General features: G+C 35.0%; 47 protein-coding genes and 1 pseudogene (2 of these 48 cut by a window edge). 10 read left to right on the top strand and 38 right to left on the bottom strand.

All coding sequences use genetic code 11. The features are described from left to right. The 8 genes from A5880_RS09400 to A5880_RS09365 all read right to left on the bottom strand — a co-directional run. Positions 1-558, bottom strand: partial view of a 6-phospho-beta-glucosidase gene (locus tag A5880_RS09400; protein ID WP_086330711.1) — the 5' end (the start) only. The gene continues 873 nt to the left of window position 1, outside the view; 558 of the gene's 1431 nt are visible here — the first part of the coding sequence; its start codon is at positions 556-558; the stop codon falls past the left edge of the window. After that, entirely contained in the window at positions 555-2435 is a 1881-nt protein-coding gene (locus A5880_RS09395; RefSeq protein WP_086330710.1) for a beta-glucoside-specific PTS transporter subunit IIABC, read from the bottom strand. The genes A5880_RS09400 and A5880_RS09395 overlap by 4 nt, the downstream gene beginning before the upstream one ends. Before the next feature lie 108 nt (positions 2436-2543). Further along, positions 2544-3380 (bottom strand): BglG family transcription antiterminator LicT, encoded by an 837-nt coding sequence (gene licT, locus A5880_RS09390; protein WP_086330709.1) that lies wholly within the window; start codon positions 3378-3380, stop codon positions 2544-2546. A gap of 1081 nt (positions 3381-4461) precedes the next feature. Continuing rightward, complete coding sequence (locus A5880_RS09385; protein ID WP_086330707.1) at positions 4462-5259, bottom strand: helix-turn-helix domain-containing protein; 798 nt, start codon at positions 5257-5259, stop codon at positions 4462-4464. A gap of 519 nt (positions 5260-5778) precedes the next feature. Continuing rightward, positions 5779-6810 (bottom strand): serine aminopeptidase domain-containing protein, encoded by a 1032-nt coding sequence (locus A5880_RS09380; protein ID WP_086330705.1) that lies wholly within the window; start codon positions 6808-6810, stop codon positions 5779-5781. Further along, entirely contained in the window at positions 6783-7379 is a 597-nt protein-coding gene (locus tag A5880_RS09375; protein WP_336577060.1) for a GNAT family N-acetyltransferase, read from the bottom strand. Before A5880_RS09375 ends, A5880_RS09380 begins: the two co-directional genes overlap by 28 nt. Further along, on the bottom strand, positions 7376-7726 hold the full coding sequence (locus tag A5880_RS09370) for a hypothetical protein (protein WP_336577059.1): 351 nt from the start codon (positions 7724-7726) through the stop codon (positions 7376-7378). The genes A5880_RS09375 and A5880_RS09370 overlap by 4 nt, the downstream gene beginning before the upstream one ends. Next, on the bottom strand, positions 7726-8109 hold the full coding sequence (locus A5880_RS09365; RefSeq protein ID WP_336577058.1) for a MerR family transcriptional regulator: 384 nt from the start codon (positions 8107-8109) through the stop codon (positions 7726-7728). The genes A5880_RS09370 and A5880_RS09365 overlap by 1 nt, the downstream gene beginning before the upstream one ends. A gap of 451 nt (positions 8110-8560) precedes the next feature. On the opposite strand from A5880_RS09365, the gene A5880_RS09355 reads away from it, so the two are divergent. Together A5880_RS09355 and A5880_RS09350 are read left to right on the top strand one after the other, a co-directional pair. Next, on the top strand, positions 8561-9334 hold the full coding sequence (locus A5880_RS09355) for a helix-turn-helix domain-containing protein (protein ID WP_086330704.1): 774 nt from the start codon (positions 8561-8563) through the stop codon (positions 9332-9334). Between the two features lie 63 nt (positions 9335-9397). Beyond that, complete coding sequence (locus A5880_RS09350; RefSeq protein WP_086330703.1) at positions 9398-9817, top strand: VOC family protein; 420 nt, start codon at positions 9398-9400, stop codon at positions 9815-9817. 535 nt (positions 9818-10352) lie between these two features. On the opposite strand, the gene A5880_RS09345 is transcribed toward A5880_RS09350, so the two are convergent. The 12 genes and pseudogenes from A5880_RS09345 to A5880_RS09290 form a co-directional block, all read right to left on the bottom strand. Further along, positions 10353-10667, bottom strand: coding sequence for a hypothetical protein (locus A5880_RS09345; RefSeq protein WP_086330702.1), 315 nt, complete (start codon positions 10665-10667; stop codon positions 10353-10355). Positions 10668-10742: 75 nt separating this feature from the next. After that, on the bottom strand, positions 10743-11612 hold the full coding sequence (locus tag A5880_RS09340) for a PhzF family phenazine biosynthesis protein (protein ID WP_086330701.1): 870 nt from the start codon (positions 11610-11612) through the stop codon (positions 10743-10745). 83 nt (positions 11613-11695) lie between these two features. Beyond that, positions 11696-12085 (bottom strand): hypothetical protein, encoded by a 390-nt coding sequence (locus A5880_RS09335; protein ID WP_086330700.1) that lies wholly within the window; start codon positions 12083-12085, stop codon positions 11696-11698. Between the two features lie 183 nt (positions 12086-12268). Then, positions 12269-12673 carry an arsenate reductase (thioredoxin) gene (gene arsC / locus A5880_RS09330; RefSeq protein ID WP_086330699.1) on the bottom strand — a complete coding sequence of 135 codons (405 nt, stop codon included), beginning with the start codon at positions 12671-12673 and terminating at the stop codon, positions 12269-12271. Continuing rightward, a pseudogene (locus A5880_RS09325) lies at positions 12673-13000 on the bottom strand (arsenic resistance protein); the annotation flags it as partial. The gene arsC and the pseudogene A5880_RS09325, both read right to left, overlap by 1 nt. A gap of 72 nt (positions 13001-13072) precedes the next feature. Further along, positions 13073-13831, bottom strand: coding sequence for an ABC transporter ATP-binding protein (locus A5880_RS09320; protein ID WP_086330698.1), 759 nt, complete (start codon positions 13829-13831; stop codon positions 13073-13075). A gap of 13 nt (positions 13832-13844) precedes the next feature. After that, positions 13845-16187, bottom strand: coding sequence for an ABC transporter permease (locus A5880_RS09315; protein WP_086330697.1), 2343 nt, complete (start codon positions 16185-16187; stop codon positions 13845-13847). Between the two features lie 238 nt (positions 16188-16425). Further along, a complete protein-coding gene (locus tag A5880_RS09310; protein ID WP_086330696.1) occupies positions 16426-17682 on the bottom strand; it encodes an MFS transporter in 1257 nt (418 codons plus the stop codon). Positions 17683-18202: 520 nt separating this feature from the next. Further along, positions 18203-18391 carry a cysteine-rich KTR domain-containing protein gene (locus tag A5880_RS09305; protein ID WP_086330695.1) on the bottom strand — a complete coding sequence of 63 codons (189 nt, stop codon included), beginning with the start codon at positions 18389-18391 and terminating at the stop codon, positions 18203-18205. Between the two features lie 70 nt (positions 18392-18461). Then, positions 18462-18722 carry a hypothetical protein gene (locus A5880_RS09300; RefSeq protein WP_086330694.1) on the bottom strand — a complete coding sequence of 87 codons (261 nt, stop codon included), beginning with the start codon at positions 18720-18722 and terminating at the stop codon, positions 18462-18464. A gap of 35 nt (positions 18723-18757) precedes the next feature. Continuing rightward, positions 18758-19387 (bottom strand): TetR/AcrR family transcriptional regulator, encoded by a 630-nt coding sequence (locus A5880_RS09295; protein ID WP_086330693.1) that lies wholly within the window; start codon positions 19385-19387, stop codon positions 18758-18760. Between the two features lie 441 nt (positions 19388-19828). Next, complete coding sequence (locus A5880_RS09290) at positions 19829-21337, bottom strand: DUF1846 domain-containing protein (RefSeq protein ID WP_086330692.1); 1509 nt, start codon at positions 21335-21337, stop codon at positions 19829-19831. 504 nt (positions 21338-21841) lie between these two features. On the opposite strand from A5880_RS09290, the gene A5880_RS09285 reads away from it, so the two are divergent. The 5 genes from A5880_RS09285 to A5880_RS09265 all read left to right on the top strand — a co-directional run bounded on the left by A5880_RS09285 (position 21842) and on the right by A5880_RS09265 (position 27531). Further along, on the top strand, positions 21842-22165 hold the full coding sequence (locus tag A5880_RS09285) for a winged helix-turn-helix transcriptional regulator (RefSeq protein ID WP_086330691.1): 324 nt from the start codon (positions 21842-21844) through the stop codon (positions 22163-22165). A gap of 94 nt (positions 22166-22259) precedes the next feature. Further along, positions 22260-22868 carry a hypothetical protein gene (locus tag A5880_RS09280; RefSeq protein ID WP_086330690.1) on the top strand — a complete coding sequence of 203 codons (609 nt, stop codon included), beginning with the start codon at positions 22260-22262 and terminating at the stop codon, positions 22866-22868. 307 nt (positions 22869-23175) lie between these two features. Beyond that, a complete protein-coding gene (licT, locus tag A5880_RS09275) occupies positions 23176-24024 on the top strand; it encodes a BglG family transcription antiterminator LicT (RefSeq protein WP_086330689.1) in 849 nt (282 codons plus the stop codon). A gap of 138 nt (positions 24025-24162) precedes the next feature. After that, positions 24163-26061 (top strand): beta-glucoside-specific PTS transporter subunit IIABC, encoded by a 1899-nt coding sequence (locus A5880_RS09270; protein ID WP_086330688.1) that lies wholly within the window; start codon positions 24163-24165, stop codon positions 26059-26061. 45 nt (positions 26062-26106) lie between these two features. Beyond that, positions 26107-27531: a glycoside hydrolase family 1 protein gene (locus A5880_RS09265; protein WP_086330687.1), complete on the top strand. Its 1425-nt coding sequence runs from the start codon at positions 26107-26109 to the stop codon at positions 27529-27531. Positions 27532-27741: 210 nt separating this feature from the next. Here the strand turns inward: A5880_RS09265 and A5880_RS09260 are convergent, their stop codons facing one another. Continuing rightward, on the bottom strand, positions 27742-29382 hold the full coding sequence (locus tag A5880_RS09260; protein ID WP_336577057.1) for a collagen binding domain-containing protein: 1641 nt from the start codon (positions 29380-29382) through the stop codon (positions 27742-27744). 363 nt (positions 29383-29745) lie between these two features. Here A5880_RS09260 and A5880_RS09255 point away from each other — a divergent pair, with 363 nt between their 5' ends. Then, positions 29746-30726 carry a choloylglycine hydrolase family protein gene (locus A5880_RS09255; protein ID WP_086330685.1) on the top strand — a complete coding sequence of 327 codons (981 nt, stop codon included), beginning with the start codon at positions 29746-29748 and terminating at the stop codon, positions 30724-30726. Positions 30727-31115: 389 nt separating this feature from the next. Here the strand turns inward: A5880_RS09255 and lepB are convergent, their stop codons facing one another. From lepB to A5880_RS09215, 8 genes are all read right to left on the bottom strand, one after another. Further along, positions 31116-31859 carry a signal peptidase I gene (gene lepB / locus A5880_RS09250; protein ID WP_086330684.1) on the bottom strand — a complete coding sequence of 248 codons (744 nt, stop codon included), beginning with the start codon at positions 31857-31859 and terminating at the stop codon, positions 31116-31118. Positions 31860-31888: 29 nt separating this feature from the next. Further along, positions 31889-32554, bottom strand: coding sequence for a hypothetical protein (locus A5880_RS09245; protein ID WP_086330683.1), 666 nt, complete (start codon positions 32552-32554; stop codon positions 31889-31891). Between the two features lie 45 nt (positions 32555-32599). Beyond that, on the bottom strand, positions 32600-33694 hold the full coding sequence (locus A5880_RS09240; protein ID WP_336577055.1) for a WxLIP family cell surface protein: 1095 nt from the start codon (positions 33692-33694) through the stop codon (positions 32600-32602). 217 nt (positions 33695-33911) lie between these two features. After that, positions 33912-34781, bottom strand: a complete 870-nt coding sequence (locus tag A5880_RS09235; protein WP_086330681.1) for a WxL domain-containing protein — start codon at positions 34779-34781, stop codon at positions 33912-33914. 31 nt (positions 34782-34812) lie between these two features. After that, positions 34813-35604 carry a WxL domain-containing protein gene (locus A5880_RS09230; protein ID WP_086330680.1) on the bottom strand — a complete coding sequence of 264 codons (792 nt, stop codon included), beginning with the start codon at positions 35602-35604 and terminating at the stop codon, positions 34813-34815. Continuing rightward, a complete protein-coding gene (locus A5880_RS09225) occupies positions 35601-35948 on the bottom strand; it encodes an LPXTG cell wall anchor domain-containing protein (protein WP_086330679.1) in 348 nt (115 codons plus the stop codon). The genes A5880_RS09230 and A5880_RS09225 overlap by 4 nt, the downstream gene beginning before the upstream one ends. A gap of 18 nt (positions 35949-35966) precedes the next feature. Then, positions 35967-39347, bottom strand: a complete 3381-nt coding sequence (locus A5880_RS09220) for a pectate lyase-like adhesive domain-containing protein (RefSeq protein ID WP_086330678.1) — start codon at positions 39345-39347, stop codon at positions 35967-35969. Positions 39348-39514: 167 nt separating this feature from the next. Further along, positions 39515-40213, bottom strand: coding sequence for a winged helix-turn-helix domain-containing protein (locus tag A5880_RS09215; RefSeq protein WP_086330677.1), 699 nt, complete (start codon positions 40211-40213; stop codon positions 39515-39517). 390 nt (positions 40214-40603) lie between these two features. Here A5880_RS09215 and A5880_RS09210 point away from each other — a divergent pair, with 390 nt between their 5' ends. Then, on the top strand, positions 40604-42124 hold the full coding sequence (locus A5880_RS09210) for a helix-turn-helix domain-containing protein (protein WP_086330676.1): 1521 nt from the start codon (positions 40604-40606) through the stop codon (positions 42122-42124). A 576-nt stretch (positions 42125-42700) separates the two neighbouring features. Here the strand turns inward: A5880_RS09210 and A5880_RS09205 are convergent. The 5 genes from A5880_RS09205 to A5880_RS09185 form a co-directional block, all read right to left on the bottom strand. Beyond that, positions 42701-43552, bottom strand: coding sequence for an aldo/keto reductase (locus tag A5880_RS09205; RefSeq protein ID WP_086330675.1), 852 nt, complete (start codon positions 43550-43552; stop codon positions 42701-42703). A 92-nt stretch (positions 43553-43644) separates the two neighbouring features. Further along, positions 43645-44064: a MerR family transcriptional regulator gene (locus tag A5880_RS09200; protein ID WP_086330674.1), complete on the bottom strand. Its 420-nt coding sequence runs from the start codon at positions 44062-44064 to the stop codon at positions 43645-43647. A gap of 21 nt (positions 44065-44085) precedes the next feature. After that, positions 44086-44688, bottom strand: coding sequence for a histidine phosphatase family protein (locus A5880_RS09195; RefSeq protein WP_336577053.1), 603 nt, complete (start codon positions 44686-44688; stop codon positions 44086-44088). Between the two features lie 57 nt (positions 44689-44745). Then, complete coding sequence (locus A5880_RS09190; RefSeq protein WP_086330672.1) at positions 44746-45669, bottom strand: helix-turn-helix transcriptional regulator; 924 nt, start codon at positions 45667-45669, stop codon at positions 44746-44748. A gap of 111 nt (positions 45670-45780) precedes the next feature. Then, the gene (locus tag A5880_RS09185; protein WP_086330671.1) at positions 45781-46275 is read right to left on the bottom strand and encodes a YehS family protein; all 495 of its coding nucleotides are present in this window, start codon (positions 46273-46275) and stop codon (positions 45781-45783) included. Between the two features lie 200 nt (positions 46276-46475). Between A5880_RS09185 and A5880_RS09180 the strand changes: the two genes are divergently transcribed. Then, a complete protein-coding gene (locus tag A5880_RS09180) occupies positions 46476-49940 on the top strand; it encodes a M60 family metallopeptidase (RefSeq protein ID WP_086330670.1) in 3465 nt (1154 codons plus the stop codon). 98 nt (positions 49941-50038) lie between these two features. Here A5880_RS09180 and ald read toward each other — a convergent pair whose 3' ends face one another. The 4 genes from ald to A5880_RS09160 all read right to left on the bottom strand — a co-directional run. Beyond that, positions 50039-51151 carry an alanine dehydrogenase gene (gene ald, locus A5880_RS09175; protein ID WP_086330669.1) on the bottom strand — a complete coding sequence of 371 codons (1113 nt, stop codon included), beginning with the start codon at positions 51149-51151 and terminating at the stop codon, positions 50039-50041. A 232-nt stretch (positions 51152-51383) separates the two neighbouring features. After that, complete coding sequence (locus A5880_RS09170) at positions 51384-55346, bottom strand: endo-alpha-N-acetylgalactosaminidase family protein (protein ID WP_086330668.1); 3963 nt, start codon at positions 55344-55346, stop codon at positions 51384-51386. A 148-nt stretch (positions 55347-55494) separates the two neighbouring features. Then, a complete protein-coding gene (gene lacD / locus A5880_RS09165) occupies positions 55495-56487 on the bottom strand; it encodes a tagatose-bisphosphate aldolase (protein WP_086330667.1) in 993 nt (330 codons plus the stop codon). A gap of 24 nt (positions 56488-56511) precedes the next feature. Further along, positions 56512-57671, bottom strand: the 3' portion of a protein-coding gene (locus A5880_RS09160) for an SIS domain-containing protein (protein ID WP_086330666.1). 19 nt of this gene lie beyond the right edge of the window; only the last 1160 of its 1179 coding nucleotides appear in the window; the start codon falls outside the window, past its right edge; it ends in the stop codon at positions 56512-56514.

The following is a 57671-nucleotide window of genomic DNA, read 5'->3' as shown; positions in this document are numbered from 1 at the left end:
GGAATAGATTGGATTTTCCAAAATGCGTTGATTATTGATTTCATTAAAGGTCATCCAGTATTTTACTTTGTCTTTATAACGCTCCATCACGGTCACTGCAAATTTAGTGAAAAAGCCGATTAGTTCGCGACTACGCCAGCCGCCATAGTGTTTAACCAAATGATACGGCATCTCAAAGTGTGACAACGTAATAACAGGCTCAATGCCATGTTTCAATAATTCATCAAATAAATCGTCATAAAACGCTAGTCCCGCTTCATTCGGTTCTTGTTCATCACCATTTGGAAAAATTCTTGTCCAGGCAATACTCGTTCTTAGACATTTAAAGCCCATCTCAGCAAACAACTGAATATCTTCCTGATACTGCCCATAAAAATCGATTGCTTCATGGTTAGGGTAAAATTTTCCTTCTATAATACCATCTGTAATTTCTCTAGCGTGATCTTTTGAACCAGAAGTCATTACATCTGCAATGCTCACGCCTTTGCCGCCTTGATTAAAGCCACCTTCAACTTGATGAGCAGCTACTGCACCGCCCCATAAAAAATCGTTTCTCATTTATCCATTTCCTCCTTGCTTGAGCCTACAACAAATAGTTTTGTTGCCGGCGTTACTGACTCAGTGGTATTGATAATGTTCATCGTTTCCATACTTTGACCATCTGTTAAAATCACTGGTGATGTCAGTGCGTAGCCTGCTTGTTCGATCTTTTCACGATCAAATACTAGTAACGTTTGCCCACGTTTGATCGTATCCCCCATTTCAACTTTTGTTTCAAAATGTTCGCCATTTAAATTGACTGTGTTGATTCCAATATGGATCAATAATTCACTGCCTCCATTTGATTTTAACCCAATTGCATGTTTTGATGGGAAAATTGCTACGACGGTTCCATCGAATGGCGCAACTACTTTATTGTCAGTCGGAATAATGGCTACTCCTTTTCCAGCAATTTCACTCGAAAATACATCATCATCTACTTCTTTCAATGGAATCACAGTTCCTTCAAGTGGTGCATAAACTGTCGTTTCGTTTGTTACTTGAACGTTCATAGATTCTTCTTGAAAATCATCTTCCCCTTGATCTGTTTCCGGTAAAAAATCTGCCATTTCATCTTCTTTGACACCGAAGAAATACGTCAATACTGCACCGGCGATCAAAGCGGCACCCACTCCGATGAAATAACCGACTTTTGGTGTATAAACTGGGATAGAGAAAATATTATGGAATACATAAGCATTCATCGTAACACCTGTCACACCACAAATTGCACCACCAATGGCACCAGAAATTGCTACAATTGGCAATAACCGTTTATATCTTAAAATCAGTCCATAAACAATTGGCTCTGTTACTCCTGCAAATAAACCAGTCAACGCTAATGGTCCAGCTAAGGCTTTCATTTTGGAATGTTTTTTCGATTTCAAATAAAAACCGATTGCGATCCCGATTTGAGCAAAAACTGCTGCAACAGCCATTCCTTCTATCGGATCACCACCCATAACAGTCAAGTTTTCAAGCGTAATTGGTGAAAAGCCCCAATGCAGACCAAACATCACCATAAATGGCATTCCGCCACCTAATACGATTCCTGAAAGCAACGCACTTTTACCAATCAACCACATAACACCTTGTGATAATGCATCACCGATCACTGTTCCAAAAGGACCGAAAAGTAAAGCGGTCAATGGAACCATGATCATCAAACTAAACATTGGCACTGCAAATAATTGCAGGTCTCTAAATATAATTTTTCGTAAGAATTTATCCACGAATGAGTAGATAAAAATTGCTACAAAAATCGGGAAAATCGTCGTTGCATAATCAACAACATTTAAATTGATTCCTAGAAAATCAAGTTTTTCTTGACCAATCATTCCTGTAAATGACGGTTCCAGTAACGCTGCCCCAATTACGCCACCTACATACATGTTGCCCCCGATTTTTTTAGTCAACGTGATTCCTAGAAAAACAGGTAAGAAGTAAAAGATTGCGTTGCTCGCAGCACTCAATACCATATAAGTGGAACTAGTATCCGCTAAGAGTTTCATTTCAACTAAAATCGTTAATACAGCTTTGATCATCCCAGAACCTGCCATTGCTGGAATCAATGGTGAAAAAGCACCAGAGATCACTTCAAAGACATAATTGAAACTTAGTTTTTTTTCAGTTTTAGGTGCATCTTCATTTAAGTCCGCCAACGATTGGATCGCCGCATAATAATCTGGTACTTTACTACCGATCACTACTTGATACTGTCCACCACTATTGACCACAGACATTACATACGGTAGTTTTTCCAACGCTTCTTTATCCGCTTTTTTTGTATTCTTCAAACTGAATCTTAAACGCGTCGCACAGTGAACTAAACTATTGATGTTCGACTTGCCGCCGACAAGTTCGATGATTTTTTTACTTTCTTCTTCATAACGCATGATGATAATTCCTCTCTTTGATTCATTTTTTTATAAAAAAAGCGACCTAAGAAACACTTATAAACTAAGTGTCTTTCTTAGGTCACGCCTGCTTAACCAGTAACGATCCTATTGATTGCTTGATAAGCGATTTAAGTGAAGTGTTAAGTACATCAATTCATCATTTGAAATCGTCCAATCGTATTGTTGTTCCAAAAATGTTTTGATTTTGACTGCACACTGATAATCTTGTTCATATTTGACAGCAATCAGGTTGATCAAGGATGAATCCTCATTTGATGAGACTTCTTTATCCAACTGCCTTTTGACAAAGTAACGAATATGAGTAATGAAACGAGTAAAATCATAAGACGTTTCATCATACTCTTTCCCATAATGATATTTAATAATATCGATAATGCTTTGAATGATTTTGGTTGTCAACATTGTTTCGTTCATATTGCTAGTTGAGTTATAGGCATTTACAAAATGAAGGGTAATAAAAGCGGCTTCTTGATCTGGAATAGCAATGCCTGTTTTCTCTCGCATCATCTGAACGGCTTTTAATGCAAAAGCATATTCTTTTGTGTAAATCTGTTTGATATCCCACTCCAATGGTGAGCGCATTTGCAATCCTTCTGATGCTCGATTTAAGACAAAACCGATATGATCGGACAATGTCAGCAAAATGGAATCATCAATGGACTGTTCTAATTCTGCTTCGCCTAATTGAATAATATCACTGGCCAGTTCAATATCTTCAATATCGATTCGTGCAAGCAGATTTTCTAAGTTATTAACGGAATTGTTACCTTCAAGAACAAATCTTTTTTCAATCAAGGCTGAATCAATCACGTCACCTTCACGCTTGTTGAAGCCTACACCTTTGCCCATAATAATTTCTTCGATGTTGTCATCATTTAAAACCAAAGAAACATTATTATTAAAAACTTTCAGTATTTTCATTGAAACTATCTCCTGTTCTTGACTTAAAAAACGAAAAAAGACCTGACCATATCAAACATCACTAAAAAAAGTAATGTAAGAGGTCACGCCTGCTTTACCAGTAACGATCCGATACTCACATTATATAAGATAGTTTTAATTTTGTCAATTTTTCATCATTACATAACGATGATAGTAGCACCTAGCTTGACAACTGAATACATTGTTTTTATCGCAACTGAAATCGCCTCCATTCTTCTATCACATTCTCATCACTCATCAAAATTAAAAGCATCGCAAGTTCTTATTCTAATCTAAGACGTATTCATTTGTTCATTTCATAACATAGTGTTTCCTTTTAACCATACAATCCACTCCCTTTAATGAAAAAATAGGTCAATAATCCTTCACAAATGATTGTTTTTTTCATGTAGAACAAAATATACATAAAGATTTTTGAATCGACTAATAGTATTAAATGAGTTTCTATCAGAAAAGTCCTCCTACTTATGATAGGTTCTGCATACCAGAGAGGAATCACCTACTGAAAAATCACAGATCAAGCTTTTGAATAAACAAGTTCAATAAGTACCTTAAAAACTGAAAAACCTTTCACATCTAATATGATACCTCTGGTTACAACACCACTGAGCACTAACTGGTAAAAAATATCGATAACATCCATTATTTTCACTTTTGAAGTATTCTTGAAGCCGTCTTTGATATACAGATTCATAATACATACTGCAAACTATTTTTATACAAATCCATTGATAGCGCTTTCCTAAAATGTTACTCTTGTGTAAAGGAGATAATTATATGAGATATTTGCTTGGTTTCATTTTTTTACTGATAGGTATATGGCAGCTAGTAATCACTTGGCGAACATTTACTGATCTCAAAAAAGAAGGAGATAAAAACACCTCTTCTTTTATTATGTTAGGGCTGTGGAATAGCTTAGCTTTTTCTTTGATTTTCATTACTGTTTCACTCGGAAGCTTTTTTGTCAGTTTTTAAGTATTTCTCTGGAAAACTTAATAAAAAAAGACTAGTAACGTTGAGAACGAACAAATCATTCTCAACATTACTAGCCGTTAATGCATTATTTTTTTCTCACATGTTCAAACAACCACTCATCAACTGCACCTTTATCAAGATTTAGTAGCCCAAATAAAATAGATACGAATGCCCAAATTGATCCTGCTAATCCAGAAGTAATAAATCTAGTTGAAACATCTGCCATACTTGTCACTTCACCTGTCAACACCAAGATTAAATAATTTCCACCAATTGACAATACTGCCGCAATCGTCATCAATCCCCAAAGCTTGATTGTTGTAAAACGCCATAATAATAACAACGCCCAAAAGATACCTAACGAGATTAAACTAATACTTATACCAAAATAACTAAACCAATTCGTCACTGAAACACTTTTTTGAATAGTGAATAATAAAGGCATCACCAAAACACTCAATGTCAGTCCAAATTTAATTAATTTTTCTTTTTGGGCATATCGCATAACACTCATTAAACTTGCACCAAAAATACAACTACTTACTACTACAAGAGACCAAGATAAGCGCATATTTATACTTACATCAATAATCAAACATATGACGCTACTTACCATTAATAAACTAAGTATTACAACAAACAACATTTCCAATATACTTCTTTTCTTTAAACTAGTGACCATTTCTCTATCCCCTTTTATCAATTTATCTAGTGAGATAGAAAATAAGTCGCTTAATTGAATTAAACTCTCAATATCTGGATAACTCCTACCGACTTCCCAATTAGAAATTGTTTGTCTAGAAACATGCATTTTCTCCGCCAATTCCTGCTGAGTTAAATTTAATTTCTGCCGTCTTTCTTTTAATGCTTTCCCTATATTCACTTATTTTCCATCTCCTAATTCAAAGTTTATATTTAGTATATCAGTTTGACTAGAAAACAACATAAGCATTTGAAAAAATCAGCCGCTAAGATTCTAAGCATGCTGATATAATAGGGTTTTTAGACTATTTTGATTATAATGATTGGGAAAATTGATGGGAAGAAAATGACTTGATTTCAGTCAAACAGCCTATTTTTTTGCTTCTAAATCCTTCTCACAAAGAAACGATGTACAATCAGACATTCTATTATTTACATAGCACAATTATAATTACTCCAACTTAAAAAATAATCGCCCAAAATATCAACTCACCTTCGTACCCCTTCTTTTTTCTCCAATATTTTTTATCAACTTGGTAAAATTCTCCCAACTCAATGTCATCATATAAAAAATTTTCATATAGAAGAAATGGTAGGTTATTACTCATATGCTTAAGTTTGCGATTATAACATCGGTCACCTTCACTATCGCTTACTTCTTCAAAATTGAATAATACAAGTAGTTTCAAAAAGAACGTTATCAACATGGATTAGACGATTGACCAGATACTATCTGTTCACAATAATCTAAATAATTGTTATTAATTAAAAAAAACTTTGGAAAAATTAACCCGGACAAGTTTATTAGAAAATCAGAATTTTCTATTTTTCTATTTAACATTTGATGAGATGTATTAGGGATAATTTTTACTGCCAAATCTTTTTTAGACATTTTCGAACGATATATTTTCTCTGTTTCCAAAGAATTTACATTCTTATCATTTTCAGCCAAAATCAAATACATTTTACCATGTACTTTAGATAATTCATCTGTAGCATCTTGATTCAAATTGTTTCGAACAAATAAATATCTATCAGAGGTCATTACCTCCTTCCCCCCATTATTTTTATATTTGCTGTATGAATCATTTTTTTCAATTAGCAGGCTGTCATTTCTAAATTGTTGTTTTGCTTGAAAAATTTCTTTATTGGTTCCGCCAGAATCTTTGACTTGATTCCCAGTATCATATTCTCCCTGTCTTATCCAATTAATTGCTGGTGCTACCAATATCGAGAATTGAATATCCGGATTCTCACTCATAACTTTGGGAATTACCCATCCAGCTTGACTAGCTCCCCATAAACTAATTTTATTTGAATATTCTGGATATTTATCTTTCAACCACTCAACAACTTCTAGTACTTCTTTTGCACGATCATCCATTGTCTGTAGCAACCAATTACCACTAGAACGCCCTACTCCTAACTTATCCCAAGAGACAGAGACATAGCCTTGCTGAGCAAATCTTTCCATTAGTGGTTTATACCCTCCATCTTGCGTTGCTTCTTGCGCCCCATCTCCATGAACAAATACTATAATTCCTTTTACTTCTCCCTGTTTTGGAGAAGTAATTATTGTGGATAATGTTCCATCAGTCGTAGAAATATTTACTCTGTTCTCGTTCATTTGATAATTATTTCCAATAAAAAACAACCCTATTATTATGACAAGCATTCCTATAAGAATAATAAATACTCTCTTAATTATTGCTCCCATTTCATTAATCGCCATCCTCTTAAACCTACTACTAATTCCATTATAAAACTTGACTGTTTTTTTATTATTTTAAAACCTAATTTATTATATAATTGATAAGCCCTATAATTTTGTTCCGCTACATGCAAAGTTATTTCCTTTTTCGGAAAGATATTTTTACAATGGGAAACTAGTGCTTTACCAATTCCCTTATTTCTAAATTCTGGCGCAACAGCAAGAAAATCGATGTAGCTTTCATTATGCTGAGGCTTGTGAGAAAGCACGCTCAACAAAAGGATTAACCTAAGACATTGTGAAAAGGATAATTCTTTTTTTAACGAATAATACAAGTCATAATATTTTTCTTCGTTTGTTGTTAAAAATAAACAACCGTATAATTTTCCATTATACTCTGAAACAAATAATTTCTCCGGCTTTACTGAAATTAGATATTTGCAGAAAGCAGTAATTACATCTAATACTTCTTGATCATTAAATAATTTTCTTGTAAATTTAGATTTAAAACCTTCATAAACTAAAAGCGAAATTTGTTCAATACTATTTTCTGCATTGCAATTATTTATACTGTTTATATTAATATTCATAATTTCACCTCAATTGAATATACCATTTTGTCATTATATGCCAGTGAGCAATAGATATTTTCATAGAGAAGAAAATTTTCTATCGAAGAATCCTTTATATTGAATATCAAATCATTAAAAAAAATACTTACTTGTTTTTCAATGTCCTTTTTAGTTCTCACCACAAAGCTCATACATGCATAAGTTCCTGCTGGAAATACATAATCACTGCACTCTTTGGTGCTTTTCAAACACATAATTTCAGACTGTTTTTTTGATAAAATAAAATAAGGCTCATCTAAGTTTAAAATTTCTTGTTCTATCGCTTTTGAATAGTCAATTGAATCCTCTTCAATAATTTGCTTCATTAATTTTTTAAAACATCGTTCTTCTCGTTCAACAAAATAACTTTGTTCAATTCATATTTTCTTTGTGAATTAACAATTTTGTTGATTGTTTTCTGAGTCGCCAGTAGCTTATTTATTTCTCGTTGAATCTTAGTTTCGGCTTCCTCAAACATTGATTTTATATTATCTAATTTTAAACTTTCTTGTATCTCTTTAATAGAAAATCCAATTTCTCTCAAAGTATTAATTTGGTATAAACGATAAATATCACTTTCTTCAAAAACATAATATTTATTTTCTTCATTTCGTTTTGGCGTTAGTATACCTTTATCAATATAATGTCTTATTCTGTATTTCGATATGTTAAACAATTTTGCAATTTCCCCTGCTGTAAGTTGCTTCAAGATTTGTACCTCCTTTGTGCTATGCACTCATTATAAACTAAGTGGCAACCACGCAGTCAAGACGAATATCGTATGTCGGTTTATAATAAACACCAAAATATTCATCACCATGAGTAATAAGTTTTTTTTACTTATGAGAAGCTTGACTAGATTTGTTTACTCGAAATAGTAAAAACACTTTATATAAACTTCGAGAATACACTGTTTTTATCAATAGACTTATATGAATAAAGCATATAATGCCATACAATATCAGGGTTTTAAATTGTCTTACAATCTTCCAAATATCTATTTTCTCCAATAGCAATTTATATTGCGAAACTTGGATAGTCTTTATTTGTTGGTCTAAATGCTTCACACTAACATTATTGGAACTGGTATAATAATCTGGACAAAGAGAAAGTGGAAAACATCCCTATGCTTAATAGTGCTCTGAGAAGGAGGTATAAACATGAAAACGAAAATGCCTGAAATTCTTTCTTTCATTTCAGAAGAAGCGGTTCGTAGAAAAATGACAAGTGAGGAAATTGCCGTTCACTTTGGTTATGATAAACATCATTTTAGTCGGACATTTAAAGAAATAAATGGATTCAGTGTCGTTGAATTCCTCTCTAGTTTAAAAGTTGAACAAGCGATCATTGAATTTGATGAAGAAAAAAGAGTAATTGACCTACAAGAACATTCAGGTTTTGAAAGCAGCGGTAGTTTCACGAATACGTTTAAAAAATATACAGGTAGTTCTCCTAGAGAGTACAAAACTGAAATGAATGAACTTTTTGATGACATGAAACGTTTTGAAACGAATGATAAGGATCAGTCGATCGCGCATTTTGAAGAAAAGAATCAGTCTTTTTGTACGGTAACGATTGAAGTACCTGATGAATTTGAAATGGGGATCATCTTTATTGGGCTTTTCCGTACACTTATACCGAATCATTTGCCTATATCTGGATTAGCTACTAAAAATTTAATAGGAAATAAATTGAAAAATATTCCAAATGGAGACTATTACTTACTGGCTTGCGGGATAAGCCGTTCCAATAATATTCTCTCTTACTTTAACTTAAATAATAGTTTAAGAGGGAAAGAAGATGAAAAGTTATCTTTTCCAGCATGTTCTGGCAATCATTACACGATTAAACTGAGAGAACCAATACCAGAAGACCCGCCAATATTAGTGAATGTGGGTAAACTTTTGATCTCCTCCATAAAGAACACAATCTAGAACAATATTATTCGAGCGTGAAATGATAAGATGGTCGTAAGTTAATGAAATGGAGATGAAAAAATGATCAAAACAGGAACCCCTTATCTATATTTTTATGACGAGTGCGACGATGCATTAAAATATTATGTCGATATCTTTGGCGCCGAAATTCTAGAAAAAGCTACATTTGAAGATGTGGAGTATCTGGAAGATGAAAGCCGTAAAAATTGTATTGCTTATGCTAGTTTTAAACTTGGAGAAAGTGTGATTCTAGCAAATGATTTTCTCGAAAGAAAAAGCAAAGAGAATGGTTCTACAAGTCCGCAGACTAGTATCTGGCTTGAGATTGAAAAAGAGGCTGACATAAAGTTTCTGGAAGAAAAAATGTTAGCAACTGGTTCCAAGAGCATTACAAAACTTGAGGAGACTTTTTGGGATTCATTCTATGCGAAAATCGAAGATAAATTTGGGATTATTTGGGAATTGAATGCGCAAAAGTAGCGCGTCAGAAGATGTAATGATTAGTTACTTGTTTATCGAATTGATAGTGGCTTTTTAGAGTTATCGTTGCTTACAACAGGTTCACATGACTAAGTTTTCAGAAATACTTAAGTAGTACCTTTTGAGTTTTCAAGGGTACTCTTTTTGTCTCTTATAACAAAAGAAAATCAATTCTAGTAACATTTAGGTTCCCTGACAAGTGTGATAGCCGTACGTATGATGATACTGCTGTTGATATTGATTTTTCTGAGGATCGATAAGAACCCTCCTCAGAAAAATCAATATCATGTCGAACACAAAATTCAAAGATGATACCAAAAATTTTCTGCTCCATGACTTCCTACTTTTGTAGGTTGTTGCACGTTACTTTCTCTAGACGTTTCAGCAAAATAAGCGACTTTTTACTTTTGTAATTAATATCCCCTATATATACTCTAACGCTCTTTACCGTAAAATTTTTATTTCCTTTACTTATAAGGCATCCCTTATCGAAATACTCTTAATTCCTGTGCAACTTTTTTCATATATTACTATTTCAACCATTTTTTAACCAATACTTTATAGAACGAACGATCACGATAAATGAATAAAGCATGGCAATTATTATGATGAATGGAAGAAAGTTTAAACGAACATTGTAAATAATCGAAAACAAAACTACGATAGACAAAACAGACATTAGCAAAAATATTGTGCCTGCAATTTTCCCAGCCCGTATCGCTACTTTTGTAGGGGCTTGACCAAAATTATTACCAGCTAAAAGAAACAACCATTTTCCTCTTATAAATTGCATGCCAGTGATTAAAAAGAACACACTTATTAAAAATAAAAAAATCAATGCAATGAGCATACTATTGTCCCTCTCTTTCAAGAATCTTAGTCTATCGTTTCTTTTTAATTGATCAAATAATGCTTACTATTTTTGTTATTCTAAAGTTTCTAAATCTTCTTCCACAATTAAACACTTCGCTTCACAGTAATACCCTTGCCCTCCAACATACACTTTCTCTATGTTATCCTGGCTATCAGTTGCCAGTTTAACGACTATTTCAGATAGCGAATGCAGTGAATACCCTTGTTCAAATACATAGGTTTCCTTTTGTAAGTAGCCTCGTTCGTACAAGTAACAAGCTAACGCCCCATTTGATGTGCCAGTCGCTGCTTCTTCATTGATATCATATAATGGTGCAAAGTTCCTGCAAATGATTCGATTCTCGTCAAAGGTATAGAGATGTGTCCCGATAACATTGTATGATTGGCTGATTTCTTTGATTTTTTCAAAATTAGGCTTCAGTCCGTGTAATTGCGTGTCACTTTTTATGGGAATTAAAATATCCTTTAGACCTGTGGAGACAATCTGGATAGGGTAGTTATTATCTATTACTTGATAGTCAAAACAATCCACGAACTCGTTTGGTGCTATCACTTCGTAGAATATCGGTTTGTTCTGTTCCATAAATAGAATGTCGTCTTTTATAGTAATCGCAAGAACACCACTGTTGGTTTCAATGGTGTAATTATTCCTAGAAAGTTGGTTTAAATGCCTGAGTATTGCGAAAGAACCAATTGTCGCATGACCACATAAGTCAACTTCTTCTTTAGGTGTAAAATAGTCAAACTTATACTCGGCAACATCAGATTCTGATATAAATGCGGTTTCTGCGTAGCCTAATTGTTTAGCTATTGCCATTTTTTGAGTATTCGTTAATGTGTTTTCCATCAAAACCACGCCTGCTTTATTCCCGCCTTTATGATTCTTGCTAAATGCACTAGCAACATAAACTGTTATTTTCATAAGGCACCTGCTTTCTTCATTTATAGTAAACCTCTTTAACTTTGTAAGGGGATATGAATGTTGTTGTTCATCCCATCCTAAAATTATTTGACATATACTATACTTTTTTCTCGTTCCTTCTGTTCTATTTCATAATGAATAGTTACTTTAACTTCTTTTTCTTTGATCCGTGAAAGTCGCTCAGCCAAATCCAATTCCGTCTCATCATCACCCAAAATATTTGTTGTTAACGCCAGAAGACCATGCGTCTCATCAATTGGCACCCATTTATTATTTTTCTTTGTTGAAAACTCAGTCTCCGAATCTAAAATCGTAATACTATCTTTGGTATTGTTTTTAATGATCAATTTCGTGTCTTGAAACTTTAAATCAATGAATACTTCTTCCTCATACTTCTTTTCGGTGTGACTACTCATTTTTGAACAGCCTACCAGTAACAACAACATAATTCCTACTAAACAAAACTTTTTCATCTCTTCTCCTAAAGTTATTTCATGTTATTTTTCCATACGCATTCCTAACAACTATAAATTAATCATAGCACAAAGATGAAGCATTTAAACTTCTCTGCGCACAGTCTCGTAATCAGTGAAATCTATTTGTATGGAAAAAAACATTGATTAACGATTTTTCTCCGTTGCTTCTTCAGTTATCGTTTATCTTAAACGCTTAATTCTTTTTTCTATTTCATCTCTAGTCGTTCTAAACATGCTCATAATCTCTTCCTCTGTTCCTGTCGCTTTGGCTGGATCTTCCAAGCCCCAATGAATGTGTTGAACAGCTTTAGGAATGACAGGACAATTATCTAATGCATCCCCACATAGAGTAACTACTAAATCGGAAGAGTTTAGATAGTCTATATCTATGACTTCTGATTTATTTTGGCTAATATCAATACCCATTTCAGCCATGATTTGAACCGCTCTTGGATTAAGCCCATGTGCTTCGATTCCTGCACTTCTGACTTCCCATTCTTTTGAATCTAAAATTGATTTAGCTAAACCATCTGCCATTTGGCTGCGACAAGAATTACCAGTACATAAGAAATAAATTTTTTTCATTAGAATAGTGACTCCTCTTTATCAAAGTATTTGTCTTTCCATTTCAATGCTAAGTTGACTAACCCAATTAATACCGGGACTTCAACGAGTGGGCCAATAACCGCTGCAAAAGCTTCTCCAGAGTTAATTCCAAACACTCCCACTGCTTCAAACTGCTGTAAATGAAAGAGACGTTGCTACAGGATAGCTGGTGCCCATTTTTTTAGATAGGAGAAATGATACAAAAAACATTAAGAGAAAATATAAAAGTAGTGGTATCGCTATTCTAACAGCATCCATCGGCCATTCAATAATTTTATCACCTTTAACAGAAAACATTGTTACAATTGCTCCATCTTATAGTTTGATTCAAAAAAATTATATACGCTTCAAGAATTCATTTAAAATTACTATAAAAATCTAGAAGCCTAACCCATTTAACCATTCAGCTACTTGTTCATCACGTGTTTTAAGTTCTAAATTGTCTTTAATTTTTCCCAAGTACTTTTCAGAAATAATTTCACCATCCGACATAAAGAGAATACGTTCTGTTTTTGAAGCAACTTTCGCGTCATGTGTTACTAATAGAATCGTTGTTCCTTTCTGATTTATTTCGTTAAAGAGACCCATAATCTCAGAAGCAGCCTTTGAATTGAGTGCTCCTGTGGGTTCATCACCAAATATAATCTCTGGCTCATTAATTAATGCACGACAAATGGATACACGCTGTAATTGACCTCCAGAAGCTTGCGTAATATCTTTTAAAGCAAGCTGATGAACACCAACCTGTTGCATTAGTTTATCAGCACGCTCATCAATTTTCTTTTGTGATTCTTTTTTGCCCAGATAAGCTGAAAGCACAATATTGTCTTTCAAATTGAAATTTTTTAGTAAATTCGCCTGTTGGAATACAAACCCCATTTTGTCTAACCGTAAACTTGTTAGTTGTTCTTCAGTTAGTTGATTTAATTGTTCACCAGAAAATTCAACAGTGCCAGAAGTAGGTTCTGTCATACCACTAATAGTATAAAGGAGAGTGGACTTTCCAGAACCGCTGGCGCCCATGATAGAAACAAATTCACCTTTATTAATTGTTAATTGAATATTTTTTAATATTTGTTGGGGTTCCATATTTTCAATCGGAAAACTCTTTGACAAATCAGTTGCTTTTAAAATCATAATGATTCCTCCTTTACTCAACGACTAACATTATTTTTTTGATGGATAAGCTAATGATATAAACACTCGAACTCACTACTAGCACTAGTGAAAAAGGAATAACTAGATAGTTGATAAAAGGATTTGTGACAAAAGCTATATTTGATACACCAGAGAGTAATAAACTAGCAACTTGTGAGCCTAGTAAATTTGTTGCTATCATCCCAAAGAGAATACCAAATACTAGTGTAAAAATAGCTTGTGTAATGTACTGCTTTTGTAACGTTTTTGATGAGATGCCAATGCTTTTCATAATCGCAATGTTCTTTGCTTCTTTAGCTAGTATCATTTTAAAAAACATAGAAGTAATGAGAACAGCAATAAACAAAGCAAGTACGAAAGCAACAATACTAATTTTATATACTTGCTCAATGATTCCACCTAAGGTCTGTTTAATATAATCATTGGTATCCGTTACTTTGATATGCTTAAATTTTTGTTCTAATTCAGTTTTTATATCACTAATCTTGGCGCGATCTGTAACATTGAAATTGAATGTTGCCCATAAAATATCATCACTTTGGAGCATTCCTTTCGCAGTTTTCCCACCATTCGTTACATCTTGATAAATTCCACTCACTGTGACAGTTTTTTCTTGGTCTTGTAGCATAATTGTCAGTTTGTCACCAACACTTGCTTCAAATTCGTCAGCATTCATACTAGATAAGGCAATTTCATTTTCATTTTTTGGTGCTTGCCCTGACGTATAACTGAGTGGAAATGTTTCATAATCATCGGTACTTTCAATTTTGATAGTTACAAGCTCATCCTCTGCATTCTTGATTTGGAAAGCACTTGTTTTATAAAGAACGATATTTCCTATTTTTGAATCTTTACTTAATTTTTCTTTTAATAAATAATTGTACACTTGCTCTGATTCTTCGTGATATTTATCAAACTGATGGATATCAATTCGCAAGTCACTTTTTCCAGCCCCCATATAAGAGATGAATTTAGAGTCTTGGACAGTTTGCAGAAAATTCAATGGTACACTCATTAAGAATATGCTGATAGAGAATACGAACATCAATAATAGATAAACTTTTATTTGTGTTAATACTTCACGAACACCAATAAAAATGGTTGGATTCCGAATCCAGTGTTTCTTTCCGCTTAATTGCATTCTATGTCCAATTTTGCGATTTCCAGATGTTTGACTAACTTGTAAGGCTTGATAAGCTGAAATTTTCTTAAAACGGCGGAAGACAAACGTACAAAATAAGTATACAAACATGAAGACAACGATTGTTCCCACAAGAGGAAGTAAGTAGCTAATCGCTGTTTTAGGTGCAGTTCCCATATAAGCAGACATTGATTGTGTAAACAGATTTGTAATAGCTAGTGAAGTAAGATAACCACCAACACAAGCAATGAAGGCAATAACAACATACTTTGTTAAATACATCTTTCTTGTATTTTTATTACTGATTCCAATTGCTTTCATAATTCCAATTTCTCGATAATCTTCTTCAATTGCTGTGAGAATTGTAAATCTTAAACACGAAAAAGCTATTAGTAATAGTAGCAAACTGATTAATGTTATGATCGCAATGACAATTCCATCAGTTAATGAGTTTAATACTTGATATAAAGAGCGTGTAAGAGCTGTTCCACTTTGCGGAAGGTTTGACGCTTCATACTGTTTTTCAAATTCAGCAATAGTACGTTCATCTTTTAACTCAAATTCAATTAAGTATTCTTGGCTACTAATTTTAGTTTCCAACTCATTCCAATCATTATCACTTATTAAAAACCGCTTAGAGGTGACAAGAGAGGGGTTCATTTGAGCATCACGTATAAACGCAGTGATAGTATATGATTTCTTAAAATCACCAAATTGTATCTGTACTTTAGAACCTATTTTTAAGTTGTATTGCTGCTGATGATAGACCGGTACACCAATCCCACCATCAGTAATTTGCGCGATCTTATTACCTGTATCTAATAAAAAATCAAACGAATCATTTTGTTTTACAAAGCTATTTTCAATAATACTGTTAACTTCTGATTTATCATTTTCTTGGAGAAATAAATTTTCCCCAGAAATATTCAGCATTGTTACCGTTTGTTGTTCTTTTACGAAGTCATTTTTTTCGCTGAATGTATCAATTTCTTTTTGAGATAAATCACCTGCATACATTTGAACATAACTGGGCACTCTTGCTTCCTCAAATAAGTGATTCAAAGAACCATTTAATTCTGTCACAATCATCAACGCACTGGATACCAGCATAGCGGATAATAAGATAAACATGAACAGTGTGAAAGTAATTACTTTATTTTTTTTTAAATCTCTTTTTATTAATCGACGTATCATTCACGTTCTCCTTTATTTCTATTCCATAAAATATCTTGAATATTTTCGAATGGATTGATCCCAATTTACACTAAATCAAGTTCTCTTCTTCGAACACCTCTAAATAAAAATCAGTAGTATACAACTAGAGAGCAACAAACCAAGAATACTAAGGGAAATGGACCCGTATTGATGTTCCCGTTGATGAAAAAGTAGAAAAATCAAAATTTTTCTTTAAATTTCTGTTTACTTTTCCTATTTAGATGTCTTTTTCATCGTGATAAAGTAGCTTACTTAATAGTGATAACATCAATGTAGCAATGAATGTAGCAATAATAGGAATATAGACTGTATCTTGAAAAACTTCAAATCCGATTCCATATAAGATTTGACCAATAGGGGCAACACATTGAGCAGTTGCCATAATGATAGACATTACTTTTCCTAGATGTTCTATCGGCGTAATTTTTTGAACTTTACTAATCGCAAAGATAGACACAATTGACAAGCAAGCTGAAAGCGGTACACCACTAAATACAAAGATTAGGAATCCAGGTAAACTGCCATATTGTAACGTATAAGGAGTGGTCGATAAAGCAATTGGAATTAAAAGGATTGAAATGAATAAAATCCAGAGATAGAAATTTGAAACCTTTAGCTTCTTTGATACTATTCCAATTAGAAGTGCACCCAAGATAGTTGCAAACTCAATAATTCCAACGCCAATCCCATATAAACTGGTATTCAAATTCATGGTTACTCTTAAAATGTATGGAACACCAACGATAAAAAGCGGGGTAAGAGCGAAATTTAATCCCATACTTATGAGCATTGTTTTACGAATAAAACTGTGCGTTAGTGTATAGTGAAATCCCTCTTTCAAATCATTTGCCAAAACTTTGAAGATATTACCTGAATATTCAGTCTTATTTTCTGGTACTAAAATACGTGTTTCTAATAATGCCGTTAAGAAAAATGCTAGTGTAGTGATGATAAGAATATTATTCATCCCAATAATGCTGTAAAGCAAGCCACCTAATATGGGAGCTACGATTCCTGATAATGACTGAATCCCCTGTAAGATTCCATTAGCAGATTCTAATTTCTCTTTTAAAGCAATACTTGGGATAATAGCAGTAACAACTGGTGTATCCATAGCACCGACAAAACCAAAGAGAATCATGGCAATAGTAATAATTACAAGTGATGATTGGTTTAAAAAGAAAGCAATAAATAAGAGTAGACTAAATAAGCCATTCGTCACATCGAGCCATACCATAATTGTCTTTCTATTAAATCTATCTGCTATAGCTCCAGCAATAGGTGCTAGTAAAATAGGAAGGCTTGAAATCGCAAATAGTGTCGCATAGATATCTGCTCGTCCTGTAATATCTAAAACATGCAAGGATAAGGCAAAACGAAGTAGCGATGTTCCAAACACAGAAACAGTTTGTCCTGTTACTAGTTTGATAAAATTGAATGTCGTCTGATACATTGAAATTTTTGTAGTTTCCATAATACGCCTCCTGCTTAAATATAAGACAAATAAGCGAAAGAAGCATACAAACACTGCTTTCTATCCAACTGTCTTCTTATCTTTTTTTAAAGAGTTTGATCAATCCATAATTACAACTATTGCAAACTATGTGTTTTTCGTTCATTTAATTTTTGTACCATTTTAAATTTATACTTTAATATCAAATGAAGAAAAACAAACAATTGTACATTTCTTCAAGTATGGAACAGAAGCTTATTTCCAAAGGAGTTGCTTCTGGTTCCACCGTTCATCTGGGTTTCATGAGGCTGGTTTTTGTCTTATAGAGTTATGTCTCAGCCTCAACATCTTTCTTTTCCTAAGACTTGTAATAAAAGAATCGATTGTAAAAACATAATATGAATATTTGTAATGCCATAGCTCCCTCCTTTTTTGTGAGGCTAACCAAAACCAACCATCATATAAATCAATCCTCTTTTTAATATTCCTATATATTTACGACAAAAATAAAGAGCCAATAACCAAGAATTTTCATTTCTAGTTATTGGCTCTGCGTTATGACGTCTGGCTCTTTTATTATTGTTATTTTTAAGTGTTTAACATTTACTAGATTTTCCTGTTTGCATTTCGGACAATAAAGTGGCAAATGTTTAATTGTAGTATCTGGGCGAATTTTAGTCCGCGTTTTTCCTTTACAGACAGGGCAAATAATCCAAGTTGTATTATCCATGATATCATCACTCCTTATAGAATTATACTAGCAAATCTGGAGTCAATTGTATTGTATTTTTTAGTACTTATCATTTCATAAAGGGTATTTTATTCTTAAGTCCCTCACGTACAATTGATACAAGAGAGACTAATACAACATTCACTGTTTGAGCGTCATAGTTTGTTGAAGAACTAATCCAATCAATCATATTTGTATCAATGTCTTCTTTAAAAGGACGTTTGATTTCTTCTTCACAATATTTCTCGTACGCATTTATAATGTCTGAGCATACTTCGTAGTCTTTTGATGTCTGTTTCTTTACTTCATTTACCAAATTCTTAAAATTCATTTTCCTTTCCTCCTCTATCATGACTTGGTATTTTTTTACATATTTTTAATCATCATTTGTCGAACGTCCACTTTACTAATTCTATTTTCATCAATCTGAATGACTCTAAATAGAGTATTTAGAATAGCATCAAGATTTACTTCAATTTTAGCCTCACTTAAACCACTTAGGTCATATAAGGTTTGTATTCCAGCAACAAGGAATTGAATATCTGCCAATGGATTGATTGAAAAAAAATCCTTACTATTGTTCCCCTCAATTATCATTTCTGCATAGATAGGGCAGACCAATTCAAGTGTTCGTTGCATTGCTCTTTGTTTCATTAAAGCATTGTTTGCTTTATATAGTTGCTCAATCATAACTTTCTTACCTTCTGATTTTGGCTTACTAAATAATGAAATTATTAATTTTTCAATTGGAGCTAGATCTTTGCGAGAGATAATTTCTTTTGCATAAACTAATTCATCATCAATGATTCTCATGATGACTGCGTCCATGGCTTCTTCTTTAGATTCAAAGTAGTAATAGAATGTTCCTTTCCCAATCCCGACCTCTTTAAGAATGGCGTTGACTGTAGTTAATTCATATCCTCTTAAAATAAATAATTTCTCTGCATAATCCAAAATTTCGTTTCTTTTTTCATCAAAATCTTTTGTTCGTGACATTTTCTCTCCTTTCTAGACTATCGGTCTATAAATACATAGTAATCGACCGTTGGTCTATTGTCAATAACATTGTAAATAAAATAAATTCATGATTTAATGATTTAAATTAACTATCAACAGTGATCTATTTAGGTAAAACCGAAAATTATAGTTCCCCCTTAACTTAGAGAGTTTTTGTTTTTAGTAAATACAATATCAATCAAAAATATTGATTTCTTATTCTAATAAAAGTGGATATCTTTCAATTTTTTAATAGCTGTCTTAAATTTCAACATTTTGTTAATATTGATAAATAGAAATTGGATACATTTTCTAAAAACACCGTTAAAACATTGGAATAACAGTGTTTTAACGGTGTTTTCAATTCGAAATTTATCTTTCATTCACTGATTCTTAGTTTCTAAATCGAGGTATTCTTCAAACTACGATAGATAATCCTCCCTAAATATAATACAAATTCTCAGACGGATATACCGCATCACTAGTAACATCCAATCCTAACTCCCGTAATGTTTGCTCATCATTCTTACTTAACATCACCGTAGAATGAGCTTGAACACCACTTAATTCGGATAATTTATCATAAGCCAATTGTGCGGTCGGGTTCGTCACCGCGCTAATCGCTAATGCAATTAAAATTTCATTAGCTTTTAAAGCGGTTATTTTACTGTGTAACTCCTTCTTCTTCATCGTTTGAATCGTTTCAAGAATCACTGGAGATAATAATAAAATTTCATCCGAGATATTAGCTAATGTTTTAATCGAATTCAAGATAGCCGATGAACAAGAATCCATTAAACCACTTGTTCTTCCTTTTACAATTCGACCATCTGCTAACTCAAAGGCAATAACTGCTGGTGTCTCACTGCTTTGGTTTTTCTCTCTTAATTGCTCTGAATACTGACGTGCAGGAAGTACAGCTTTTCGGTCTTCTTTTTTCAGCTCAACTTCTTCCATAATCAACTTAATGCGATTGACTATTTCTTCGTCGATCAAGCCTTTTTTAAAGTCACATTCTGTCGCAAAACAACGTCGAATGATTTCTTGTTTGGATGCTTCTTTCACCACATCATCATCGATGATTCCAAAACCTACACGGTTAACCCCCATGTCCGTTGGTGATTGATAGACAGATTCTTCACCGGTAATTTTTTCAATAATTCGTTTGATTACAGGGAAAGTCTCCACATCGCGATTATAATTGACAGCCACTTGTTGGTACTTATCAAAGTGGAATGAATCAATCATATTGACATCTTTCAAATCAACTGTTGCTGCTTCATACGCAATATTTAATGGATGTTTCAATGGAACATTCCAAACGGGGAAGGTTTCAAATTTTGAATAACCAGCGGTCTTGCCGTTGCGGCTTTCGTGATACAGCTGGTTTAAACAAGTCGCTAATTTCCCACTACCAGGACCTGGTGCTGTAACGACTACAATTGGTTTAGTCGTTGGGATATAGTCATTTTTACCAAAGCCTTCTTCGCTAACGATTTTTTCAAGATTTGATGGATAATCTTCAATTGCCTCGTGTTTATAGACTTTGATGTTTCTTCTTTCCAATTTGTTAATAAACATTTTTGTAGAAGGCTGTCCACTATAACGTGTTATGACCACACTATTCACGGCTAAACCGTATTCTCTTAGCTCATCTATTTGGCGCAAAATATCCATATCGTAGGTAATTCCATAATCGCCACGAATTTTGTTGCGTTCAATATCACCTGCATAAACACAAATCAAAATCTCCGCTTGATCTTTTAATTTTTGTAAAAGCTTAATTTTAGCGTCTGCATCAAATCCTGGCAACACGCGTTTTGCATGCATATCTCCGATTAATTTGCCGCCAAACTCTAAGTATAACTTATCATAGTGATCGACTCTTTCAAGGATATACTTTGATTGCTCTTCAATGTACTTTTGTGGATCAAAACCTAGTTTCTTCACGTAAGAACCCTCCGATATTTATATACTGCCATCTATTATAAACTTATTTGCTGTTGATTACGATAAATAATATCATTATTATCAGCTAAACTTATTTCAAGTGTACTTTCTTTCGTATTTCCTTGTACTACTTTAATTTATGCGCTAAGAATGATGATATCTCTGTGTAAAAACAAATTCTTTTCTATTGATATTATTTATTAACATTCCCATTCCAACATAATTTAAACTACTAAATAGGCAACAAACTAGCTACCACTGAGTCTTAATAGAAGTATTCGCTGGGTTATTAGTAGGTGGGGTCTTGTTTATTCTCCTGCTCGGCTCACGCCTTCCAGTCTACAAGAATAACGCTACCACTTCAATATCTGACAATGACTATTATTTAAATCATATGTGTTACATCTAATAGAAAGTTGATTTTCTTTGCAAAACATGCCACACTTTTCTTATCTATGAGTGACCTGTACTTGATAACTTTATAATGTTAGGAGAAAATTTTTAATGATAAAAAAAGAAAATATGCCCCTTTGTGATGTAGCAACAACAGTTCAATTGATTGGGAGTAAATGGAAAACCTTAATCCTACGCGATTTAATCTCTGGTCCGAAACGGAATTCAGAATTAAAACGGTCATTATCAGGGATTTCACAAAAAGTGTTGACAGAAAGTCTTAACTCTATGATAGCAGACGGGATTGTCGAGCGAATCGATTTTCAAAAAATGCCCCCTCATGTGGAATATCAATTAACTCCATTAGGTGAAACCTTACTTCCAGTGATTGAATCTATGAGGCAATGGGGAAAATTTTATAAGGAACAACTTTAATTGGTAGTTACAAATTAGTGCCTACTTAACAGGTCATCGCCGTTTAGCTATACTTTTATTAAAGATAAAACTAATGATTACGGAGGAATTTTATATGAATAGTGAAATAACACCTATTGAAGCAGTTCATACTAAGGTTGAGCAGACCACTCTAAATGGCGAACCTGTTTTAAGAGTAACAAAAAAAGATAAACTAATGGACTTTGATGAAAACACCTATGCCAAACTAGTTGGCCCAGTTTTCCATAACGGGATAATCGAAGTGAAAATGTTAAGTCGTTTGTTGCCAGATGCACCAGACTTTGCACGTGGCTTTATTGGTATCGCCTTTAGAATTAATGATGATGACACAAAATTTGAATCCTTTTACGTGAGGCCAACTAATGGCCGAATAGATGATCCAGTCAGAAAAAATCGTGGTGTTCAATATTTTTCCTATCCCAAATATACGTTTGACTATTTTAGAAATCTTGGCATCACTGATTTTGAAGGACCTGCTGATATTGGTCTTGATGAATGGATCAGTTTAAAAGCGGTTATTAATGGCGAGAAAGGTATATTTTATTTAAACGATAACGAAAAACCTGTGCTAGTTGTAGAAAATATGAAACACGGTGCAGACGGGAAAGGCGCTATTGGTTTCTTTGTTGATATTGGGACAGAGGCTTTCTTTAAAGAGTTGAAGATAACAGCAATCCATTAGGGCATCTTAAACGAACAATGTAGAAATGATCACATTTATAAGTAAAAAACGAGCGCAATAAATGGCCCTTCCATCATCTATTATGCTCGTTTTTCCATATCTTCAAAAGAACGAAGCAAGATCCAATTTATGTCGTTAATTCCTCGAAACTCCCTTTGACAACGCTTTCTTTTTAGTGTATATTTGCTGTATTAATGGATAGTGATTATTAAGTTAAGCTAAACCTAAACAATGCCTGTATAGGCTCTTGTTTGGGCTTTTTTCTATTTTCAATCTCTTTAGTCAAGGCAAATGGAGGTGGATTGCTTTGGAAATTCTAAAAATTTTAAATAATAATGTGGTCATTGTTCTTAACGAAGAAAATGAAGAAGTCATTTTGATGGGAAACGGTTTAGGCTTTCAGATGAAGGCTGGTTCACATGTTGATTCAGCAAAAATCGAAAAAGTGTTTAAATTAGAAAATCAGATAGAATCTGAACAGATTGAACAATTATTAGCAGACATCCCAGAAGAAATCATTGAACTCTCCTATAAAATTTTATCTCATGCTAAAAAGGTGCTCAATAAAGAATTAAACGAAACAGCCTTCATAGCGATTGCTGATCATTTACATGCTTCTATCCAACGAGAAAAGAAAAATATTCCGGTTAAAAATTTTTTATTGTGGGATATCAAACGTTTTTTCCCAACCGAATTAGAGATCGCACGAACAGCTATCCAACTGGTGAACCAACAATTAAATACGTCCTTAACGGATGACGAAGCTGGTTTTTTAGCTCTACATCTAACAAATGCTCAATTAGATAATAATCATGAAGATGCGATCAGTCTCACACAGTTGATTGAAGAGATCATAACTGTCATTAAATATACGCTAAGAATCAACCTTGCTGAAAATGATATCTATTTCCAACGCTTTATTACGCATTTAAAATTCTTCACCGAACGAATAATCAAAGGCACAACTACCACGCTAGAAGAGAATCAAGTCGAAAATCAATTATTTTTCTTAGTCACCAATCAATACCCAGAAGCTTTTGAAGCCACAAAAAAAGTCGCTGAGTTATTAAAAAGTCGTCGCAATTATACGATGTCAAAAGATGAACAAGTCTACATCACCATTCATTTGGCTCGAATCATTGATAAAAGAAGTTAAAGAGACCATCTCTTTTAACCTACATCAATTGCTAGAAAGGAGCATAGACAATCACACGCCTGTGGAAGGGCAATGGATCGTGACATTAAGTTGGCGAGACCTCTGAATAAAAATAACTAAACATTTGGAGGAAAGAAAATGGGCAAATATGAAGAACTTGCAAAAAATATTGTCAAAGAAGTCGGAGGCAAAGAAAACGTCAATTCTTTAACCAATTGTATTACGCGCCTTCGCTTTAAATTGAAAGATGATAGTAAGGCAAATACTGAAGTCTTAAAAAATATGGATGGCGTTGTCACCGTAATGCAGGCTGGCGGACAATATCAGGTCGTGATCGGAAACCATGTGCCAGACGTTCGTAAAGATGTAGATGCGGTACTAGGTGTCTTAGAGCCTGTTACAGACGATGGACCAAAAGGGAATTTATTTGATCGATTTGTTGATATGATTTCAGGTATTTTTCAACCTATTTTGGCGCCATTGTCTGCAGCTGGGATGCTAAAAGGAATCAATGCTGTTTTGGCGTTTGCGTTAGGTGCTAATTTTTCCGCTAGTTCAACTTATGCGGTCTTCAACGCTATGGGTGATGGATTGTTCCTATTCTTACCGATTTTTATCGGATATACAGCGATGAAAAAATTTGGTGGATCACCGTTTTTAGGAATGATGATCGCTTCCAGTTTAGTATACACAGGGTTTATTGATGGTTCTGCAACTAAAACGTTCGCAGAAAGTGGTGGGTTGAATTTCTTTAGTATTCCATTTTCTATCCCTGCCGCTGGATATGGTTCAACCGTCATGCCGATTATCGCTGCCACTGCGTTTGCTGCCTTTCTTGAAAAGCAGTTGCGTAAAATCATTCCAGATGTCGTCAAACTGTTTCTGGTTCCGTTTTTTACAGCATTGATCACAGTGCCACTAACCTTTTTAGTGATTGGACCAATCATGAATGTCGTTGCCGATGGACTTGGAAATGGTTTACTTGCTGTTCAAGCATTTAACCCGATTATTTTTGGTGCAATTATTGGGTTCTCTTGGCAAATTCTCGTAATGTTTGGGATGCACTGGGCACTGATTCCATTTGTGATCATCTCGCTTTCTCAAGGACAACCAACCTCTCTTCTAACAGGTTCAGGAAGTGTCTCCTTTGCACAAACTGGGGCTGTACTTGCTGTTATGTTAAAAACAAAAAATTTAAAATTAAAAGAATTGTCCATACCAGCGTTTATCTCAGGTATCTTTGGTGTTACTGAACCAGCTATTTACGGGATTACCTTACCAAAAAAGAAACCATTTTGGGCTTCTTGTATCGTCGGTGGTGTGATCGGTGCGATTGCTATGAGTTTAGGTATTCAATCTTACCAAATGGGGGGACTTGGTATATTTAGATACACAGCAACCATTGCTCCTGATGGAAATATGAAATTTGCGATTTATAATATGATTTTAGATGCGATTGCATTGGCTGCTGGTTTTGGTTTAGCATGGCTACTAGGTTTCAAAGATGATGAACCAACTACTAAACTATCAAAAGAAGAAGCAAAACGTGCCGCGACTGGACAACAAAAGAAATTAACCAAAGACGAAGTATTTTCACCTGCAACAGGAAACGTTCTTCCTTTAAGTGAAGCAAGAGATGCGGCATTTTCAGAAGGAATTATGGGAAAAGGTGTTGTCATCGAACCTACAAAAGGCGAAATTGTTGCACCATTTGACGGGACTGTAATGACCTTATTTCCGACTAAACATGCTATTGGTTTAATTTCAGATAATGGAACGGAATTATTGATCCACATCGGTATTGATACTGTTCAATTAGATGGCGAAGGATTTGAAGCGTTCGTTGAACAACAAGCAACAGTCAAAAAAGGAGATCTACTGGTTACCTTTGATATTCCTGCCATTGAAAAAGCTGGGTACAATACCCAAGTCCCAATCATTGTTACGAATACGCCAGATTATGCCGATGTGATTCCTACTGCTGAAAAGCCAATAAACCAAGGAGATCTATTGATTACGGCGATTATTTCAAACTAATTAATTGAGTCAACATAAAATGAATTGATAAAGGAGTACGAACAAATGAGTTTTCCAAAAAATTTTTTATGGGGCGGCGCAACAGCCGCTAATCAATGCGAAGGTGCTTGGAATGTAGCGGGAAAAGGAGAATCTATTTGCGATCATAATCGCGCTGGAAGTCGTACCGCCAATACACGCCGTTCCTTCGATTTAGTCATTGACACGGATAAGTATTACTATCCTAGTCATACAGGGATCGATTCTTACCATCGATATAAAGAAGATATCGCTTTATTTGCAGAAATGGGCTTTAAAGTGTATCGGATGTCTATTGCTTGGTCACGGATTTTTCCAAATGGGGATGAAGACGCGCCAAACGAGGCAGGTTTAGCATTTTATGATGAGGTTTTTGATGAATTAGCGAAATATGGCATTGAACCACTTGTAACGATTTCTCACTTTGAACTGCCTTTTCATTTAGGAAAAACTTATGATGGCTTTTTAGATAAACGGACAATCGGCTTTTACGAAAACTATGCAACGACGCTTTTTGAGCGTTATAAAAATAAAGTAAAATACTGGCTGACCTTCAATGAAATCAATTTTGGTACAATGGATCATGGTAAACGCATCAATGGTTTATTTAATCGTGAGTATACAGAAACTGAACAGTATCAAGCACTGCACAATGTCTTTTTGGCTTCTGCACGTGCAGTTATCGCAGGTCACAAGATCAATCCTGAGTTTAAAATCGGGTGTATGCTAGCGTATATTACGATGTATCCAAAAACCTGTCGTCCTGAAGATGTGTTAAAAACACAGCAGATTAATGAAAAATTCAACTTTTTCTGTGGAGATGTGCAAGTCAAAGGAAAATATCCGTATTTCATGAAACGTTATTTTGAAAAAAATCATATTCAGGTGGATGTGACCGAAGAAGACAAAGCCTTACTAAAAGCTGGAACGGTCGATTATTATACCTTCAGTTATTACATGACCACTTGTATTACAGATGATTTAGAAAATCGTAATGATAAAACAGGCGGAAATCTCTTTGGCGGTGTCTCAAATGAATACCTTGAAACCAGTGATTGGGGCTGGCAAATCGATCCTATTGGTCTGCGTTATACGTTAAACCAAATCTATTCTCGTTATGAAGTGCCATTAATGGTCGTAGAAAATGGGCTTGGTGCCTTTGATGAAGTAGAAACAGATGGCTCAATCAATGATGACTATCGGATTGATTACTTCAAACGCCATATTATTGAAATGGAAAAAGCCATTGATGATGGGGTTGATTTGATTGGCTATACGCCTTGGGGTTGTATTGATTTAATCAGTGCCGGTACGGGCGAAATGAGTAAACGTTATGGCTTCATTTATGTAGATCGTGATGATGAAGGAAACGGAACACTTGATAGAAGTCGTAAAAAATCATTTTATTGGTATAAACAAGTGATTGAGTCAAATGGTGAAAATCTTGGCTAGTTCGTTGGGTACAATAACTGAAATTTAAGCGTTCTTTCTAATAAAACCCCTTGCATGTACTACTGATTAAATCGAGTACGCATGCAAGGGATTTTATTCTTTCGTTCCCCCACCACTCGTCATTCAAACGCCTTTTTCATTAAGAAAAATCTGCATAACCAACCAAGATTTAGTTGATTACGCAGATTATTTTATTTTTTTCAAAACTGATTACATGTTTTTGCGTTTTATGGTATACGCTGCAAAAGCTAACAAGATAACTACAAAACCAGCAATCATAAGCATGATGCTATTTTTACTTCCAGCTTTTGGTAATTGAGCTTTTGATTGCGTCGTATTATCTTTGTCATTGCTTAATAAAAGTTTACTTTTTTGGGATTGTCCATTTACTTCATGATTTGAAGGGATATTATTATCAATTTGAAGCGTTGTTTTCGTTTGATTGTCACGTTGGACATCCACTTTCGTACCAGTAATTTTCGTTTCTAATTCTGGTATTTCTGTTATTTCTACAATTTCTGGCTTGATTGGTTTGATTTTTTCTAAGCCTTTTGTTTCCTCTTCGATTACTTCTTCTTGTTCATCAACCTTGACTTCTGGTTGGTCTTCTTTCGCTTTGTTCAATTCTTCTTCTTGGCTTTCTTTCGCTTGTTCTTCTGGATCTAGTGGCGCGATTTCTTCTAACTCGTTTGATTCATCTTCTGTGGTTTCTTCTTGTTCGCCAACATGAATCTCTGGTTGATCTTCTTTGGCTTTATTTAATTCTTCTTCTTGGCTTTCTTTCGCTTGTTCTTCTGGATCTAGTGGCGCGATTTCTTCTAACTCATTTGATTCATCTTCTATGGTTTCTTCTTGCTCAATTGCTTCTTTAATTGACTGATTTTCATCACCAATTGCATTCCCATCTAAGAAAATGTTCTTCACTTGATGTGTTGCTTGTTCATTGATTGGTTTTTGATATAAAATTTGGTAATCGATTTGACAATCATTTGTAAAGTTCGCTTGTTTTTTCCCTGCATCCGTAATTGTTGCTGTATACATGATAGTAAATGAAGCTAAACGAGCTTTACTACGGTATAAACGAATCACAAACTCATTCTCTGCACCAAATTCTACTGTACCATAACCTTGATTTTGAAATTCCTCTAAACTCAATGTTGACTGACCTAGGTAGTTATCAATGGTGAATGTAAAACTATCTTTATTTAATAATTGACCCCCACCTGATTTATCTTTCATAACAATGTCATTGGCCAAATCACTTTTATTTAGATTCGCTGATAAAAACCAACGAATTTGTCCTGATTTTCCTAATAAATCTCCTGTTTTATAAAAGAAAGGCTTCTCAACCTCTTCATATATGCCTGTTTGTCCTTTAACAACAATATTCTGTACACTGACTGAGGTTCCTAGATTTACTGGTACTTCTTTTACTGTATTCTCTTCAACATTGGTTACACGCACACCAAAAGTAAATTCTCCTCTAACACGCTCCAATTGATTTACCTTTTCGTTGAATGTACAAATGACTTTATCTTTATACACACGAACTATTCCCAACCCGTTTAAATCTATTTCACGCGGAGCATCATTCGAATCTGTCAATCCTTCAAGTTCTTTAGGCAGCGACAGCGTTAAAGTATCGCCTGCTTTTAACTTTGTATCTGACTTTTCACTAAACGTCACATGAATCGACGTCAATTCTCCGTCCATTAATTCTGTTTTATCAAACTGAATTGAATCAACAAATCCTCCATTGTTTAATTCTGCAGCAGATGAGTGCTCACCGAATCCAACCAAACCTAAAATACCGACAACCATTACTAAAAACCACGATAACTTTTTTAACATCTTTTATACATCTTTCCTTTCTTATTATCAGTCTAGACCAATAGATTCCTTATTTTAGCTGCATGAAGCAACAACTTTTCTGATGGTAAACAATAAATAAATTCATGTCAAAACATATACTTTTTAGATTAAATTATGATGATTTTTGTTTGAATATTTTTAAATATGAGGAATCCCAATGATTTTATCTCCCTGTAATGGAATTTAAATCTGTATACTCTCTTATTTTATCTATAGTATTTATTTGATTATAATTTTAAACTACGTTAAACTTTTAGAAAGTTCACTTTAACTTATATTATTCTATAATCTTATTTTTTTAGATATTCTATCTATTTCATAATAACGAGGGAGCGATAATCTATGTGTACAAGTGTTACGATGACAACAAAAGATCAACATGTTTTATTAGCTAGAACAATGGATTTTGCAGTTGTTCTGGATGCTGAGCCAACGTTTATTCCAAGGAAAAAAATTGCATTTGCAACTGATAAAAATGACTATGCTTTTGTCGGGATGGCAAGGCAGATCGATAATGGTGAATTCGTTTTTGCTGACGGCTTAAATGAAAAAGGACTTTCTTGTGCTGCTCTTTATTTTTCTGGTTATGCTGAGTATAATAGTCAGGATAAAGAAAAACAGTACACTCTAGCGCCACATGATATTGTCCCTTTTTTACTCTCTACTTGTTCAACTATTGGTGAAGTAACACAAAAAATGGAACATGTTCAAATTGAACATACTGTTTTGGATTTTATAGGTATCGTATTGCCCTTACATTGGATTGTGACAGATCGAACAGGGGAAAGCATTGTCATCGAATACACTGAACAAACATTGCATATTTATGAAAATAAGATTGGGGTTATGACGAACAGCCCAGATTATAAATGGCATACCACAAATTTAAGAAACTATCTTGGCTTACAACCTGAACAAAAGTCAGAAGTGCATTTAGATAACATGATAATGAAACCATTTGGCGAAGGTGCTGGTGCGTTTGGACTTCCGGGTGACTTTACTCCGCCATCAAGATTTGTTAGAGCAGTGTTCTTAAAATCGTGTCTGCAAGATATCCAAACAGAAGGAGATGGCATTACCGCTCTGTTTCACGTCCTTAGCAATGTTGATATTCCTAAAGGTGCCGTGAAAACCTCTCAAGCCTATGATTACACTCAATATACTTCTATCATGGTGAATAGCTCTTTAAATTATTACTATAAAACATACAATAATCCACGTATTCGCTGTATTCAATTAGACAATGAGGATTTTGATGCAACAACTGGAAAAATTTGGTCTAGTGGAGATATAGAAGATATTTTGTATCGAAATAAAAAATAACGATCTTTTGGGTGGAATGCTATTGGAGTTTTAATTGGTGTGTAGGATTATTTATACGAATTTAAAGGTTCACATTTTATGATGTTGGTGAGAAATCACTAGCATCTTTTCTATGTAAAATACTAGTGAACTCTCCAATCGATTTATAAAAATACCTTCTACTATCTGTTAGCAAACCACCAAATATAAACATAGTAAGATTAGGTAGGAAACTCATCGAAAAACGAACTTCCTATCCAATCTTACTACGTTTACAATAGTTGATTTAATTATTTGTTTTTTCTTAACTATCATACTTGATACAACGCAGAAAAAGTAAATGCTAGATAAAATAATAACTATCTCTTGCATTTACTTCTCCGTCCGCCTAGTTCATTTTTATATTTTCTCTAATATCTAACCATCTTATGGATGGGGAGTACCCTCATTTCAACAACGCCTATAATTGATTTCTCATCTATCAAACCAAAATAACGACTATCAGTGGAATACGGTCTATTATCTCCCAAAACTAAAAATTTTCCTTTTGGGATTGTATTCGTTTTGAATTTTTGATTTATCGTAAAATCTTCTGTGTAGAAAGTGCTATTTGCATCGGCCTGTTGAATTTCGTCTAAAATAAACTTTTCTTCTTTACTCACATGATCTACGTACAATTTATCTTTACTGTATTTGATTTCTTCACCCGGTAATCCAATAATTCGCCGCACAGATGTACCTTGATTATTTGGCAACTTGATATACACCAGCTTAAATCGTTTCTTCTCACCTAAACGATTAACAAAAACAGTATCATTCTTCGTCAGTGTAGGCATCATTCCATATCCATCAATTCTAGTAAATGTAAATGTGAATAAAGAAATCACCCAAATAAATAAAGCTGCCAAAGCAATTGAACTAATCAGCTCCGATACTATTCTTCGAATTGATTTTTTCCACAATTTACGCTTTCTTTTTTTTACAGAACGCTTTGATTTTTTCTTAAGATGAATTAGTTTCTTTTTTCTTTTTACTACAGATGCTTGTCTTCTTATGCCTTTATCTTTTTTCTTTCTCTTTTTATTTTTTGATGAATCAACTATCCGAACACTACTAGTTACTTTTCTCTTTTGTTTTTTGACAGTTGTTTTCATCTCTTTTACTCATGACTCCTTACCTGAAATTACTTTTTCTCCATCAACGACTTTTCATCAATCTTGAATTTTTTTAATACAGCATCTTCGTTCTTTTTTACCTTTTCAAAATCTAATTTAAATTCGGCTAACTTCTCCGCATCTTTATAAAATCTAGACGGTTGCGCTGATAAATTAATGCCCAATTCTTTCATGGAAGAATAGTAGCGGTTGACTATAGATTGGCCATCACTGCTGATTCTATAGTCTGCTTGATTCAATGCAAAGCTAGATAGACGAGCTGAAAGAGTATTGAAATTACTATCAAGTTTTTGGCTTTCTCCATCCGCCTCTATTTCTTTCAATTGATTTTCAATCTCACTTAAATAATAGTACCCATTTATGATTGCTTTTTGGTCAGTTTCGCCCAAATTTGTTGATTGATAAAAAACTGTATAAGCAGAAGCAGACATTGCTAATATACCTATTACTAGAAAAAGAATGGCCGTTACTAAATTTCGTTTCCTCTTTTTAATTAGTTTTCTCTTCGTAAAAATCATTTTTTTTCGTTTTCGTTTATTCTTCGTACGTATACTTGAAAGTTTCTTAACCTTACTCTGGACTCGAAAAACAAATACCAAAAATAAACACATAAAAATGAAAAAGAGAATGGCCGCTGCTAGGCAAATAACGGCTATCCAATCTAGTATTGTCATCGTGTTCCTCCCCACTTTTTCATTAATTCTACTTACTTAATTATTCTAATTTTTTCTTTTTTTCTTTTTACTTTTGGATTTCTTTTTTTTAATTAAATGCATCACTACAAATATGATAATAATTAACGCTAATACACCGCCAACAATCAGTCCAATCAATTTCCAATCAAACTCTCTATTTTGATTTAAACCAATTGCTTCATTGTTAAATTTATCTGCTTCTTCTTTTGTGATTTCAAATTTTTCTGTCCATTCCCAGCGTTCGCTTCCTGATGTTGCAACAACATGGGCACGATATTTCCCGGCTTTCATTGCTTGTCCTTCCATGCTTACAGGAAAGTTTAATACTGTATTGGGAGCCATACGCATTTGTGTTTTCTTCGATTCATAAAGAACCTCATCACTTTTTTCCCCCATAATTTGTGCTTCCACAGTTAGATCTTTTAAAATTGCTGCCTGCTTATTGCCTAAATCTATAATTACAGAATTTTTGTAGTCTGGAGTATCCGCATAAGCTTTAACGAACTCCAACTCTTTTGGTATCTCTTTATCATTTTCTCTTAAGCGCATCCCGATTACATACGCATATTTATTAACCACCATTGTACCGCTATTATCTTCTACTTTTTCCTCATTTGATTGTCGCTGCAGTTGGATACCACCTAAAATAATGCCATCAAATTCTGTTTTCGGCATTATTATCTCTAATTTAAGTCTCTCTTCTGATTGTGGTTTTAATGTAATGGATTCTGGTCCTTTCACTATATCTGCAAATTTATACTTCATAGATTTATCAGCAGATAATTTGTTGGGACCATATTCAATAACGCCATTTGAATTTGTCATTGCACCAGTTAAATTTACTTGCACCGTTAATTCTTGTGAACTAGGATTTTTTAAATTTATTTCTACTGTTTGTTTTTGTCCGGGCATCATTTGTAAATCAAAAAATCCAGATTCCGGATGTTGATTTTCAGGAAAAATCATTTGATATGTAAAACCTGTTGCTCCAGCTAATTCAGCTGTATTTCCTGCTTCTGAACCTTTCTCGTTTTCATTAGCATATGTAGAAAGTCCTCCTAAGACTAAGTTTATTAATAGGGCAAATAGTACAGCTTTAATACATGTCTTTTTTTTCATCTTTTTTCCTTTCTTACAAAAATAAAGCCAATTCGTATAGGTTGTTATAAAAACAAATACATTACTAGCTACTTGTCAATCCTCTTAACCTGATTATCATTGTTATAGCAGAACGAATAGACTGTTCTACTTTATTGTTAATTTTTTAAAGAGCAGAACAAAACTATTAAATAGTTTTGTTCTGTCAAAAAACAGTTGTTCGTTCTTTTAAGCACTATTAATCAATTGGTGTTGTAGCAATTGACCATAATACTTCAGCTTCATATGCTGCTTTTTTCTTAATTGCGTTACCTGGCACAAATAATTGAACAGAACCATTATGAATCAAGTCTTGCTTTTTAGGATCTGAATCTGGTGTACCCGTTGAATCCTCTGGAGTTGGCACACCTAAACCAGGAGTTTTCCCTTTATCTGCTCCTTCAAATCCTGCTGTATTACCAAACCCAATAGTAAATGTTCCAAACCCTTGTTCCGCTGTTTTTGTTCCCATAACATTTATTGTATTACCACCATTAGTTTTATCAAATGATAAAGTAAACGTGCTAGCTTTTGAGCCTAATACTGGGAAAAGAGACTTGTCATCACCTTTACCATTAATTGTCGGATTCGTATAAGTGATTGTAGATCCTGCTAATACATTAGTAGCATCATTAGCGTCACCAGTTGTAAATTGCTTATTTAATTTTGCAGTCAATGTCCATGGTGTACGGCTGTCAATTCGTTTATCTGTTACTTGTACAAAGTTCCCACGGAAACCATCTGATACCCCATTTTTGTCAGCTGGTACTTGTTTTGCATAGTATCTTTGGTCAGTTGTTACCGCTTTTTGTTTCATGAACTGAAGCTTAGTAACTGCATCAATCGCTAATGAGCCCCCATCAGGATTTTTTACAATTTCATCCTTGTCATCAAGCTCTTCTTCTGGTTTTTCATGGTCAATAGGTGGTGTTACAGTTGTATCTTCTTCGTATTCGATATGTCCTGTACTTGTTAAATTTTTTGCGTCTGCGCTTGCTGCTACTGGTAAAGCTACGTTAGCTCCTAAGATTGCCAATAAGGCTACTGAGCATAATGTTCTTGTTTTCATGTGTGTGTTTCCTCCAATATAATTTTTTTATTTATGGCAACTCAGCTAATAGCCAAGTTATCACCGTTTGGTATTGACCTGGTTTTGTGTCTTTTGAACCAGGGATAAAAAAGTTAACTGCCTCATTTTTATAAACTTGCTTGTTTTCAAAATCAGGGTCTAATACAGGTTTGCCGTTTTCATCAGTAAGAGGTTTTAATGTGGATACAAGACCTGCCTCATTGTCTTCTGAAGCCCCAAATTCAATAGTCCATGTTCCAAATCCTTGATTTTTTCCGGCAGTAGCTAAATCATACGTTGTGTTAATTTTATCTAGTTTGATAACATCGGTTTGTAAACTAGGAGCATATTGAGAATCTAATGTGGAGTTAGCCCACATTTTATCTAAAGAGATATACGCTCCTTTTAACATATCTCCCGTATTAGAAGTTAACATTGTTTCTTGACGGACTTGTAACGTCCAACCATCTCCTGTTGCTCGACTATCGGTTACTTGAACATAATTTCCTCTTGGTCCAGTATCCCCATGAAAAAGTTGAGCATTTGCAGAGTAGGTCTGATCTTTTTCAGATAATTTATTTCGTCCAAAATTAAATTTAGGAACAAAATCTATTCTCAAATAACCATCTGTTGACGGACTTGGTCCTGGATCAGCCGGATCAGCTGGTTTTTCTGGATCAACGACTTGCGGCGGTTGTAATGATTTCTCAAATTCAATACTGCCTGTTGCTGGCAAAGATTTTGCTTCAGCAAAAACTGCTTGACTACTCAGGAAAAAAGAAAATGTGAGTACAGAAAATAAAATGTTCTTTATCTGTTTCATTTTTCAACTTCCTCCCGTTCTTCACGCCTTTTTTTAATAAAGAAAATCAATGCAATTAAAGCTAGAGCACTGCCGCTTAATGCTAATGAACGTCTAATAACTTCACCTGTACTTGGGTATTTTCCTTTTGGTTTCTCAACAATTGGCTTGCTTGAACTAGTTGGTTGTTCTGAACTTGATGATGAAGATTCTATGGTATCTTCGGCATAAAGCTCAATAACAGCATCGTGCCCTACTTGACCACCTTCAACTGCCCAAACATCCATAATCGGGAAGATAAACAGGGTTACTCCAACAGAGATAAAAAGAATACAGGATAGCAAATATTTCAACTTCTTATTCATTTATAACTCCCCTCTGCTTTATGGTGCATCTGTCAAATTCCATTCGATCGTTGCTGTATAACTCCCAGAAGATTTCACTGAACCTATATCAGTTTGTAATTTCAATCCATCTCCTGATTCAGACCAAGTACTATTTACTTTGTAGGGCGTATCATCACTATTTGTTTTACCTTCAATTATTGGTTGAGAACCAGCATTTAGAGTAATTTCATTTCCTTTTGATACATAACGCAAAGCCCCTACAATGGTATCTTTACCATTAGTTAGTGGCGTTTTTAGACTGGCAGTTAAATTCCACGGTTTCCTTTGAGCGCGACTATCTTGAATAATCAAATCACCTTTAATTTCTGTAGGTTGATTAATTCGTTGAACTTTCGTTTTAACAGCTTGAGTACCAAAATCAATCACACTTGGCGCAGAAACAAATTTCAAGACCCCAAAAACCGTTCCCCCAGGATTTTTTATTTCATCAGTAATCGCCCAATAGGTTTCATGTTCCCTATTTGGATCATCCGGTCCAGGAATAAATTCTCCCTTTTCTCTTGGAGAATACCCTTCTGCTTTTGCTGTGTTGGTAATAATGCTTCCGACAGCATCTTGTGTTACTTCTACTTTAAATGTAACGGTACTTGAAGCTCCTGTTTGTAAATCACCAAGGTGGATTGTTAAGGCTCCATTTCCAGATGGATCAAAAGTATAATCCCCTTCAACCGCGTCTACATTATTGATTTTAATTCCCGGATCACTAGGATCAAATGTTGTACCTGTTGGAATTACATCCGTAATATCTACGTTTTTCCAGACAGTATCAAAATTTGCTGCCTTACCATTTGTAGCAGTAAGTGTATAAATCAATGTATCTCCGACCTGAGTGTTATTGACTTCAACGCCATCTCGAAAAACTTTGACACTTTTTTCTGCTATTGGTTTATCCGGTAAGATGTCTTCTACAGTATATTTTGCTGCTGCTTTAAAGACGGTATCACGATAAGTTAAATCGGCTGAAGGGTTAATATTCCCTCGATCATTATTTGTCGTCGGAACAGCAGGATCAAGCTGCGTTGTAATTTTCCCAGCACTATCTTCTAAGAAAATTTCTACTAAATCCCCAGCATTTAGATACCCCTTTAAATCGTATACCCATGAACCATCATCAGCTACTGTACCAACGTCTACTTGTCGTACACCATTGATATCTACGTAAATATTTGCTTTTGGTTCTGCATTTACACCAGTTAGCTGCTTTGTTGCATTTGTTACTTTATCTGATTGAACTTTAGCCGGCTCTGGCGGCGTGACATCAATTACAGTAGTAAGCACTTCTTCCCCTGTTCTATAAGGCGTCAAAGTACCATTTACCATCGAAGCACGATAAGGAATCCCCTTCATGTCTTTACCAGCCATTTGGAATCCTGCAATCGTATGATCTGCTTTTTTCCAGTGTAGGTAATTATCATTCGTACTTATACCCGTATAGGTATTCCCAAGAGTATCAGTATAATCAACATAGGCTTTACGAATGCTATCGGCGTATACAGGTTTGACCTTTGCATCCCCATTCTCATCAAATGGATCTTCGCCACCGACTGCTGTATAACCAATCAATACTCTAGATTTTTGAGAAAAATCTGCATCAGTCACTGGTATCCATTCTAGTTTTGGGGTACTATTCATCCCTGAAATTCGTTTAAAGTTTCCCCGAGTATACTGGGTACTTAAATCAGCATTAGTACTCGTAACACTTCCCGCTGCTACAGCATTCGTGACTTTTAATTCTTCGACATTTACATAATCATATGTCGGAGCACCATCCATTTCTGTGCTATTTTCCCAAATAGAAATGTCAGAATTCTTTATCACGAAACTATGGTTTCCTCTATCCCGAGTTTCATCTCCTAGAAATGCTCTGGTCGTTCCTGTATTCGTACGTAAATTCCGAATATCAAACGTTTCTGGGTTATCAATCACTACTTGTGAGCTCTCTCTAGCTTCTGAAAGAAATCCACGGTACCCTATAATTCCAGTACTATTATTACCAACTATAAATACTTTACTCTTAGGCTTAAAGTCTACTTGAACATTTTTAGGTGAACGTCCCGAGCCAACTCCCCCATTAGTATTATTCGAGCTACCAAGAACAAGGGTAGGATAATTAGTTGCATTACGCCGAGAAAGTAAATTCACTGTCGCACCTTCTTCAGCAATAAAACGTGCATTGTCTCTATTAAAAGAAAGTGCTGATCCAGCGATGTTGGCATTATATGTCGCATTTTTCCCTACTTTTATTTGGTCGAAATGCTCATATACCCCTGGATAACCAATACTAGTATCTCTTTTGTTATGCAGATAAACAAACGAGCCTTCTCCGATATTAAATTCCATTGTTCCTGTACTACTTCCACTATCATTATTCGTACCAACAGGTTGGACAAACCAAATGGTTGAATAATTACGATTAGCTATTTTTCCTTTATAGTAAGTGAATGGTTCATATGTCATTCCACCAGTATAAAAATTTTCAGCTGCGGTCGTTAAGTCATTGTATCCCCAAACACTTACTTCTGCTCGGTTGGCACAAATGAGACGACCTCTCACATTTTGATTATCTTCAGCTGTAGGTCCAGACGGTGTATACACATTGCCAACCCGATAGCGCCATAAGCCATTTCTAGGGTTAGCTCCTGCTCCTCCCCAATCACCAGAATTACGACCATTTACAAAGCCCCAACTATTTGCACCTGTATTTTGACCTGGAACTCCATTGGCCACCTGTATATCATGCATATGAAACACAGGAACATCTGAAAAGGCTTTTCCAAAATTCTCTATTTTTGTTAAATCATTAAGATTAATCGAACCACCGTCAAAACGGAGCAAATATCCTTGACCATCAATTTCAATCGATTCGGTTCTTCCTAGGTTTGCTGATCTAGTAGTCACAACATCATTATCAAGAACTATTTTGGAAACACCATTATCTTCGTAGTGTTTTGCAAACTCTTCATACGTAGATACATGCTTGACATTGGTTTCAGGTCTGAAATTGTATTTTTTGTTCCATTCAGCATTTTGTTCAGCATTCAATGCGGCGTACTTGCTTTGATATTCACCGTTAGTCATATCACCCGTTATTTTATTTTCACTCGTTGCTTTTGATGACCGATAATCCGTACCATTCATGTAGGCTTCCATCTGTGGTATCGTGATATCTTTTTCATCATGTAACTCTTTTTCACTTTTGGGTAACGGGTTTAATTCTTTTTCTAAATCAATTGCACGCTTCACTGTCGGCTCTTCAGATGCTTTTATCTGTGTAGTGTTTTGAAATAAGACGACGCTTAAAATACTAAATAAAGCAACTATTACTCCAACAAAATAGACCTTTTTTTGTCTTCTCATTTTTCTCCTCCTTTCTTTAAAAATGTCCTATAGGAATATAGGGTATTTATTTCAACTTTTCCCATCAAATTTCTCTATACATTGATTTCAGCATCTAGAATAATGGGAAAAGTGAAACCAAATTTAATGTTCATTGCGAAATGTAAGTAACATCTTTTATAGATAACTCATATATTTAGCATATAACCACGAGATCGCACCGTTTTTATATATTCAACATCATCGTCTTTTCTTTCCAATTTTTTACGTAAATGAAAAATAGTATTTGCCACTCTATATTTTTTATCTTCTGATCTGGTTTTCCAGATGTTCTCAGAAATTTGCTCATAAGAGACTGCCTTTCTGGCATTATCATAAAGTAACTTGATGATTTGATATTCCAATCGAGTCAAACCGATTTCCTCTTCATCAATGCATACACTCATATTTTCAACATCAAGTTTAAAAAAACCTGTTTTTATCTTGTTCATCGTTTTCATCTTGCCTGAACGCTCAGTTTGATAATCCGAGCATTTAATCAATAGATTTTTCAATATAAATGAAAACTCTTCTAAGTCTAATGAATTATCTTTTATGCCATTTACCCCTAACTGTAAATACACAATCCGAGCTGCTTGATCAAGATTCTCTTTTAAAGAAATGATATATACCATCGTTTTTTTACATGCTTTAACTTCTAACAATAATTGACAAATGGTTGGAAAATCTTTAAAGCTCTGTTCTTCAATTAGTAAAATGTCTTGCTTAGAAAAAAGTTCTGTCTCCGTAATACGTAATTGGTTAACTTGGTATTCCTTTTCTGGAAATAAATCCAGATATTCTTTTTTCCAATTACTATCCAGCGATATGTATCCAATGTTGTACATCCTATCTACCCTCTTTTTTATGTATTTTTCGAAGCTTATGTATTGTGCTTAATAAAAGTTTATTTAAAGAAATATAACAAATTATTATACGATTTTTATTTAAATAAACGTTTTATTTATCGTTATTCTATATAAATATTAAAACATATCACACAAAATTTTACTCACTCTTTTTTTAATGTCTCAAACTCATTTTTTGATTCCTGATCAAAACAGCTATTTCCAAAGAAAAAGCTTCCTATCTATAGGGTAAAAATAACTATTAAAAAACAATTCTAAAAAATTAAATATCGTTATACAAATGTTAGAACCTTAAAAAAAAACTTGATTTTTCTTATTTAACATTTAATAATAATAATAAAATAAAAACATAATATTGGGGGAGTAGGTATGAGGGATTTTCTAAACGTTTTTGATGACCGAAGAATGCACATTGTTTCAATTTTAATTAGAGAAGCGCGTGAGATGAGTATTCCGGAGTTGATAAAAATGACTAATTATTCAGAAAACACTGTTAGGACTATCGTAAAAGAATTACACACGCATCCTGAACTAAACAGCAATAGACTTTTTTTTACCAGTAACAAGACGGGGCAAATTCTTACGATAAAAATACTTAACGCAGAAGTTGAAACTGTTGGCCTTTTTTATTTAAAAAGATCCATCCTTTTTAACTTTGTCATGGACAGTTTTCTTTTAGGAAAAGTCAATGTGGGACAGTTTTGTGACACACATTACATAAGTAAATCAACTTTTTTAAGATACAAAAAAAGGTTCATAGATTTTATTGAAAAACATGGCTTATCGCTTTCAGAAAATAATGAAATTATGGGTAATGAATATCGAATTCGAACATTCTATTTTCTATTTTTTTCTTCTGCATCTTCGTTATGGTTGTTTTCAGAAGATTTAGATATTTTAGAACAATCATTAACTTCTAACTTTTTTTCTAAATTTCAACTTAATCCAACTCAAAAACATCATTTTCTGTTAATGATTTTTATATGCAAAATAAGAGAGCAGCATTCTTGCTTCATCGAGTCGCCTTATCGTGTTACTTTTTCAAAAAATGGCTTGTATAAAGAACTTTCCGATTCACTTTCTCTTTCTGTCACTTCATTTACTGAAAAAGAAGAACAAGCTGAATCGGAAGCAGCTTTTCTATTCTTATTTATCTTAAAAAACAAATTGCTTCCATCATTATCAAACACAATACAAGAGACTCTTGTATTTGATACAAAAATAAATAACCTTAATACAGCCATTAAAGCGATCACTCAGATGTTCTATACAAATTTATTCCACGACGAATTCGACCATACCAGCGAAATTAACCAAATAGAAGATTTTGATTTACTTCATCAGGAAGTATCGTTATTTTTGCTCTATGAATATTACTGTTCCTATGATCCGAGAGATTTCTTATACGTCTATACTGAAGACTATTATCATTTAAATCCTTACAAGCAGCTAATAAAAAACAAATCCGATCATATTTTAGAGCAGATCGATCAATTATCAGCTACTTATCCCTTTCTTGCCGAATACTTAAAACCAGATAAAATAGAACATTTTAAAAACCAATTTTTTCTTTTTACAATCCATTTATATCCATTATTTAAACAAGGTCGCATCGACCCTGTCACCATCAATATTCAAAATGGAAATGCCTATATCAAAGAAATCATAACGATGAAATTGCTCCTACTATTCCGAGAAAATATCACTATTGCTGATCATTTTGATAAGGCGATCGATTTACTTATTTCTGATAAATCTTATTCGGGAGAATTCCCACATAAAAATAAGATTTACCTCCCAACATTTACTGATGAAAAGTACTTAAGAAATGTTTGCCAAGCGATTCAAGAAGAAATTTTCAATCGCTCAAGTTACTTATCTTTTGAGTAACATACTGATGCACACTTCCCTTTCCCAATTTATAGAATTAGTATCTATGTACATATTTTTAAGCGCGTGGGACATTTTAACTTGTACCTAACATTAAAATATCTCCTCAAACTTTATCTCACGTTCGATCAAAAGAAGAGAATAATCGCCTCATATTAGTATCTCTATCTTCATTATTTTTCTTCTATTCTTTCGCCATTCAACTACATACGCTTGAAACTCATTAGCCAATATATTTGCTTTTGACGATAGATAAGCACAACTCAAAAAAATTAAAGGTACACTCGGATAAACTAGAGGTCCGTTTTGCTCAGAGATCAGAATTACACGTAAGATAAAAGAGTAGCAAATAGATGGTACTTTATTTAGTTAACATATTTTTATGTATACTAAAAAAACAGAACCTCTGTATAAGGTTCTGATCGTTTGTTCATACATTTGGATAATTCTTACCAACTTATTAACTAGAAACTGTAGCGCAAGAAATATTTAATCTTTCACTTAATTGTTCCTATGTTTATTTTTTTTTGCTCGTTAGTCTTTTATCTCTGCTCAAATAACACTTCTATGTTTCATTTATACATTCAATTTTCTACTAGCCATCCATTTGATCATTGCCGGATCCCTGTGAGAGAAAAACTGACTCTCCCCCTCATCCAATGTTGCAATCGTTGCTTTCTCTTCTTCTGATAGTTCAAAATCAAAAACAGCTAAATTTTCAGCCATTCGTTCAGGTTTTACTGATTTCGCAAGAACAACAATATCTTGCTCAACCAACCAACGAACGATCACTTGAGCAACAGATTTATTGTATTTATTCCCAATCTCAGTTAAAACTGGATTTGTAAAAAGACCATTTTTCCCTTCAGCAAAGGGTGCCCAAGCTTCTGGTATAATTCTTTCCGCTTTTAATGCGTCAATTGTTTTCGTTTGCTGATTAAAAGGGTTAATCTCGATTTGATTGACTTGAGGTACTACTTTATTGAACTCGGCTAAATCAACGGCTCGATCCACCGCAAAATTTGACACCCCGATGGCACGGATTTTCCCTGCCTCTTGCAGTTCCTCCATCGCACGCCACGCACCATAGACATCATTATAGGGTTGATGTAACAAAAGTAAATCCACATAGTCCATATTCAAACGATCCAACGAACGCTGAAATGACGTTTTCACCCCTTCGTACGAAACATTTTCTACCCAAATTTTAGTGGTAATAAATAAGTCTTCACGAGGAACACCTGAAGCCGCAATTCCCCAACCAACTGCTTGTTCATTCATGTAGGATTGGGCTGTATCGATATGACGATAGCCCGCTTTTATCGCATCAATCACCGCTTGTTCTGCCTCTTTAGGGTCTGTAATTTGATAGGTACCAAAACCTAAAATAGGCATTTCTACATCGTTGTTTAATTTTACTGTTTGCATAAGTTTTTCCTCCATCTCTTTTAGTTTTATGAGTGACAATTAACAACCTCACTATAAACTATGGAGTCAGCTTCATAGCAAGCTGTTTATTCTTATTTTTTATGATTTACTTTCCAAAGCTCTTCAACGTTTTCTGATGTAACTTCTCCTGATTTAAACTTGGCAATATGCTCGTCATAGGTATCGATTTTGTACTGGAGTAAATCGCGCGTTTTAGTCATTTCTTCTAATTTTCCAGTAATTTCTTGTAGTTGGTCTTGCAAGATTTGTTTTTGCGCCTGCTCAACATCTCCGCCAAGTTGAGAAAGTGTAGCGAATTCGATCAAAGACTCGATCGAGACTCCTGCATGCCGTAAACTTTTTGCTAAATAAATCCAATTCAGGTCTCTTGTTGTATAGACACGGTAGCCGTTTTTATCCCGTTTGATTGGCGGAATAACACCTACTCGTTCATAGTAACGAACTGTGTCAGTCGTTAAGCCAAACATTTCAGCTGCTTCTTTACTGTTCAACTGGGTTTCCTCCTTGCTGACTTATTCTAAACTTGAATAATCGTGATTGATGATTTCTAATAATTTAAATGTATCATGCTCAAATTCAAATTTCAAAATACAACAATTTCCTAATCGGTCTTTTTGATCCACTTCACTAGTATGCGCCCAATTTCGCATAAATTGTCGACAGGATGCACCATGAGAAACAGCTAAAACAATTTCTCCCGCTTCCTTCATAATCTCCATCACAGTTTCAGATACTCGTTGTCTAAATTGCCCTTCTTCTTCTCCGCCATAGCCAACAAAAAAATCACCATAGGGCAACGGCGGGTTCAATGACTCACTCTCTGATTCAAAACGGCCAAAATTCCATTCTTTCAAGCCTTTTAGTCTTTTATAAGGCATATCCGTTACTTGCTCCAATGTATCGCTTGCTCGCTCAGACGTCGAAGTGTATGCGCTATCAAAAACAATACTATGATCTTTGAAGTAGTTTCCTGCAATTTGCGCTTGTCTGATGCCTTTTTCTGTAAGTGGCGAATCGCACCAGCCTTGAATTTTTTTCTGTTGATTGAAGAGTGTTTCACCATGTCTCATCAGATATAACGTTTTTTCATCTCTTTTTCCCTCATTTCTATTCATTGTATTCATTATAAACGATGAAGTGGACTCCAAGGCAAATTTATAAAATAAGTATTATCATTTTGGGTATGTTTCACTCAATTTAGCAATCTCTTGTTTATGCAGCTCTTTTAATTTTTCTGGGGCAATTACGTTTACACTACTGCCGAACATTAGTAACAATGGTAAAATCGTGGTGTGCTGATTCATATAGACAGTCACCTCTACATAAGTTTCCTTCACTTTTATTTCATCTTCTGTGTAGTAATCATACAGCTTACCCAACTCTTCTTTTTTAAAACGCAGTTGAATTTTGTCTTCTTCATGTGTTTTTACAAACTCATTTGTATACTCTTGAGAGACAAACTGGATAGACTGAATAGCTAGTCGCCGTATTCTAGTTATTTTAAAATATCTAAAGGCATCACGATTTTCGCAGTAAGAATAGATATACCAACTACCATTCATCAGCATTAATTCATACGGATGAATCAGTCTTTTCGTGTATTTCCCGCGATTATCCACATAATCGATGACTACTTTTTTATTTTGTTTTAAAGCCACATTAATTTGATTAATCTTCTTTTTTGTCTCCACTTCGATTTCAGCTCGGTGCATTGTGGGAGACTCAAATGAAAAAGGCGTGTTTGATTCGTTTTTATGATTTATTGCTTTTTGCAATTGCATAATCTTCTCTTTAATAATTTCTTGTCCATCAACTATCCCAAATAAGCCTTCTTTGATATCTAGCGCACTTAAAATCGTTTCCTTTTCCTCTTCGCTGTAAGTATATGTTCGTAACTTAAAGGAGGAGAGCAAAGAAAAGCCACCCTTGCGGCCTGAATGGGATGTAATTGGAAAGCCAGCCATTTCAATGGTTTCTATATCTCTAAAAATTGTTCGTTTACTTACATTGAATCGTCTAGCTAATTGCGCTGTGGATACAACTTCATTATCTAAAAGCAATACGATTATCGCAAGGATTCGCTCTATTTTTTTCATGCTTAACCTCCATACTTTTTCTAAAGGGGATTTCTTTCTTTCATTAGCTTGCTTAGAAAAAAGGCAAAACTTGCACTTCACAGCTAGTTTTGCCCAACAATATTCTTCATATTAATCTCGATACTTGATTGCCAACCCTTTTAGGAAATTTCTTGCGTAGCGGTCACCACATTCTTTATAGTTTCTATGTCCTTCTTTTCTTAAAATGGCACTTAGTTCACTATCTGAAGCGTAAACGCCCGCAAGTCTCAACACATCCAGCATGTCATCGCTGGTAAGAGTTAAGGCAATTTTTACTTTTTTAAGCAATACATTATTGACATTACTCTGGCTGGTAATCAAGAATGTTGGCTTAGGTGCTACACCATTTTTTACAGGTGGTTTGCCTCTTTTAAAAGTGATCAAGCCATTTAAGAAGGCTTCTAATGTATGATTATCACAAACGGCATCCCGTGGCAGCTCCTCTTCCTCATTTTGTTTTGTTAATAACACTCGTAATTCTTCTCTTGTGACCTCTAAATCACCTAATTTAAAAATTTTAAGCATATCTGTATCTTTAATATCTAATGCATAACGCAAGCGAATCAATATGTCGTTATTATTCATTCTTTTCCTCCAAAAAAGTTCATTGTTTATTTAGTATAAAGCTTTCTTGCAGACAATGCATTAATTTGTTTCAAATTTCATAACAAAAAGAATTTATAGTACGATTTGAAAAAAAAATCAAACAATCGTTGTTATAATTAACTTTTACTACTTACTAAACATCACTCACTGAATTTTTTTAGGAAAAGGAGAATTAACAAGTGAAAATTGGGAAATTCAAGTTCTTTTTACCTATTTTATTACTCTTGCTGTTGGCTTCAATTGTTCTTACTCAAACATGCTATGCGGATTCTGATTATTTAAATCAAATGGAACTTATTCCTAGAGGTGACCCAAAAATAGATCAATTGAAAGAACAACGCGGAAATGCTCATTCCTCTTATGAGCCCACAGGTATTTTTTTACAGAAAGACGAAGAAATTGTTGTGACCGTAGATGAAGTTCCCGAAAAATTAGAGTTACGTGTTGGACAATGGGGAAATTATTCTGGTGTCATTGGCATTACAGATGGAAAACACGACTTCGCTTCTGGTAAATTACTTCTCAAACAAGGAGAAAACAGATTTAGTAATACCTTAACAGGCGGCATGGTTTATTTTGTAAATTACTCAACTACGCAAACAGTACATGTTAGCCTATCAAAAAACAAAAATGTGCCCTACTTTGTTCAAGGAGAAACATCTGTTGAAGAATTTAAAGCATCTTTAGAAACGTTTAGTACAGTCCCTTTTATGGAGTTCGTAAATACAGATGGTATTGCAACAATTAGAATGGATCGTGCAAAAGATATTTTTCAAGAAGGAAATCAAGTGGATCGTTTCATGTCTTATGTTTCTCGCTCAGTCATTCTGGAAAATAGTGCTGCTGGACTAGACTTTAATGGTATCGGCATCGCAAAAAAAGCAAAACAACGTGTTCATGTTGCCAACCCTACAAACGGGGCTGGAAAATTCTATTGTACAGATTATTACTTAGGGATGCACAGCGCAACAACAGGCGATCGAGAAGTCTTCAAATCTGGTGATAGCATGACCAACTGGGGATTATTCCATGAAATAGGTCACTCTTACCAGAATCCCTTTTACACTTGGGAGAATATGGGGGAAGTAACCGTCAATATTTACGCAGATTATGTTCAATCACACCTTGAAGGAAACAATAGCCCGTATGACGCTATTATGAGTCCAAACAATAAAAACAATGCGTATAGACACCCCGTTGCCCGCTATTTTAATGCAATGAAAAATGATCCTTCATGGAACATGGCTGAAGAAATAAAGGCGAATCCTGGCAATTATCACTTTGCTGCGTTAGGCATGTACGTTACCTTATCTAGAACATTCGGCTATGACTTTTTCCCTGAACTTAACAAACTTTATCGAGCGACACCGACCGCTGAGTTACCAACTAACAACGATGAAAAAAAACAATTTTTTATTATTATGGCCTCAAAAATAGCAAATAGAGATCTGACACCTTATTTTGATTTTTGGCGGTTTACAGTAAGCGCTGAAACAAAAAAAAGCCTGGATGCCCTTCATTTACCACAACTAGAAAAGGAAATTTGGAAAGATATTCTAGCAACTGAACAAGAAGAAAAAGAGGGTATCTATCGAATTTTAGATAAAACATATACCACTCCATATGCAGACTTAGATCCATCTATCCCTTTCATAACAATTCCATTTGAAGAAATGAATGATTTTTCATTGGAAAAGTTTTTCTCAAACCTTCGTTCAGAACCAATTGCCTCTCCTGTTCGTTATATCGGCAGCGATTTTACAGATCCAACCAATTTTAACATCCAAGAAGGACGGGCCTATTTTGAAAATGATCGATTGATTAAAAATAGATACAGTGTTAACGCACAAATCTTTCCAACCAATACCTATGTGATGTCCGGTCAAAATGGTGCATATGCAGCTTTAGATTATGATAAACGTACACATGAACTTGTTGCACTAGGTAATAGCAAACAGATTTTACAAAATATTCCAACTAACATTTACCCCAAAGTAACCATTTATAGTGCAAAAATGAAGGAACAAAAATTTTATGCCGAAGGATACGGGCGCGACGTTGGTTCTGCATTTGCTAAAAAACTAAATAAATTTAAGTTAGAAGAAAATGATATTATCGAAATCTATCACCGTGAATCTACTAAACGCGTGACACGTTATATTGATGGCAAAAAAGTCAGCACGACAAAAGACACTTACTACTATATTATCACAGCAGATGGTTGGAAGGAATTGGATACAACACCTTCTGTCCAATGGAAACCTACGACACATCCAATTGGTAAAACATTGACAGTAGAAGACTTTATCGAAAGCTATGACAACCCTATCAGTGGCGACATTACTTTTTCCTTTGGTCCAACAGCACCTCAAACTGTCATTAAACAAGGTCAAACATTGTCCAACTATCTAAATCAATCCGTGTCTATCAAAGCCGCCAATAGTTTATTCGGAAATGTGGGCGACTACAGCGTTCCACTGACTTACTATTTTGAAGATACAATTGTACTTCCCAGACATGGCGGATATGGCACCTTGTTGACTTATGATAAAGATCAAAAAAAATTAGTGGCTCAAGGAGCCGATCCTTATACAATGAATGGTTCGAATCCTTCAACGATACCTCTAGTTACCATGAAAGTCACTTATCGAAACAAAGACAAAGTACCGACGCAAATCGAAGTAAAAAACAGTACAAAGGCAAGTGATTTCACTGCAATGGTCAATAAGCAAGCGATTGGCTTAGACGTTGGTGACGTACTCGAAATCAAACACACTAGAGTAAATGAACTTGCTATATCTTTAGATACAGATAGCAAAAACTACATTACTCAAGCGTTAACAGCTTTCGTTGAAGGCAACAAGTATGACACATTCAGCGGGCCTATTCAGTATTTTTTAGTGACAAATAAAGGACTTAAATTATATCAAAACCTTGAAGAAATGGTTGGTAAAGTCACAGTTAATTACGTTGATGAACAAAGCCATCCACTAGCAGAAGCTGATCTTTTAAGCAAAAAAATAGGAGAGCCTTACAGCACAACACCAAAAGAAATTACAGGCTACACATTAAAAGAATTACCTGTAAACACTACTGGATTTTTTGAAGCTGAGGAACAAACCGTAACTTATGTTTATGTCAAAAATGACGAACCAGGAGCAGTCTCCATTGATCATGTTTCCGACATAGATTTTGGCACACAAACGCCTTCAAATGACAACACGATGATTACTGCTGAGAAACAAGTAAACTCAGTACATTATGTTCAAATCACAGACAGCAGAAAAGAGGCTGGAAATTGGACATTGGATGTCAAACAAGAGGAACAATTCAAAACGATAGGCAATCACTTACTCAATGGAGCTATTTTCTCTATCTCAAACATTTATACAGATACCAACAAAGAAAATACCCCAAGTATTACGAATCATCAATTTGAATTGACCTTTGACAAAAATGGACAGGGTCTTCCTATAAACATCGTGACAGCTAGGGCTGGGGAAGGTGCTGGAACTTGGCGTTTTTACTTCAATGAGCCAACAACCAATGAACCAAGTCTTCAGCTATTTATTCCTGGAACAACAACTAAAACCATTGATAGTTACTCTACTAAATTGGTTTGGACATTGTCTATGACTCATTAATTGAAGCAAAAATAAAAATAGATTAGGGGATGAGCTTGGTTACGGCTTTCCTTTAATCTATTTTTTATAGGTAATTACTTTCTAATATAACACTTCTTCTATAAAACAGATTGGACAGAAGAATAAGGCAAGTCCAAGTCTACAGCAACTGCTTGGTTAGTCATCGCACCATTCAGTGTATTAACACCTGCAAGCAATGCTGGATTTTGCTCGATCGCTTGTGAAAAACCTTTATTTGCCAACTCTACTACATAGTGCAACGTCGCATTGGCAAGTGCAAATGTCGCTGTTTGCGGAACAGCTCCAGGCATATTCGCCACAGCATAATGAATGACACCATGTTTAATATATGTCGGCTGTTGATGTGTGGTCACTTTATCAATCGTCTCAAAAATACCGCCTTGATCGATAGCGATATCAATGATTACCGAATGTTCTGACATGGAGCTAACCATTTCTTCTGTGACTAAGACAGGAGCTTTGTGTCCTGGAATCAAGACTGCACCTATCACCAGGTCAGCTTCTTTCACAGCTTCTTGAATATTGTAATGATTGGAAACTAAGGTTTTGATCGCTCCATTAAATTGAAGATCAATTTCTTGTAATTTTTTGATATTCACATCTAATATAGTTACATCAGCACCCAGTCCTAAAGCGATTTTAGCTGCATTACAACCAGAAATCCCGCCGCCGATAATCGTTACTTTTCCTTTTTTCACGCCGGGCACTCCACCCAGTAAAATACCTTTTCCAGCGGGTACTTTTTCTAAAAATTGAGCGCCGATTTGTGCTGCTAAACGTCCAGCAATTTCACTCATCGGTGCTAATAGCGGTAATTCTCCATTAGCAAGTTGAACGCTTTCGTAAGCAATCGTTTTTGTTTTTTGTTTGATTAACTCTTGTGCTAGTGGTTTATTCGCTGCTAAATGGAGATACGTGAACAAAATCAAATCTTCTCTTAAGTATTGATACTCTTCTTCTAATGGTTCTTTTACTTTTAAAACAAGTTCTTGCGCCCATGCTTCTTTGGCTGTTTTGACAATCGTTGCTCCTACTGCTGCGTATTCTTCATCGTGAATCGAAGCACCTAAGCCTGCATTTGTTTCAACAAAGACAGTATGGCCGTGTTTAATAAGGTCTAAAACTCCTGCCGCTGGTAATGCTACTCGATTTTCACCATTTTTGATTTCTTTTGGAATACCAATTTTCATTATTGAGGATCCTCTCTAACTGTTTTGCTTATTTTTATAAGCTGCTTATTCGATTATAGTTTAATGAAAGTTTAACTGCAATACATAGGAATAGATTATTTTTTATTTTGGAACACTTCATTTACAGAAAGTCTATGCATTTAGTTCTGAGCTGTTTAAGAACAGTAAAAAAGAGTTTAGCACGAAGGTCTTCCCTCCTTACTAAACTCTTTCACTCCTTCACATGATTAGACTAAATTCCTGCTTTAAGTGTAACAGTAAAGTTATCGATAATTAAATCATAATCACCACCAGCTGTGTAAATACCAAATGTCGTGTTTCCTGAAGCATCGCCAACAACGTCTACTTCGTATTTTTTGGTTTTTCCATCTGCAGATGTCGGAAGAATCTCCCCTAATTTGTTGAAATCTTGTATTACTTTAAACTCTCCTGTTAGGTAGCCTGCTGAAAAGATTCCTTGTCCATCTGTTTGGTAATCAAAGCTGACTGTATATTTTTTCCCTGGTTCAAATTTTAGATTTTGCGGTGTTGTTTGAAGCATTAGTCCTGCACCTTGTTTATGGGCTTTTAACGACCAATTGCCTGTTAAAACATCGGATACTTTGTTGCCGTTCCAGCCATATTGTGTATATGGTTCATTTCGCTCAGATAAATGAATTCTAGGATCTTCCACACCACCTGCTGGACCTTTAACAAACGGGTATAAACCGATCGCTTGAGTATCTTCAAAGTCCTGCTTTATCACGGTTCCATTAGTTACGTCTGTTTGTCGCTCTACAATCCGAATATCGTCAAATTTAGTTAGATTATTTCCTGCTTCTACTGATAAAGACAGCGTTACTTTTTGTACATTTTCAGGAATGACAAAATCTACTCTAGCATTTTGCATATATTGAGGATTTTGGCTACTCGTATGATTAATGTCTGCTTGAATATAGTTTTGAACAACTGAATTGCTATACTCGCTCGTATATTTTTTCCCATCGACCTCTATTGTTATTCCTGCTTTTCGGTTACGGGTTTCTGTATTTACATATACACTATACTTTCCTGCTTTTGATAACGTCACATCTTGTTTGATGCTCATCACATCTTTTCCGGCATTCAGCACGTAATCGCCATTTGGATCTCTGACTACCGACGCTCCGCCAAGCGTTCCTTGCCAATTTTTAGCTAAGGTATCTTGCTCATTGAAACCTGGATCTTTGACAGGCGTTCCTATACCGAACTTCACTGGTTCTGTCGTTGTTGCTTCAGCGATAATATAGGGTGTTTTGGCATTTGCTTGAATCGTTACTTGATTTCCAGATAAAGCAATAACCCCTTTATCTTTTCTACCTTGATCTGTCAGTTCATATAAATGTAAATTGTTTTTTCCTTGCCATTTTTCTGGGATGGTCCACGTTGTCGCACCGCCTGTTTCGTTCCAATGATATAACTTGAATTCCCCATTGACTGTCCAAGGTAATAAATAGGTATTCCCTCTCAGCACATCCACATTATTAAGTGTAATGCGTCTTGGATCGTTCCCATCTTTTTTCGTTACTACAACTTTATCATTTCCTGTTGCTAATTTGATTGTACCGTAAGTTTGACCACTTGCATCCGTCGTTGTTTCCCAATTGGTAATTTGGTAATGTTGTAAGAATTTCGTAGGAACATTGATTGCAAATGTTTTCTCCTGATACGTATTGAAGTTTGTCTTTTTTACCCAGCCTTCGTAAGCTTCAAATTCAGCCCCGCCTAATAATGGATTATCAGAAATAACCCAAGTATCTTTTTGGTGATTGCGAATAAAACGAACAAGTTGACTATTAAAGCCTTTTGTCGATGTTCCACCGTATGCTTTTTCAGCCGACCAATGATTCCAAATCGAATCATATTCCAATGCGTTCGGGAATTCGTTTGCTGTAATCCAACCTAATCCGTTGATTTCTTTGCTTAGTTGTCGGCTTAACCAACCAGCTTCCCCCTGATTGCCCCAAACATCCACATAAATGTAATCTAAGTTTGGCACGTTCGTCTTCAACTCTTTGAAACGATTGAAACGATTGCCACTTAATGTATCTGGTCGTTGTTTAATGAAATACGAAGGATCAAGCCAATCCCATCCCCTTTTTGTCGGATCAATTAAGTTTTCACTAAAGGATTTTGCTTCTGGATAAGATTCTGTATCGTTGATGTGTACACCAAAAATTGCGTTTAACTTATGACCATCGTCAATTAATTTATTTAATTCACTTGCTCCGCCTTGGCGTTTACCAACTGCACCATAATCCGGATGTGCTGAATCGTGTCCTTCGTTTTGATATCCTTTCAACAGGTTCATTTGTCCTAGTCCATCTGTTAAATTATATACCCGTTTTGTTTCATCTAAAGTAACTAAAAATGGATTCGTCGCTTGGCTGGCAAAATTGAAAGGAATTCGTTGATTCACCAACTCTGGAACTTTTTCAGCACCGAGCGGATTGTTCATGATTGCTCGATAATTGATGGCGGCATCTTGCCAGTCTACTTTCCCATCACCATTTAAATCTTTAGCAAATTTCATTTTTACTTCTGGTATTTCACCTGTTGAGTAAGTGTCGGGTGCACCAAATGGACGATAGGTCCAAGCCCCACTCCATAATGACGTTACATAGCCAATCGTTGTTTCTTTTGTTTGTTTGTATACGCGTTTATCATCGCTGTTATCAACAGCACCATCACCATACGCATTGGTCCAAAGACTAGCAGCATACGCATCTGTATTCAAAAAACCATACATATATGTTTTTGTTTCAACTGCACTTGAGGTTACTAAATTCTGAAACGTGTCACCTGTTTTGTTATTGTTATTCGCATTGGTAGCCGTGTACATCACAGCACCTGAAAATGACGCACCTGCGTCTGTGCTATTCACAGAAACCAAGCCTTGGTTCGCAATGGAAAGGGTGTGGATTTTTGTTGCACCTTCTTTAATATCTGTTATTTTCATCCCAACTTCTTGACCATCTGAAGCTACAAAATGAACCTTGAAGCTCAAACCAATTGCAGGAACACTCACTTGATAAATGATCGTATTTTTAGTGAGGGATTCTTTAACAGCGGTTGCTTCATAGGGTTTACCATCTATTAGGACTTGGCTGATTTTTTCTCGCTGCCCTTTAAAAATGATTTTGTTGTCTACTGGATTTTCATAACGGATCACTCTTGGGAATGTCGGGTCTAAAACAGCCGTAATATCTGTTGAAGAAATTTTATCTCCCACTTCAACACTTCCATCATCAATGACAGTAACTGTCGCTTTTGCTTTTAGATTTGTTCCTACTACCGTTCCTAGCACATCAAATGTTCCAACTTTTTGGTACAAGTCCGGTGAAATTGCGTCCCAAGAAACAGCTTCTTCTTTTTGAGCACCGGTATTGTATGTGGCTTTGACCGTTGCTGGCAACACTGGAGCTGTGCCTACTTTGGTAAATATCTTGACTGGAGCCAATTCCGTAATTGCCGGGACTAACTCTGGTAGCGTTCCGCTATCTCCATTTTTAAAATACTGATAGTTTACTATCTTTTGGTCATACCATGTTCTAAAACCGATACGCCCTTTAGTAGTTGGAATTTTAGTCCCATTCGCCAAAACAGGTTCTGCGTCATAGAACTGGGTGCCATTTAGCCAAATCGTAATCTTCGTTCCAACATAACGAACTTTTAACATATATGTTGTATCTGCAACTAATGTCGGACCTGCAATCGTATCATTCCATGAAGTTGGACTTTCAACAACCCATTTTCCATTGACATTATATCCTATGAAAACCCAGCTATCTTTCGTTGCACCTCTGACAATAACACCTGTTCGACCTTCTCCACTACTAAATTTAAATGACGTTTCCACTTCTCCATCTGCTTTTTCTGGTGAATCTAAATTAATTGAAACAGCGTTATTTCCAGCGGTCGTTTTTCGTGAAATTTCCAATCCATTATTTTTTATCGTTTTGTTGGTTCCACCTACTAAATCTTGCCAATTGCCTAATTGCGCATTTGGGAAATTCGTTTGCCAATAGTTCACGACAGCTGTTGGTTCAACACCGACCTTTGATGACTGTGGATCATTGTTCTGACTTTCCTCAGCAAAAGCATTAGTTGCTAATAACAAGGCGCTACAGGATAACAAAGCTGCGATACCGATTGCTCTAAAACACTTTTTCTTCATTTTATTGTCACTCTCCTCATTTGAATGCGCTACCATTTATTGGTAATCAAACGTCCTATCAACAAAATCTTTTTAATAAAAAGCTAGAATAAGGGCATCCTCTATGCATGTAGCCTCATTCCAGCTTTCATTCCCATTCACGACTGAGCTAATCTGTTACTTCTACTTTCTCATACCAAGAACATGCCGTTTGTTCGACAATTTCATTCAACTGTTGAATATGTTTTTTGCCTTCTGTACGTAGCCATTGACGACCAGCTTCTTCTCCGTTTTCGATAAATGGCGCAACCCCATCTTTCCACGTTGCCCGACCGCACAACACTCCATTAAAAGTCGATCCTGCTTCTTTAGCAAATAACAATGTATCCTGAAACATTTTAGCGGAAACCCCTGCACTTAGAAAAATAAATGGCAAATCTGTCGCATCGCTTTGCTGTTTAAAGTACGTTAATGCATCAGCTTTAGAATAGACACTTTTTTCACTGCCAATTCCTTCTACATAATTCATGTTTACAGGTACTTCAACCTTTAACACATCCACTTTATATTGTGGTTTTGAAAATTCCTTCATCATTTTAATGACTTTATCAGGTTTTATTTTCGCATACTCGCTAGAAGTAGCATCTGTCAGTTTAGCGTCATAAGAAACCAGTTCCAAGTAAAACGGGATATCTTCACCCACACATTCACTACCTAAACGCTCCACAAAAACGTGCTTCAAATGATTGATTTCATTCGGTTCATCTACATCGTAGTATAATAAAAACTTAACTGCATCTGCCCCTTTTTCCTTTAAACGCCACGCAGACCAATCTTCTAAAAGATCTGGTAATCGTCCTGGTGTTGAAGCATCATAGCCTGTTTTTTCATAAGCCAACAATAATCCAGCGTCTTGATCTCTAGCTTTAGCTGCCGGCACGCCATATTCTGGATCTAGTAAGATTGCAGAAGCATATGGTGTCAGCTCCTCAGAAACCATTGTTTTAAAATCAATGATATGCTGATCAGTCGGTTCTTCACCTAATGCCGTAATCATTTTCTTCAACGCACCTCTTTGATCAATTGCCAACGCTTCAATAATGCCATTCTTGGTTGACAAACGTTCCATTGCCGCTTTTTTTGCAGATGTTATTTTTAACATTACGTTCTCCTCGATTTTTTTAGTTTAGTCGTGGTACTCGTAAATTGTAACGCCTTTTACTACACGGTTGACCGTTCCTGTAGCTGAAGGAGTATCTGGTGTATTACCGACCTTTAGCGAACTATGAATCGCAATTGTTTGGGAAAACAACACATATGGCAATACGAGATAGGCTTCCGGCACATTCTCTCCTTGTGTAATCGTAAAACGTTGTCCAGAAAAATTAGCACTCCCTGCAACATCCAATGTTACAATTTTTGATGCAATTTGATCCGACTTGATTTCTTCGGCAATATCTAAATCGTATTTTCTTGTATAAGAATCATTGCTTACAAAAATAAAAACAAGGGTATGTTCATCAACAAATGATTTAGGCCCATGTCTAAAGCCGACAGATGAGTCAAAAATAGTGGCGACTTTACCTGCTGTTAACTCAAGCACTTTTAATTGAGCTTCTCTTGTTAATCCAGCTAAACTCCCCGAACCAAGATAAGCAATGCGTTCAAACGGACTTGTTAGTAATGCGTGAATATCCCCTTCTCTTGCAATAACTTCTTCCCCCATTTGAATGCACTGTTGAACAAACCTTGTTTTTTCTTCTAGATTGCTTGTGTCAAAAATAAGAAGAGCACTTAACAACATACAAGAAAAGCTTCCTGTCATAGCAAATCCTAAATCATTCGATTTTTCCGGCATCAACAACAACAAATTATTTTCATCGCCAGAAGCTTCTTTTGCAAGCTGCCCATCTTTGGCACAGGTAATAGTGATCTGGTACAACTGTTTCACCAACTGCTTGGCTAATTTGACTGTTCCAACTGATTCTGGCGAGTTACCACTGCGGGCAAAAGAGACTAATACTGTTGGTACTTCTTCTTGCAAATAATCATGTGGATTAGCAACAATCGCTGTCGTTGGAATACTTTCAAAGGTAAACGCTTCTCGATCTCCTTTGTTGTTTAAATAAGGAGTAATTGAATCCCCTACATAAGCTGAAGTCCCGGCACCTGTAAAAATGACACGGACGTTATGTCCATTCTCCGAATGAACAATAGATAAGAGAAACTGCGCTATTTTTTGTTGCTGTTCTTTATAATAATCAAACGATTCTTGCCATAAAACAGGCTGTTGTTTGATCTCTCTTGTGGTAATTGCGGCGCCGATTTTTTCGAGCGCTTCTGTTT

Source organism: Enterococcus sp. 4G2_DIV0659, from assembly GCF_002140715.2.
GTDB classification, from domain to species: domain Bacteria; phylum Bacillota; class Bacilli; order Lactobacillales; family Enterococcaceae; genus Enterococcus_L; species Enterococcus_L mansonii.
Note: the sequence above shows the minus strand (reverse complement) of the source record. Positions and strands in the feature narration are given on the sequence as shown.

Coding starts and splice junctions, on each gene's coding strand:
- A5880_RS09395 (WP_086330710.1), bottom strand. CDS start 2,435: ATGCGTTATGAAGAAGAAAGTAAAAAAATCATCGAACTTGTCGGCGGC.
- licT (WP_086330709.1), bottom strand. CDS start 3,380: ATGAAAATACTGAAAGTTTTTAATAATAATGTTTCTTTGGTTTTAAAT.
- A5880_RS09380 (WP_086330705.1), bottom strand. CDS start 6,810: ATGGCGATTAATGAAATGGGAGCAATAATTAAGAGAGTATTTATTATT.
- A5880_RS09375 (WP_336577060.1), bottom strand. CDS start 7,379: ATGAATATTAATATAAACAGTATAAATAATTGCAATGCAGAAAATAGT.
- A5880_RS09370 (WP_336577059.1), bottom strand. CDS start 7,726: ATGAAGCAAATTATTGAAGAGGATTCAATTGACTATTCAAAAGCGATA.
- A5880_RS09355 (WP_086330704.1), top strand. CDS start 8,561: ATGAAAACGAAAATGCCTGAAATTCTTTCTTTCATTTCAGAAGAAGCG.
- A5880_RS09350 (WP_086330703.1), top strand. CDS start 9,398: ATGATCAAAACAGGAACCCCTTATCTATATTTTTATGACGAGTGCGAC.
- A5880_RS09345 (WP_086330702.1), bottom strand. CDS start 10,667: ATGCTCATTGCATTGATTTTTTTATTTTTAATAAGTGTGTTCTTTTTA.
- A5880_RS09340 (WP_086330701.1), bottom strand. CDS start 11,612: ATGAAAATAACAGTTTATGTTGCTAGTGCATTTAGCAAGAATCATAAA.
- A5880_RS09335 (WP_086330700.1), bottom strand. CDS start 12,085: ATGAAAAAGTTTTGTTTAGTAGGAATTATGTTGTTGTTACTGGTAGGC.
- arsC (WP_086330699.1), bottom strand. CDS start 12,673: ATGAAAAAAATTTATTTCTTATGTACTGGTAATTCTTGTCGCAGCCAA.
- A5880_RS09320 (WP_086330698.1), bottom strand. CDS start 13,831: ATGATTTTAAAAGCAACTGATTTGTCAAAGAGTTTTCCGATTGAAAAT.
- A5880_RS09315 (WP_086330697.1), bottom strand. CDS start 16,187: ATGATACGTCGATTAATAAAAAGAGATTTAAAAAAAAATAAAGTAATT.
- A5880_RS09310 (WP_086330696.1), bottom strand. CDS start 17,682: ATGGAAACTACAAAAATTTCAATGTATCAGACGACATTCAATTTTATC.
- A5880_RS09305 (WP_086330695.1), bottom strand. CDS start 18,391: ATGGATAATACAACTTGGATTATTTGCCCTGTCTGTAAAGGAAAAACG.
- A5880_RS09300 (WP_086330694.1), bottom strand. CDS start 18,722: ATGAATTTTAAGAATTTGGTAAATGAAGTAAAGAAACAGACATCAAAA.
- A5880_RS09295 (WP_086330693.1), bottom strand. CDS start 19,387: ATGTCACGAACAAAAGATTTTGATGAAAAAAGAAACGAAATTTTGGAT.
- A5880_RS09285 (WP_086330691.1), top strand. CDS start 21,842: ATGATAAAAAAAGAAAATATGCCCCTTTGTGATGTAGCAACAACAGTT.
- A5880_RS09280 (WP_086330690.1), top strand. CDS start 22,260: ATGAATAGTGAAATAACACCTATTGAAGCAGTTCATACTAAGGTTGAG.
- A5880_RS09270 (WP_086330688.1), top strand. CDS start 24,163: ATGGGCAAATATGAAGAACTTGCAAAAAATATTGTCAAAGAAGTCGGA.
- A5880_RS09265 (WP_086330687.1), top strand. CDS start 26,107: ATGAGTTTTCCAAAAAATTTTTTATGGGGCGGCGCAACAGCCGCTAAT.
- A5880_RS09260 (WP_336577057.1), bottom strand. CDS start 29,382: ATGTTAAAAAAGTTATCGTGGTTTTTAGTAATGGTTGTCGGTATTTTA.
- A5880_RS09255 (WP_086330685.1), top strand. CDS start 29,746: ATGTGTACAAGTGTTACGATGACAACAAAAGATCAACATGTTTTATTA.
- lepB (WP_086330684.1), bottom strand. CDS start 31,859: ATGAAAACAACTGTCAAAAAACAAAAGAGAAAAGTAACTAGTAGTGTT.
- A5880_RS09245 (WP_086330683.1), bottom strand. CDS start 32,554: ATGACAATACTAGATTGGATAGCCGTTATTTGCCTAGCAGCGGCCATT.
- A5880_RS09240 (WP_336577055.1), bottom strand. CDS start 33,694: ATGAAAAAAAAGACATGTATTAAAGCTGTACTATTTGCCCTATTAATA.
- A5880_RS09235 (WP_086330681.1), bottom strand. CDS start 34,781: ATGAAAACAAGAACATTATGCTCAGTAGCCTTATTGGCAATCTTAGGA.
- A5880_RS09230 (WP_086330680.1), bottom strand. CDS start 35,604: ATGAAACAGATAAAGAACATTTTATTTTCTGTACTCACATTTTCTTTT.
- A5880_RS09225 (WP_086330679.1), bottom strand. CDS start 35,948: ATGAATAAGAAGTTGAAATATTTGCTATCCTGTATTCTTTTTATCTCT.
- A5880_RS09220 (WP_086330678.1), bottom strand. CDS start 39,347: ATGAGAAGACAAAAAAAGGTCTATTTTGTTGGAGTAATAGTTGCTTTA.
- A5880_RS09215 (WP_086330677.1), bottom strand. CDS start 40,213: ATGTACAACATTGGATACATATCGCTGGATAGTAATTGGAAAAAAGAA.
- A5880_RS09210 (WP_086330676.1), top strand. CDS start 40,604: ATGAGGGATTTTCTAAACGTTTTTGATGACCGAAGAATGCACATTGTT.
- A5880_RS09205 (WP_086330675.1), bottom strand. CDS start 43,552: ATGCAAACAGTAAAATTAAACAACGATGTAGAAATGCCTATTTTAGGT.
- A5880_RS09195 (WP_336577053.1), bottom strand. CDS start 44,688: ATGAATAGAAATGAGGGAAAAAGAGATGAAAAAACGTTATATCTGATG.
- A5880_RS09190 (WP_086330672.1), bottom strand. CDS start 45,669: ATGAAAAAAATAGAGCGAATCCTTGCGATAATCGTATTGCTTTTAGAT.
- A5880_RS09185 (WP_086330671.1), bottom strand. CDS start 46,275: ATGAATAATAACGACATATTGATTCGCTTGCGTTATGCATTAGATATT.
- ald (WP_086330669.1), bottom strand. CDS start 51,151: ATGAAAATTGGTATTCCAAAAGAAATCAAAAATGGTGAAAATCGAGTA.
- A5880_RS09170 (WP_086330668.1), bottom strand. CDS start 55,346: ATGAAGAAAAAGTGTTTTAGAGCAATCGGTATCGCAGCTTTGTTATCC.
- lacD (WP_086330667.1), bottom strand. CDS start 56,487: ATGTTAAAAATAACATCTGCAAAAAAAGCGGCAATGGAACGTTTGTCA.